The sequence below is a fragment of the Micromonospora matsumotoense genome (genome assembly GCF_050951065.1).
Classification (GTDB): Bacteria; Actinomycetota; Actinomycetes; order Mycobacteriales; family Micromonosporaceae; genus Micromonospora; species Micromonospora matsumotoensis.
This window is the reverse complement of record NZ_CP192025.1, coordinates 6,408,531-6,466,201: the sequence shown is the minus strand read 5'-3', so window position 1 is coordinate 6,466,201 and position 57,671 is coordinate 6,408,531. Positions and strand designations below refer to the sequence as shown.

43 protein-coding genes and 4 pseudogenes (2 of these 47 cut by a window edge) are annotated in these 57,671 nt (G+C 70.8%); 25 read left to right on the top strand and 22 right to left on the bottom strand.

What is annotated here, in order from left to right:
* Together ACQP1S_RS27515 and ACQP1S_RS27510 are read left to right on the top strand one after the other, a co-directional pair.
* A protein-coding gene (locus ACQP1S_RS27515) for an NUDIX domain-containing protein (RefSeq protein WP_432900566.1) crosses the window boundary here: on the top strand, positions 1 to 713 show its 3' portion. The gene continues 271 nt to the left of window position 1, outside the view; 713 of the gene's 984 nt are visible here — the last part of the coding sequence; its start codon lies beyond the left edge, outside the window; its stop codon occupies positions 711 to 713.
* Between the two features lie 347 nt (positions 714 to 1,060).
* Positions 1,061 to 1,990 (top strand): CDP-alcohol phosphatidyltransferase family protein, encoded by a 930-nt coding sequence (locus ACQP1S_RS27510; RefSeq protein ID WP_091241755.1) that lies wholly within the window; start codon positions 1,061 to 1,063, stop codon positions 1,988 to 1,990.
* A 63-nt stretch (positions 1,991 to 2,053) separates the two neighbouring features.
* On the opposite strand, the gene ACQP1S_RS27505 is transcribed toward ACQP1S_RS27510, so the two are convergent.
* The 3 genes and pseudogenes from ACQP1S_RS27505 to ACQP1S_RS27495 form a co-directional block, all read right to left on the bottom strand.
* Positions 2,054 to 3,301: a phosphatidylserine decarboxylase gene (locus ACQP1S_RS27505; RefSeq protein WP_432900564.1), complete on the bottom strand. Its 1,248-nt coding sequence runs from the start codon at positions 3,299 to 3,301 to the stop codon at positions 2,054 to 2,056.
* 470 nt (positions 3,302 to 3,771) lie between these two features.
* Positions 3,772 to 4,014, bottom strand: a pseudogene (locus ACQP1S_RS27500) (hypothetical protein); the annotation flags it as partial.
* A complete protein-coding gene (locus ACQP1S_RS27495) occupies positions 4,011 to 5,618 on the bottom strand; it encodes a PspC domain-containing protein (protein WP_432900562.1) in 1,608 nt (535 codons plus the stop codon). The pseudogene ACQP1S_RS27500 and the gene ACQP1S_RS27495, both read right to left, overlap by 4 nt.
* 168 nt (positions 5,619 to 5,786) lie before the next feature.
* On the opposite strand from ACQP1S_RS27495, the gene ACQP1S_RS27490 reads away from it, so the two are divergent.
* From ACQP1S_RS27490 to ACQP1S_RS27455, 8 genes are all read left to right on the top strand, one after another.
* On the top strand, positions 5,787 to 7,052 hold the full coding sequence (locus tag ACQP1S_RS27490) for an ATP-binding protein (RefSeq protein ID WP_091241746.1): 1,266 nt from the start codon (positions 5,787 to 5,789) through the stop codon (positions 7,050 to 7,052).
* Position 7,053: 1 nt separating this feature from the next.
* Positions 7,054 to 7,740, top strand: coding sequence for a response regulator (locus tag ACQP1S_RS27485; protein ID WP_091241742.1), 687 nt, complete (start codon positions 7,054 to 7,056; stop codon positions 7,738 to 7,740).
* A gap of 169 nt (positions 7,741 to 7,909) precedes the next feature.
* Positions 7,910 to 9,106 (top strand): thioester domain-containing protein, encoded by a 1,197-nt coding sequence (locus ACQP1S_RS27480; RefSeq protein ID WP_432900560.1) that lies wholly within the window; start codon positions 7,910 to 7,912, stop codon positions 9,104 to 9,106.
* 735 nt (positions 9,107 to 9,841) lie between these two features.
* A complete protein-coding gene (locus tag ACQP1S_RS27475; protein ID WP_432900558.1) occupies positions 9,842 to 11,485 on the top strand; it encodes a peptide ABC transporter substrate-binding protein in 1,644 nt (547 codons plus the stop codon).
* Between the two features lie 152 nt (positions 11,486 to 11,637).
* Complete coding sequence (locus ACQP1S_RS27470; RefSeq protein ID WP_091241731.1) at positions 11,638 to 12,564, top strand: ABC transporter permease; 927 nt, start codon at positions 11,638 to 11,640, stop codon at positions 12,562 to 12,564.
* Between the two features lie 75 nt (positions 12,565 to 12,639).
* A complete protein-coding gene (locus tag ACQP1S_RS27465; RefSeq protein WP_432900555.1) occupies positions 12,640 to 13,611 on the top strand; it encodes an ABC transporter permease in 972 nt (323 codons plus the stop codon).
* Between the two features lie 26 nt (positions 13,612 to 13,637).
* On the top strand, positions 13,638 to 14,666 hold the full coding sequence (locus tag ACQP1S_RS27460) for an ABC transporter ATP-binding protein (protein ID WP_091241723.1): 1,029 nt from the start codon (positions 13,638 to 13,640) through the stop codon (positions 14,664 to 14,666).
* Positions 14,659 to 15,672: an ABC transporter ATP-binding protein gene (locus ACQP1S_RS27455; RefSeq protein WP_091241720.1), complete on the top strand. Its 1,014-nt coding sequence runs from the start codon at positions 14,659 to 14,661 to the stop codon at positions 15,670 to 15,672. Before ACQP1S_RS27460 ends, ACQP1S_RS27455 begins: the two co-directional genes overlap by 8 nt.
* Positions 15,673 to 15,805: 133 nt before the next feature.
* Here ACQP1S_RS27455 and ACQP1S_RS27450 read toward each other — a convergent pair whose 3' ends face one another.
* The 4 genes and pseudogenes from ACQP1S_RS27450 to ACQP1S_RS27435 all read right to left on the bottom strand — a co-directional run bounded on the left by ACQP1S_RS27450 (position 15,806) and on the right by ACQP1S_RS27435 (position 21,479).
* Entirely contained in the window at positions 15,806 to 16,174 is a 369-nt protein-coding gene (locus ACQP1S_RS27450; RefSeq protein ID WP_091241716.1) for a chorismate mutase, read from the bottom strand.
* Positions 16,175 to 16,449: 275 nt separating this feature from the next.
* Entirely contained in the window at positions 16,450 to 18,300 is a 1,851-nt protein-coding gene (locus tag ACQP1S_RS27445) for a bifunctional metallophosphatase/5'-nucleotidase (RefSeq protein ID WP_432900553.1), read from the bottom strand.
* Positions 18,301 to 18,676: 376 nt separating this feature from the next.
* Positions 18,677 to 18,871 (bottom strand): annotated as a pseudogene (locus tag ACQP1S_RS27440) (IS5/IS1182 family transposase); the annotation flags it as partial.
* Between the two features lie 1,408 nt (positions 18,872 to 20,279).
* Complete coding sequence (locus ACQP1S_RS27435; RefSeq protein ID WP_432900551.1) at positions 20,280 to 21,479, bottom strand: hypothetical protein; 1,200 nt, start codon at positions 21,477 to 21,479, stop codon at positions 20,280 to 20,282.
* Between the two features lie 1,267 nt (positions 21,480 to 22,746).
* Here ACQP1S_RS27435 and pcrA point away from each other — a divergent pair.
* The gene (gene pcrA, locus ACQP1S_RS27430; RefSeq protein ID WP_432900549.1) at positions 22,747 to 25,149 is read left to right on the top strand and encodes a DNA helicase PcrA; all 2,403 of its coding nucleotides are present in this window, start codon (positions 22,747 to 22,749) and stop codon (positions 25,147 to 25,149) included.
* 58 nt (positions 25,150 to 25,207) lie between these two features.
* Here pcrA and ACQP1S_RS27425 read toward each other — a convergent pair whose 3' ends face one another.
* Entirely contained in the window at positions 25,208 to 26,056 is an 849-nt protein-coding gene (locus ACQP1S_RS27425) for a M23 family metallopeptidase (protein ID WP_432900547.1), read from the bottom strand.
* Between the two features lie 264 nt (positions 26,057 to 26,320).
* On the bottom strand, positions 26,321 to 27,037 hold the full coding sequence (locus tag ACQP1S_RS27420; RefSeq protein WP_432900545.1) for a M23 family metallopeptidase: 717 nt from the start codon (positions 27,035 to 27,037) through the stop codon (positions 26,321 to 26,323).
* Between the two features lie 385 nt (positions 27,038 to 27,422).
* Between ACQP1S_RS27420 and ACQP1S_RS27415 the strand changes: the two genes are divergently transcribed.
* From ACQP1S_RS27415 to sucD, 3 genes are all read left to right on the top strand, one after another.
* Positions 27,423 to 27,827 carry a cobalamin B12-binding domain-containing protein gene (locus ACQP1S_RS27415; protein ID WP_091241700.1) on the top strand — a complete coding sequence of 135 codons (405 nt, stop codon included), beginning with the start codon at positions 27,423 to 27,425 and terminating at the stop codon, positions 27,825 to 27,827.
* 604 nt (positions 27,828 to 28,431) lie between these two features.
* A complete protein-coding gene (gene sucC, locus ACQP1S_RS27410) occupies positions 28,432 to 29,610 on the top strand; it encodes an ADP-forming succinate--CoA ligase subunit beta (protein WP_091241696.1) in 1,179 nt (392 codons plus the stop codon).
* Between the two features lie 2 nt (positions 29,611 to 29,612).
* Positions 29,613 to 30,500, top strand: coding sequence for a succinate--CoA ligase subunit alpha (gene sucD, locus ACQP1S_RS27405; protein ID WP_432900543.1), 888 nt, complete (start codon positions 29,613 to 29,615; stop codon positions 30,498 to 30,500).
* A gap of 69 nt (positions 30,501 to 30,569) precedes the next feature.
* On the opposite strand, the gene ACQP1S_RS27400 is transcribed toward sucD, so the two are convergent.
* Positions 30,570 to 30,836: a hypothetical protein gene (locus tag ACQP1S_RS27400; RefSeq protein WP_091241689.1), complete on the bottom strand. Its 267-nt coding sequence runs from the start codon at positions 30,834 to 30,836 to the stop codon at positions 30,570 to 30,572.
* A gap of 156 nt (positions 30,837 to 30,992) precedes the next feature.
* Here ACQP1S_RS27400 and ACQP1S_RS27395 point away from each other — a divergent pair.
* Positions 30,993 to 32,267, top strand: a pseudogene (locus ACQP1S_RS27395) (cell division protein PerM); the annotation flags it as partial.
* 557 nt (positions 32,268 to 32,824) lie between these two features.
* Positions 32,825 to 33,109 carry a hypothetical protein gene (locus ACQP1S_RS27390; RefSeq protein ID WP_432900540.1) on the top strand — a complete coding sequence of 95 codons (285 nt, stop codon included), beginning with the start codon at positions 32,825 to 32,827 and terminating at the stop codon, positions 33,107 to 33,109.
* On the opposite strand, the gene ACQP1S_RS27385 is transcribed toward ACQP1S_RS27390, so the two are convergent.
* Complete coding sequence (locus ACQP1S_RS27385) at positions 33,103 to 33,402, bottom strand: CD225/dispanin family protein (RefSeq protein ID WP_432900538.1); 300 nt, start codon at positions 33,400 to 33,402, stop codon at positions 33,103 to 33,105. The two genes, ACQP1S_RS27390 and ACQP1S_RS27385, sit on opposite strands and share 7 nt — an antisense overlap.
* Positions 33,403 to 33,585: 183 nt before the next feature.
* On the opposite strand from ACQP1S_RS27385, the gene purN reads away from it, so the two are divergent.
* Together purN and purH are read left to right on the top strand one after the other, a co-directional pair.
* Positions 33,586 to 34,206 (top strand): phosphoribosylglycinamide formyltransferase, encoded by a 621-nt coding sequence (gene purN, locus ACQP1S_RS27380; RefSeq protein WP_091241680.1) that lies wholly within the window; start codon positions 33,586 to 33,588, stop codon positions 34,204 to 34,206.
* Positions 34,203 to 35,774 (top strand): bifunctional phosphoribosylaminoimidazolecarboxamide formyltransferase/IMP cyclohydrolase, encoded by a 1,572-nt coding sequence (gene purH / locus ACQP1S_RS27375; RefSeq protein ID WP_432900535.1) that lies wholly within the window; start codon positions 34,203 to 34,205, stop codon positions 35,772 to 35,774. Before purN ends, purH begins: the two co-directional genes overlap by 4 nt.
* Positions 35,775 to 35,813: 39 nt before the next feature.
* On the opposite strand, the gene ACQP1S_RS27370 is transcribed toward purH, so the two are convergent.
* From ACQP1S_RS27370 to ACQP1S_RS27350, 5 genes are all read right to left on the bottom strand, one after another.
* Positions 35,814 to 36,860: an ABC transporter ATP-binding protein gene (locus ACQP1S_RS27370; protein WP_432900533.1), complete on the bottom strand. Its 1,047-nt coding sequence runs from the start codon at positions 36,858 to 36,860 to the stop codon at positions 35,814 to 35,816.
* Entirely contained in the window at positions 36,844 to 37,881 is a 1,038-nt protein-coding gene (locus tag ACQP1S_RS27365; RefSeq protein ID WP_091241672.1) for an ABC transporter ATP-binding protein, read from the bottom strand. Before ACQP1S_RS27365 ends, ACQP1S_RS27370 begins: the two co-directional genes overlap by 17 nt.
* A 145-nt stretch (positions 37,882 to 38,026) precedes the next feature.
* On the bottom strand, positions 38,027 to 38,983 hold the full coding sequence (locus ACQP1S_RS27360) for an ABC transporter permease (RefSeq protein WP_091241669.1): 957 nt from the start codon (positions 38,981 to 38,983) through the stop codon (positions 38,027 to 38,029).
* 18 nt (positions 38,984 to 39,001) lie between these two features.
* Positions 39,002 to 39,940 (bottom strand): ABC transporter permease, encoded by a 939-nt coding sequence (locus tag ACQP1S_RS27355; RefSeq protein ID WP_091241666.1) that lies wholly within the window; start codon positions 39,938 to 39,940, stop codon positions 39,002 to 39,004.
* A 151-nt stretch (positions 39,941 to 40,091) separates the two neighbouring features.
* Positions 40,092 to 41,696 carry a peptide ABC transporter substrate-binding protein gene (locus tag ACQP1S_RS27350; RefSeq protein WP_432900530.1) on the bottom strand — a complete coding sequence of 535 codons (1,605 nt, stop codon included), beginning with the start codon at positions 41,694 to 41,696 and terminating at the stop codon, positions 40,092 to 40,094.
* 416 nt (positions 41,697 to 42,112) lie between these two features.
* Between ACQP1S_RS27350 and ACQP1S_RS27345 the strand changes: the two genes are divergently transcribed.
* Together ACQP1S_RS27345 and ACQP1S_RS27340 are read left to right on the top strand one after the other, a co-directional pair.
* Positions 42,113 to 42,973 carry a bifunctional methylenetetrahydrofolate dehydrogenase/methenyltetrahydrofolate cyclohydrolase gene (locus ACQP1S_RS27345; protein WP_091241660.1) on the top strand — a complete coding sequence of 287 codons (861 nt, stop codon included), beginning with the start codon at positions 42,113 to 42,115 and terminating at the stop codon, positions 42,971 to 42,973.
* Positions 42,974 to 43,154: 181 nt separating this feature from the next.
* A complete protein-coding gene (locus tag ACQP1S_RS27340; protein ID WP_363665572.1) occupies positions 43,155 to 44,105 on the top strand; it encodes a malate dehydrogenase in 951 nt (316 codons plus the stop codon).
* 128 nt (positions 44,106 to 44,233) lie between these two features.
* On the opposite strand, the gene ACQP1S_RS27335 is transcribed toward ACQP1S_RS27340, so the two are convergent.
* A complete protein-coding gene (locus ACQP1S_RS27335; RefSeq protein WP_432900527.1) occupies positions 44,234 to 45,124 on the bottom strand; it encodes an MBL fold metallo-hydrolase in 891 nt (296 codons plus the stop codon).
* A gap of 147 nt (positions 45,125 to 45,271) precedes the next feature.
* Here ACQP1S_RS27335 and ACQP1S_RS27330 point away from each other — a divergent pair, with 147 nt between their 5' ends.
* Positions 45,272 to 46,489: an NADP-dependent isocitrate dehydrogenase gene (locus tag ACQP1S_RS27330; protein WP_091241651.1), complete on the top strand. Its 1,218-nt coding sequence runs from the start codon at positions 45,272 to 45,274 to the stop codon at positions 46,487 to 46,489.
* Positions 46,490 to 46,903: 414 nt separating this feature from the next.
* Here ACQP1S_RS27330 and galT read toward each other — a convergent pair whose 3' ends face one another.
* The 4 genes from galT to ACQP1S_RS27310 all read right to left on the bottom strand — a co-directional run bounded on the left by galT (position 46,904) and on the right by ACQP1S_RS27310 (position 51,175).
* Positions 46,904 to 47,980, bottom strand: a complete 1,077-nt coding sequence (galT, locus tag ACQP1S_RS27325; RefSeq protein WP_432900525.1) for a galactose-1-phosphate uridylyltransferase — start codon at positions 47,978 to 47,980, stop codon at positions 46,904 to 46,906.
* Positions 47,977 to 48,783 (bottom strand): DeoR/GlpR family DNA-binding transcription regulator, encoded by an 807-nt coding sequence (locus ACQP1S_RS27320; protein WP_091241645.1) that lies wholly within the window; start codon positions 48,781 to 48,783, stop codon positions 47,977 to 47,979. The genes galT and ACQP1S_RS27320 overlap by 4 nt, the downstream gene beginning before the upstream one ends.
* A gap of 102 nt (positions 48,784 to 48,885) precedes the next feature.
* Positions 48,886 to 50,415 carry an adenylyl-sulfate kinase gene (gene cysC, locus ACQP1S_RS27315; protein WP_432900523.1) on the bottom strand — a complete coding sequence of 510 codons (1,530 nt, stop codon included), beginning with the start codon at positions 50,413 to 50,415 and terminating at the stop codon, positions 48,886 to 48,888.
* Between the two features lie 127 nt (positions 50,416 to 50,542).
* Positions 50,543 to 51,175 (bottom strand): DM13 domain-containing protein, encoded by a 633-nt coding sequence (locus ACQP1S_RS27310; protein ID WP_432900521.1) that lies wholly within the window; start codon positions 51,173 to 51,175, stop codon positions 50,543 to 50,545.
* 464 nt (positions 51,176 to 51,639) lie between these two features.
* Between ACQP1S_RS27310 and ACQP1S_RS27305 the strand changes: the two are divergent.
* The 4 genes and pseudogenes from ACQP1S_RS27305 to ACQP1S_RS27290 form a co-directional block, all read left to right on the top strand.
* A pseudogene (locus tag ACQP1S_RS27305) lies at positions 51,640 to 52,461 on the top strand (ABC transporter ATP-binding protein); the annotation flags it as partial.
* A complete protein-coding gene (locus tag ACQP1S_RS27300; RefSeq protein ID WP_091241633.1) occupies positions 52,454 to 53,338 on the top strand; it encodes an ABC transporter permease in 885 nt (294 codons plus the stop codon). The pseudogene ACQP1S_RS27305 and the gene ACQP1S_RS27300, both read left to right, overlap by 8 nt.
* On the top strand, positions 53,335 to 54,285 hold the full coding sequence (locus tag ACQP1S_RS27295) for an ABC transporter ATP-binding protein (RefSeq protein ID WP_432900518.1): 951 nt from the start codon (positions 53,335 to 53,337) through the stop codon (positions 54,283 to 54,285). Before ACQP1S_RS27300 ends, ACQP1S_RS27295 begins: the two co-directional genes overlap by 4 nt.
* Entirely contained in the window at positions 54,285 to 54,995 is a 711-nt protein-coding gene (locus ACQP1S_RS27290) for an ABC transporter permease (RefSeq protein ID WP_432900516.1), read from the top strand. The genes ACQP1S_RS27295 and ACQP1S_RS27290 overlap by 1 nt, the downstream gene beginning before the upstream one ends.
* A gap of 201 nt (positions 54,996 to 55,196) precedes the next feature.
* Here the strand turns inward: ACQP1S_RS27290 and valS are convergent, their stop codons facing one another.
* A protein-coding gene (valS, locus tag ACQP1S_RS27285) for a valine--tRNA ligase (protein ID WP_432900514.1) crosses the window boundary here: on the bottom strand, positions 55,197 to 57,671 show its 3' portion. 141 nt of this gene lie beyond the right edge of the window; the window shows 2,475 of its 2,616 coding nt (coding positions 142-2,616); the start codon falls outside the window, past its right edge; its stop codon occupies positions 55,197 to 55,199.

Below are 57,671 nucleotides of genomic sequence, written 5' to 3'. Positions count from 1 at the left end.
ACCGATTGGTGTTCAACGTCACGATCCGGGACGCTCAGCCCGGGCCCGCCGGTGACCTCGCGCAGCGGACGCCCCGTCGGGAGGTCGCCGACGGCCCCGACGAGCTGGCCTGGTGCACCCCGCAGGAGGCGGCGGCGCTGCCGCTGATGCCGTTCACCGCCGCACTGCTCGGCCTGCCCACCCCATCGCCACCCACCGGCCTGCCCGCCGAGCCGGAGCCGGCCGGGTCGACGTCGTCGGTGGCGGAGCCGCCGGTCGGGTCGGAGGCCACCGGCGACCGGCGGCAGCGGTTCTCCGCGTACGGCCTGGTCACCGACCCCGACGAACGGGTGCTGCTCACGATGATCGCGCCCGGCTATCCGGGTGCCGGCCTGTGGCACCTGCCGGGCGGCGGCACCGATCACGGTGAGCAGCCGGTTGACGGTCTGTTACGGGAACTGGTGGAGGAGTCGGGTCAGCGGGGTCGGGTCGATCGCCTGATCTTGGCCGATAATCTGCATAATCCGGCCGCGCTCGGCCCCGAGGGACGGCCGCTGGACTGGCACGGAGTGCGGGTGATCTATCGGGTGCTGGTCGACGAGCCGACCGAGCCGGTGGTCACCGAGCAGGCCGGTGGATCGACGCAGAGCGCCGCCTGGTTCACGTATTCCCAGCTCGGCGGCCTTTTGATGACCGATGTCGCGGTGCTGGCAACCGGACGGTCGGTCGGATGACGGTCGCTCGACGAGCCGACCGTGGGGCGCTCCGGTAAAGTCGGCCCTGCGGTTGGCGAAGAAAACGGGCGATGAAGCCCGAGATGGGAATAAGAAAGCGGTTTGCGCGGTTAAGGGTAGTTACAAGTACCGCCGGCAGCTATCGCCAATCACCAGGCCCCTGTGCAATGGTGTACTCCGCTTGAACGGCTGCCGGGCCAAGAGCGGTCCGGCACGAGACAGCCGGACACCCGCCCGCACGGGCGGCCAGCCGATCCGGTGATGGAGGAAACGTGCCGAGAGCCCCATGGCGCCGGCGTCGTACGACTGACAGTCCGCGCCCCGCAGGGCGTCGCTGGGCGGGCCGGTTGCGCCGCAGCAGCACGTTCGCCCGCCAGGTGCTGCTGGTCCGGGTGGGTCGCCGCGACGGTGACCAGCTCAACGGCACCGACCTGGTCCTTCCCGAGCACCGCGTCGACCGGCAGCGCCGCCGTTACGGTTTCGACCGTCGGGGGGTCACCCTCGGCCGCGCCGAGATCGAGGCGGTCGTGCCGGTCAGCCCGGCGCTGGGCCCCACCGCCCCGGTCGACGAGTCGCCGGCGATGGCGATCCCGCTGCTCCCCGGTGCGCGTACCCCCGCCCGGCGGATGAAGTTCGCGCTGGTCAACGCCTGCACCCTGGCCAGCCTGGTGCTCGGCATCAACGCCATCTTCGTCGCCATGCACGGCCAGCCCCGGCTCGCGGCACTCCTCCTGATCGCCTGCGTCGTCTTCGACGGCCTGGACGGCGCGCTCGCCCGCAAGTTCGGTGTGGCCAGCCCGTTCGGCGCCCAGATGGACTCGCTGGCCGACATGTGCTCCTTCGGACTCGCCGCCCCGGTGGTGGTCTACGCCTCGCTCGCCGGGTCGGCCCCCACCGCCGCAGCCGCGGTCGCGGCGGCCCTCGTCGCGTCCTGCGCCGCGATCCGGCTCGCCCGGTTCAATGTCTCGCCCAAGGACGGCCGGTTCTTCTGCGGCGTACCCACGACCATGGCGGCGGCGGTGCTCGCGCTCACCGTGGCCATCGGGCTGCCGCTGCCGGCGACCGTGCAGATCGGCGGGGTGGCGCTGCTGGCCTTCGCGATGGTCTCCAGCTTCCCGTACGCCAAGCTGGCCCGGCTGGTCAAGCTGCCGCCGTGGCTCTGGCTGGCCCCGGTCGTCGGCGCGCTGGTCGACATCCGGCTCACCTTCGCCCTCGTGGTGGTGGCCTACCTGGTCAGCGGGCCGCTGCTCTGGCTGCACCAGCGCCGCACCGCCTGACCCGTCCCCGCTACGCAACAGGGGCGCCGCGACCGCGGCGCCCCTGTTCGCGTCGGCGTCGACTCAGCTCCAGCGGGCGATGACCGAGGAACCGCCGACCACCTTGTCACCGGGGCCGACCAGTGGCACGGCGGCGTCGGCCGGCAGGTAGACGTCGGTACGGGAGCCGAACCGGATCAGCCCGAACCGCTCGCCCCGGGCCAGCAGCGCCCCCACCGGCGCCCGCTGGACGATCCGTCGGGCGATCAGCCCGGTCCGCTGGGCCACCACCACCGTGCCGTGAGCGGTGTCCAGCACCGTGTAGGCCGCGACGTTGTGCTCCGCGTCCGGCTTCATCGCGTTGACGAAGCCGCCGTCGGCGACGAAGTAGTCCACCACCTTGCCGGCCACCGGCGCGCGGTTGACGTGCACGTCCAGCACCGACAGGAAGACCGCGATCCGCAGCCACTCACCGTCGCCGAACCGCTCGTCGTGCAGCCGCTGCACCGAGAGCACCTGACCGTCCGCGGCGGCGACCACCGCCGAGGGGTCCTCCGGCACGTCCCGCTGCGGGTCCCGGAAGAACGCGGCCACCGGGACGGCGGCGAGCGCCGGCACCAGCCACAACTTCGACTTCGGCCGGACGACCCGGGCGACGGCGGCCAGGCCGAGCGCGATGCCGGCTGCCGCGACCCCGTTCGAGTCGATGTGCATGCCCCGGGTCAGCGGCACGCTCGACGGCCGGTACGCCGGGGCGAGCTGGTCGGCCGACGCGGCGCTGGCCGGGGTGAACCGCAGGTGGTGCACCCGGACCGGCGGGGAGTTACGCAGCACCAGGTCGGTGCGGACGCCGTGCAGCACGCCGTGCCGGTCCAGCTCGGCGGCCGCCCCGTCGGTGCGGAACACCGGTGCGGCGACGCTCAGCACCGCGCCGTCGGTGAGGTACTTGGTGAGACCGTCGACGGCGTCGCGGGTCTCCTCGTCGGTGCCGGTGAACGGCTCGGCGGCGATGACCAGCTCGGCAGCGTCCGCCTCGGCGAGGGAGTCGACCACCCGGACCCGGTCGGCGACCCAGCGGCCCTGGGCCGTCACGTGTTCGCGCAGCGTGGCGGCGTCGGTCGTCGCGGCCGGCACGACGGTCAACGTGTCGCCCGGCAGCAGCGCGTCGATCGCCGCGGCGAGGACCGCGGCCTCGGGGGCGGCACCCACCAGCAGGGCGGCCTTCGGGTCGTTGCGCCGGGCGAGTTCGGCGACGAGGGTACGGGCGGCACGCTCGCCGATGCGGACCGGACCGGGCGGACCGGAGGGGCGCACGGCGGGGGACTGGGTCATGTCGGGCGGGCTCCTGACGGGGTAGAGACGGACGTCGCGGCGGGACCGCCTCGGACGCCCGGACGAGGCGCATCCGGGCCGGTGCCGGGGCACCTGTGCGCGGGCACCGGCGGAGCCCGACGACGTGGCGCGGCGGGCGGAGGCGGGATCTCCCCGGCCAGCATACGAGCCGTCGGACGCCGCCCGCACCGGTGCGGTCAGCTGGATGCCCCCGGAGGGGTGCCCGGTGGGCCGGTGACCGGGGGCACCACCAGCTCGTCCGTCGGCCGCAACTGCGTACCCTCGTCGTCCGGCCGGTCCGGCTCGCCTCGCTGGTCCCACCCGTGCTGCTGGCCGGGCTCGCGTGCCGGATCGCCGAGGTGCAGTTCGGCGGTGTCCCGCCAGTCGGCCCGCTCGTCGTCCCCACCCGGCGGTCCGCTCACCGGTCCGCTCACCGAGCCGGTCGGGGGTCCGCTCACGGGTCCGCCCACCGGGCCGGTTGGCGCGAGGGCCGCCTCACCGCCGGCGGCGGGTGCCGGTCGGTCCGGGGTACGGGCCGACCGCACCGCACCGACCAGGCCGAGCACTCCGATGAGCACCAGCGCGCCGGCCAGGAACCAGCCCACCGCGGGTAGGGCCAACCCGAGGATCTGGGCGAGCAGCCACCAGAGGGAGAGCCCGACGAAGAGCAGTCCACAGACGAACGACACCAGATCGGTGCGATGGCCCTTCACCGGATCACCTCCAGATTGCCCGCGTTGACGTGGACGGTGAGCCGCAGCGTGCCGCCGCCGGCCCCGTCCAGGCCCGGATCGGTGACCTGGCGTCCCTGCCCCTCCATCCCGGAGGTACGCCGCCCGAACACGGTGGCCTCCCCGGCCTTGACGTTGGTCACCGCCGTGACGTCCACGTTCGGCGGCACCACGATGGTGGCCTCCCCGAAGTTGACCACCACGGTGAGGTCGGTGTCCCGCTTGTCGAAGTCCACCGCGCGCAGGTCCAGGGTCGCGTCACCGAAGCTGTTCTCGTAGCGGTCGGCGAGGTCCTGGTAACTGGTCGGCGCCCAGGTGACCGCCCCGTCGACGCCCCGGACCCGGTCGTAGGACTCGGCGACCGTGGCGACACCGAGGGCGGCGGCGGCGACCAGACCGAGGGCGATCAGCCAGCGGGCCCGACCGAACCAGGTGCCCACCAGCAGCCCGAGCCCGATGGTGGCGAGCACCGCCGCGAAGTAGCCGGCGGCGCTGATCGGGAAGACGTCCAGCAGGTCCAGGATGGCGACCACGCCGAGAGCCAGGAAGATCAGCGAGAAGGTCGCGGCACCCAGCGCCGACCGCTCCTTCGGCTTCTTCGGCGGCTTGACCCGGGGCGCGGGCGGCACCGGCGGGGGATTTCCCCCGGCGTACGGGCCGTGCGGGGCGAACGGCGGCCGGTAGCCCGTACCAGGCGGTGGTGGGACGGTGACCGGTGCGGCGGTGGGCCCACCGGTCACCGGTGGGCGGGGCGGCCAGTTCGGTGCGTCCGCCCGGGTCGTCGTGAGTGTCATCGGCGCGGCCGGCGGCCAGGCCGGTAGCGGGGCGGTGCTGGTCTGCGCCGGCCAGCCCACCGGTTCGCCGGTGCGGGCCGGCGGCCACCCCGTGGGCAGTCCGCCACGACCCGGCGGGAACGGGAGCACCGGTGCGGCAGTTGCCGCCGGGGTGAACGGGGCCGGCGCCGGGTAGCCCACCGGGGGCACCAGCCCGGGTGGGGTGGCCGGACCGGGCGTCGGACCGGCGGCCGGGGCACCCGACCGGCCATCCCGGTTGAGCAGCAGCGCGCCGCCGATGAGGATCGCCGCGCCCAGCAGCACCGCCCGGAACGCATCGGTGACGATGTACCCGAAGCCGACCGCGACCGTGATGGTCAGCACGATCACGGTGATCGGGGACATGCTCGACCGGCCCCGCCCGAGCATCGACTCCAGCGGTGAGGCGCTGTCACCCTCGCCCGGGATGATCAGCCAGGCGGCCACGTAGACCAGGATGCCGACCCCGCCGAAGAACCCGAGCACGGCGAGCAGCACCCGCCACAGCACCGGGTCGGTGTTGGTGGCCCGGCCGATGGCCGCGCAGACTCCGGCCAGGTAACGGCCGTCGCGGGGCCGGACCAGGCCGTACCGTGAGGTGAAGCTGGCACCTCCGGACGGCGGTGGGTATCCCCCGGGTGGTCTCGGCGCGTCGTCGCCCCCCGTGGGCGACGTGGGCGCCGTCGGGGGCGGCCCGGCGGCGGAGCCGGGCGGCGGCATACCACCCGGTGCGGCCACCGGAGGGTACGGCGGCGGGGCGGGGTCCTCGGTCATGACTCGATCCTGCGGCGTCGCCGGGCCGAGTTACCTCCGGAACCGACCCTGACCCCACCCTGAGATCCCGGCGGGCGGATGTCCGGGGCGTCCCCGTGGTCGGCGCCGTCCCCCACGTGTGACGATCGGAGCGGCACCGTACGCCATGGTGCCCATCCGCCACCCATCGTGACCAGGGAGTCTCCGATCAGCGTCGTGACCCCGCCGCCGCGTCTCTACCGGGCGCCCGAGCACCGGCTGGCCGCCGGTGTGGCCGCCGGCATCGCCGACCACCTCGGCATCTCGGTGCTGCGGGTACGCGTCGCCTTCATGGTGCTGCTCGGGCTCAGCGGACTGGGACTGCTGCTCTATGCGGCGTTCTGGGCGGTGGTGCCGCTGCGGCCGGGTGACACCGCCACGCCGCCCCGGCGCGACCCCGGGCAGTTGCTGCCGTTCGTGGCGATCGGCCTCGGGGTGTTGCTGGTCCAGGTGCTGGTCTTCGACTCGGTCGGCGCGGCGGGCACCGCCGGCTGGCTGGTGGCGATCATCGCGGTCGGCGCCGGGGTGATCTGGCACCAGTCCGCGCCGGAGCGCCGCCGCCAGTGGAGCGGGTCGATGCCGGTGCCGTGGCTCGGCGCGGTGGTGGAGGAGAGCGACCGGCGGGCCTTCGTGCTCCGCTTCGCCGGTGGCGCGGTGCTGGTCGCCGTCGGCATCATCGGCGTGGCGGCGGTCTACTCCCCGGTGCAGAACCTCGACGCGGTGGTCAACGGGGTGATCTTCGCGCTGGTCGGGCTGGTCGGCGTCGGGGTGGTGGCCGCACCGGTGCTGTGGCGCACGTGGAACCAGCTCCGCTCGGAACGGGAGGGGCGCATCCGCGAGCAGGAACGCGCCGAGTTGGCCGCCATGGTGCACGACCAGGTGCTGCACACCCTCGCCCTGATCCAGCGCAACGCCAGCGACGTCAAGACGGTGCAGCGCCTGGCCCGGGGTCAGGAACGGTCGTTGCGCAACTGGCTCTACAAGCCGACCGCGTCACCGACCGAGCGGTTCGCGGCGGCCCTGGAACAGGCCGCCGCCGAGGTGGAAGACACCTTCGCGATCACCGTCGAGGCGGTGGTGGTGGGCGACCGGGAGACCGACGAACGGGTCGGCGCGCTGGTGGCGGCGGCCCGGGAGGCGTTGGTCAACGCCGCCCGCCACGCCGGGGTGCAGACGGTGTCGCTCTATGCCGAGGTCGAGCCGGAGCAGGTGAGCGTCTTCGTCCGGGACCGGGGAAAGGGCTTCGACCCGGATACCGTGGAGGATCACCGGCACGGCGTCCGAGGGTCGATCATCGGACGGATGAAGCGGCACGGTGGCCGGGCGGAGATCCGTTCCGAGCCCGGAGAGGGGACGGAGGTCCGGTTGATGCTGCCGATCACCGGCACCGGCTCCACGGCGGAAAGGGACAGCTGAGATGGCGGAGCAGTCGATGGAACCGGGTTCGGACGCCCCGGCACGGGTGGAGCGGTTGCGGGTCTTCCTCGTCGACGACCACGCCATGTTCCGGGCCGGGGTGCGGGCCGAGTTGGGCGCGCACGTCGAGGTGGTGGGGGAGGCGAGCACGGTCGCCGAGGCGGTCGCCCGGATCGCCGCGACCGGGCCGGACGTGGTGCTGCTGGACGTGCACATGCCCGATGGTGGTGGACGGGCGGTGCTGGACGCGATGCGCCGCAGCCACCCGCAGGTGAAGTTCCTGGCGCTGAGCGTGTCCGATGCCGCCGAGGACGTGATCGGGCTGATCCGGGCGGGTGCCCGGGGCTACGTGACCAAGACCATCTCGCCGGACGAGTTGACCGACGCGATCCGCCGGGTGGCCGACGGTGACGCCGTGTTCAGCCCTCGGCTGGCCGGCTTCGTGCTGGACGCCTTCGCGGCCCGGCCGGACGCCCCGGTCGCCGACCCCGAGCTGGACCAGCTCACCAACCGCGAGCGCGAGGTGCTGCGCCTGCTCGCCCGCGGGTACGCGTACAAGGAGATCGCCAAGGAGCTGTTCATCTCGATCAAGACGGTCGAGACGCACGTGTCGAACGTGCTGCGCAAGCTCCAGATGTCCAACCGGTACGAGCTGTCCCGCTGGGCGGCGGACCGACGACTCGTCTGACACCCCTCATTCCGGGAGCATCGCCCCAGGGGCTGACAAGAGATCAATTCGTGTCGCATAATGCCCCGTCGCCTTCGCGCGTGCGGGTGGTGTCACGACCCCGCGGGACGGCGACGCATGCAGGCCCGCCGGGAGCGGGCCCACCCCTGGGGAGAGGTGCACGGAACTGATGTTCGGAAAACGAGGACGACGCTGGGCGGGGCTCGCCGCGGCGCTCGTCACCGGTGGCGCGCTGGTGCTCGCCGCAGCCGGGCCGGCCGCCGCGGAACCGGCCACGAAGGGTGTGGCCCGCGCGGTGCCGGGCACCGCCGTCACGTTGAAGCTCAACGGCCGGGCGCAGAAGACCTCGGCGTTGGCCCTGGAGCTGAAGGACGGCACCGTGCCGGTCTTCTGCATCGACTTCCACACCCCGGTGGCCCGCGACGGCGAGTACGCCGAGGGCACCTGGAGCCAGTCGGAGGTGAAGAACCTCGGCCGGGTGCAGTGGGTGCTCACCCACGGCTACCCCAACGCCGACCGGACGAAGCTGCTCGCCGCTGCCGGGGCCACCCTGCCCGGCGGGCTGCCGGACTCCCGGCGTGACGCGCTGCTCTACTTCGGCACCCAGACCGCCGTCTGGCACTTCAGCGACGGCATCAGCCTGGGCGACTGGGAGCGCGGGCTGACCGCCGCCGCCGAGTACGACGTGATCCGGCGGGTCCACGACTACCTGGTGCGCAACGCCACCGACCAGCCGGAGCCGAAGGCGGAGCTGAGCCTCGACCCGGCGTCGGCCACCGCGACCACCGGTGGTCGGGCCGGGCCGTTCACCGTGCACGGGCCGGCCGGGGAGATCACGCTGAAGGTCGAGGGCGCGACCGCGGTCGACGCCGAGGGCCGTCCGGTCGGCACCACCACCAACGGCGGCCGGTTCTGGCTGACCGCCACCGCCGCCGGCCGGGTGACCGTGACCGTCGCCGCCCCGGACTCGGTCTCGTTCGGGCGGGTCTTCCTCTTCTCCGGCGGCAAGAACGCCAAGCAGAAGCTGATCCTGGGTGGGAGCACCGGCACCTCGGTGACCGCCGACGCGGCGGCGAGCTTCGCGGCCGTCCCCGCCTCACCGTCGCCGTCGTCGTCCACCCCGTCCGGGTCGCCGTCGCCTTCCCCGTCGCCCTCGGCCGCGTCGCCGTCGCCGTCCGCCCCGGCCGAGTCCTCGTCGCCGCCGGCCAGCCCGGCCCCGTCGACCTCGCCGGCCAGCAGCGGCGGCGGGCTGCCGTTGACCGGTTCGCCGATCGCGATGGCCGCCCTGGCCGGGATGGCGCTGCTCGCCTTCGGTGCGGTGGCCGTGCTGGTGGTCCGTCGCCGCAAGGTCCGCTTCACCGTCTGAGGTACGGATACCTCCGGCCCCGGCACCCGATGGTGCCGGGGCCGGCCCCTTTCCGGATCGCCCGCCCGGGCCGATCGACGCCCGGTGCCGCCCGGGTGGCCCGGTGTTCCGGCCGTTGAGGGGCCGTCGGCGGGCCGGAACACCGGTCGGTGTCCGCTCGGATTCGGACATGCGAACTGGCTGTCTTCGGCCGCCTGGCTGGGACTTTGCTCCGGCTGGCGGAAGCCGACCTCATCCGGTCGGGCAGAAACGGGTGACGCACGGTGGACGTGGACGCACGTCGAGCGGGCGGCGGGAAAGCTCACACTGCTGACGCGGCGGTCACCTCCCGGTGGAGCGGACTTGCTGTCTTTCCTGCTCAGAGCGGTATGACCAGGGCATCTCATGATCTTTTCTCAAGTATCGGCAACATGGCGGGCAACTAACGGCTTGATAACGGCACCTTCACGTAATGGGCCGGTGGGTGTCACAGTGGCAGCACCTCACCCCTGACGTGAGGCACCCGTGTGTCCCGGCCGACCACGTCACCGCTGCCTCCGGCACGGATCGTGGTCGTCGAGCCTGCCCGGGAGCCGAGTGCGGGAGTGTGGTGGCCCGGCGGATCGGTACCCCTGGGGTGTCCCGATTTCTCTGCGGTAACCGGTGATCTGCAACACATGATCGCCGTGCGGTGTCACCCCCCAACGTGCGTGAAACCCACGACGGAACCAGGTTAGAAAGAGGAGGCCCCTCGGAATGAGAGTCTCGAAGCGGGCGAGCGGCGCCATCGCGATGGGTGCGGCGTTCGCGCTCATCGCGTCCGGCTGCTCCAGCGGTAACGACGACGAAGGCGGCACCAGCGCCAATAGCTCGGACGGTGCCATCGTCGTCGACGGCACCGAGCCGGAGAACCCCCTGGTTCCGGCGAACACCACCGAGACCGGTGGCGGCAAGATCATCGACTGGCTCTGGACCGGCCTGGTCGAGTACCCGAACAACGGTGGTGCGCCGCAGAACGCGCTGGCCGAGTCGATCGAGACGAGCGACTCCAAGGTCTACAAGATCAAGATCAAGCAGAACACGAAGTTCCACGACGGCACCGTCGTCAAGGCCAAGAACTTCGTGGACGCCTGGAACTGGGGCGCGTACTCGCCGAACGGCGCGCAGAACGCGAGCTTCTTCGCCGACATCGCCGGCTTCGAGGACGTCAACACCTCCGACCCGGACGGTGACGGCCCGAAGAAGGCGCCCGAGCCCAAGGCCAAGGAGCTGTCCGGCCTCAAGGTCGTCGACGACTGGAACTTCGAGGTCACGCTCGCCGCGCCGACCGCCGTGTTCCCGACCAAGCTCGGCTACAGCACCTTCATGCCGCTGCCGGACGCCTTCTTCTCGCAGGGCGCCGAGGCCTTCGGCAAGAAGCCGATCGGCAACGGCCCGGTCAGCTTCGTCTCGTGGGAGAACAACGTCGCGATCAAGCTGACGCGGTTCGACGACTACAACCTGCGCGACAAGATGAAGATCAAGGACGTCAACGTCAAGATCTACCAGGACGACACGGCGGCCTACAACGACCTGGTCTCCAACAACCTGGACTTCCAGCAGCAGGTGCCGGTCTCCTCGCTGGCCGGTGACAACTGGAAGAACGACCTGGGCGACCGGGCGATCCCGTCCACCACGCCGTCCACCGGCATCATCGCGTTCCCGATCTACGACAAGCGCTTCCAGAACCCGAAGCTGCGCAGGGCGATCTCGCTGTCGGTCAACCGGCAGGAGATCACCGACAAGATCTTCTTCGGTAACCGCAAGCCGGCCGACAGCTGGGCCAACCCGCTGACCCCGGGCGCCAAGCCGGGCAACTGCACCGCCTGCCAGTTCAAGCCGGACGAGGCCAAGCAGCTCCTGGCCGAGGCCGGTGGCTTCACCGGTCAGCTGAAGATGTACTACAACGCCGACGCCAGCCACAAGGACTGGATGGAGGCCGTCGCGGGGCAGGTCAAGAACACCCTGGGCATCGACGCGGTCGCCGTCGGTGTGCCGACCTTCGCGGTCTTCCGGCAGAACATCAACGCCCACAAGATGGACGGCGCCTACCGGGCCGGTTGGCAGCAGGACTACCCGGACGTGGAGAACTGGATCAACCCGCTCTACGTGACCGGTGGCTCCTCGAACGACGGTCTCTACAGCAACCCCGAGGTGGACGCCCTGGCCAAGCAGGCCAGCTCCGCCCCGGGCCTGGACGCCTCGCACGAGCTGTTCGCCAAGGCGGTCGAGAAGATCGACCAGGACGTTCCGACGATGCCGATCTACTTCGGTGGCCAGCAGTCCGGCCACTCGGTGAAGATCAAGAAGATGGAGCTGACCAACGTCGGCGAGCTCGACATCACCTCCGTCGAGCTCTGATCCGTTCGATCTGACCCCGGGTCGGGCTCGCCTACCGGTGAGCCCGACCCGGGGCCGTTCCGCGAGCGGGTGCACCACACCCCTCGCCACGTTCTCGCCACCCGTGTCGGCGGCACCCCGCCCGGCACGCCCCTTGTCAGGAGGACCACCCCATGGGCCGTTATCTGGTGAGACGGCTGCTCCAACTCGTACCGGTCTTCATCGGGACGACGCTGATGATCTACCTGCTGGTGTGGAAGGTCCCCGGGGACCCGTTCGCCGGCAAGTGCGGTGACCGTGGCTGCCCCGAAAACTACCGGGCCATGATGACCGAGAAGTTCCAGCTGGATCAGCCCTGGTTCGTGCAGTACGCCACCTACATGAAGAACCTCCTGCAAGGGGACTTCGGTACCACCTGGTCGGGCCGTGAGGTCGGCGACATCATCGCCACCGCCTACCCGAACACCCTCAAGCTGGCCGCGATGGCCCTGGTCATCGAGGCGGTCATCGGTCTCACCGCCGGCGTCCTCACCGGCCTGCGCCGCAACGGTTTCCTGGACAACCTGGTCCTGGTCTCCACGCTCTTCCTGATCGCGCTGCCGGTCTTCGTGGTCGGTTTCGTGCTCCAGTGGTTCTTCGGCGTCAAGTGGGGCATCGTCACGCCGACCGTCTCCAACGAGATGCGGCTCACCGAGTTGATCCTCCCCGGCTTCGTGCTGGGCAGCGCGTCGATGGCGTACATCGCCCGGGTGTCGCGGACCAGCATCGCCGAGAACCGTCGCGCCGACTACGTGCGTACCGCGATCGCCAAGGGGTTGCCGATGCGCCGGGTGGTCGGCATCCACCTGCTGCGCAACTCGCTGATCCCGGTGGTCACCCTGCTCGGCACCGACCTCGGTGCCCTGATGGGCGGCGCGATCATCACCGAGGGCATCTTCGGCATCAACGGCGTCGGCCGCACCGTGCTGCGGGCGATCGTCACCAAGGAGAGCGCTACCGTTGTCTCCATCGTCGTCGTCCTGGTGCTCGTCTACCTGCTGATGAACCTGGTGGTGGACCTGCTCTACGCCGCGCTGGACCCGAGGATCCGCTATGAGTGAGCACAGCAGCGAACGAATCGTCATTGCAGTGCGCGCGGGCAACCAGGCCGGCGCCGAGCGCAGCGAGGTGCAGGCATGAGCGACCCGAGTGCCGCTTCGATCGTGAGCACGCCCCGTCCCGAGCAGTTGACCGAGGCAAGCTCTCCGGCCACCGCCGGACCCGCCGGCAAGAAGGAGAAGCCGCGCAGCCTGCTCGGCGACGCCTGGCTCGACCTGCGGCGCAAGCCGCTGTTCTGGATCTCCGCCACGTTCATTCTGCTCTTCGTGGTGATGGCCGCCTTCCCGTCGCTGTTCACCTCCGGCGACCCGACCGCCACCTCGCTCTCCCGCAGCCGGGTCGAGCCCTCCGGCGATGCGTGGTTCGGCTACGACGTGCTCGGGCGGGACGTCTACGCCCGGACCATCTACGGCGCCCGCGCCTCGATCGTCGTGTCGTTGCTCTCCGTGATCGGCACGATGCTGATCGGCGGGACGATGGGCATCATCGCCGGCTACAAGGGTGGTTGGGTCGACGGCCTGCTCTCCCGGATCGCCGACATCTTCTTCGGCCTGCCGTTCGTGCTCGGCGCGATCGTCATCCTGACCACGTTCAACGGCGCCACCTCGAACAACACGGCGTGGCAGATCATGGGTCTGGTCATCGCGTCGCTGGTGGTGCTGAGCTGGCCGGTCGTGATGCGGCTGATGCGGTCCTCGGTGCTGGCCACCAAGGAGGCCGACTACATCGTGGCCGCCCGGGCGATGGGTGCGAGCACCACTCGGATCATCTTCAAGCACCTGCTGCCGAACTGCCTGGCGCCGCTGCTGGTCTACGGGACGATCATGATCGGTTCCTTCATCGGCGCGGAGGCCACCCTGTCCTTCCTGGGGATCGGCCTGAAGAGTCCGGTGGTCTCCTGGGGCATCATGATCAACGAGGCGCAGAACTACCTACGGCCCTCGCCGTACCTGCTCTTCTTCCCCTCCGCGTTCCTCGTCACCGCCGTGCTGAGCTTCGTCATGCTCGGCGAGGCGGTCCGCGAGGCCCTCGACCCGAAGCTCCGATAGGGGAGACTGAGTTGTCCGACATTCTCGTGTCCGAGCAGTCCGCGCCCGGTGCCGACGGATCCGGCCGCCCCTCCGGTCGGCTGCTCGAGGTCGACGACCTGCGGGTGGAGTTCCGCACCCGGGACGGCGTCGCCAAGGTCATCAACGGAGTGACATACCACGTCGACGCGGGGGAGACCCTCGCCGTGCTCGGCGAGTCCGGCTCCGGCAAGAGCGTCACCGCGCAGACCATCATGGGCATCCTGGACATGCCCCCCGGCTTCGTCACCGGGGGCCGGGTCCGCTTCCACGGCAAGGACATGCTCACCATGTCCGCCGAGGAGCGCCGCCGCATCCGTGGCGAGGGCATCGCGATGATCTTCCAGGACTCGCTCTCCGCGCTGAACCCGGTCTTCACCGTCGGGTTCCAGATCGCCGAGCAGTTCCGGATCCGGCGTGGGATGAGCCGCTCGGACGCCAAGAAGCGCGCGATCGAGATGCTCGACCAGGTCAAGATCCCGAACGCCAAGGGCCGGTTCAGCAACTACCCGCACCAGTTCTCCGGCGGCATGCGGCAGCGCGCGATGATCGCGATGTCGCTGGCGTTGGACCCCGAGGTGCTGATCGCGGACGAGCCGACCACCGCGCTGGACGTGACCGTGCAGGCCCAGATCATGGACCTGCTCGGCGAACTCCAGCGGGAGCGCCGGATGGGCATGATCCTGATCACCCACGACCTCGGCGTGGTCGCCGACGTCGCGGACCGGATCGCGGTCATGTACGCCGGCCGGATCGTCGAGGAAGCCGACGTCTACGACCTGTACGCCAAGCCGGCGCACCCGTACACCCTCGGCCTGCTCAACTCGATTCCCCGGCTGGACGAGAGAGGGCAGCAGCTCCGCACGATCAAGGGTCTCCCGCCGAACCTGATGAACATCCCCCCGGGCTGCCCGTTCAACCCGCGTTGCCCGATGGCGCAGCCGGTGTGCCGGGAGACGATCCCCCCGCTGCTGCAGATCGGCACCGGTCGGGCCAGCGCCTGCCACTTCGCCGAGGAGCTGGTGAACCGTGACTGAGCACATCATCGAAGTCCGTGACCTGGTCAAGCACTACCCGGTCACCCGGGGCGTCGTGTTCAAGAAGACCATCGGTCAGGTCAAGGCCGTCGACGGCGTCTCGTTCGACCTGAGGGCCGGCGAGACGCTCGGTGTGGTCGGCGAGTCGGGCTGCGGCAAGTCGACGCTGAGCCGGGTCCTGATGAACCTGGAGAAGCCGACCGCCGGCACCGTGCACTACAAGGGCCAGGACATCTCCAAGCTCTCCGGCGGTGCGCTGCGTCGGCTGCGCCGGCAGATCCAGCTGGTGATGCAGGACCCGTACACCTCGCTCAACCCGAGGATGACGGTCGGTGACCTGATCGGTGAGCCGTTCGAGATCCACCCGGAGGTGGCGCCGAAGGGCAGCCGCCGGGACAAGGTCAAGGAACTGCTCGACCTGGTGGGCCTCAACCCGGAGCACATCAACCGGTACCCGCACCAGTTCTCCGGCGGCCAGCGGCAGCGCATCGGCATCGCCCGGGCGCTCGCCCTGCGTCCCGAGGTGATCGTCTGTGACGAGCCGGTCTCCGCCCTGGACGTCTCGATCCAGGCGCAGGTGATGAACCTGCTGGAGAAGCTCCAGAACGAGCTGGGCCTGTCGTACGTCTTCATCGCCCACGACCTGTCGGTGGTGCGGCACCTCTCCGACCGGGTCGCGGTGATGTACCTCGGCAAGATCGTGGAGATCGGCACCGAGGACGAGATCTACGAGCGGCCGACCCACCCGTACACCCAGGCGCTGCTGTCGGCGGTGCCGGTGCCGGACCCGACGCTGCGCGACAACAAGGCGATCATCCGGCTCACCGGTGACGTGCCGTCGCCGATCAGCCCGCCGTCGGGCTGCCGGTTCCGCACCCGGTGCTGGAAGGCACAGGACGTCTGCGCCGAGCAGCCGCCGCTGCTGGAGATCCGGTCGGGCTCGGACCACCCGAGCGCCTGCCACTTCGCCGAGAAGCGGGAGATCGTCGCGACGCACGAGGCGTGAGCCACACCCGGGCCGCCTGCCACCGTCACCCGACGGCGGCAGGCGGTTCGTCGTTGCCCGGCCCGTGGTCCGTCATCTCCACGCCCGCACCCGGCGGTTCGCCCTCCTGCGGCCCGTACCGGGCGGTTCGCCGTTACAGCGGCCCGCGCCCGGCCCGCAGCAGCAGCAGCGCCAGTTGGGTGCCGTCGGCCCCCAGTTCGCTGCGGAAGCGTTCCAGGATCTCCCGCTCCCGGGAGAGCACCAGCCGGGTGCCCCCGGAAGCCATCCGGGTCACCCCGACCTCCTGCGAGAGCGCGGCGCGTTCCTGCCAGAGCGCGATCAGCGTACGGTCGATCTCGTCGATCCGTTCCCTGATCGCCACGATCCGCTCGGCCGCCGCCGTGTCACCGGTGCCGGTACGGGCGGCAGCGGCACCGGTCGGGTCGGCCGCCGTGGGATCGGCCTCGGCCGGCTCGTCGTGCCGCGCGGGGCCACCGCTGGACTCCACCACGTCAGTCATCATCGTCGTACCCCTCGGGTCTCGGGCCCGGTGTTCGGATCCCGGGACGAAAAAGCCCCGGGCTCTCCGAGCCCGGGGCTTTCGTAGGTCCTGTCGATCAGGCGCGACCCACGGCTGCCGGACTCCCGGTGCCGTAGTAAAAGTAGGACCGCCGCTCGATCACGTCGTCGAGTATGCCGACCGGAAGCCGGTCCGCGCAAGCAGTCCCTGGCCATCGGGTCGGGCGGGGCCCCTTCCGGTCGGCACGTCCGCGCCGACCGGGGAGCCCCGCCCGCCGGTCAGCCGAGGCGGGTGATGCGGTCCGCCGCCGTGGGGGCGACGGGCTCCCCGGCGCCCAGGTACGCCACCAGGGCGTCCACGTCGAAGCCGGGGGCCGTGGTCCGGCCGGCGCCGCCCGCCAGCTCGGTGAACCCGTCCCCGCCGTTGGCGAGGAAGTCGTTCGTGGTGACCCGGTAGCTGGCCGCCGGATCGATCGGGGTGCCGTTCAGGGCCAGCGCGCTGACCCGCGAACCGGCCGCCGCGGTGCTGTCGTACGAGTAGGTCAGCCCGGCGGACGGCTGGAGGATGCGCTGGGTGGTCTGCCCGTTGAAGCCGACGAACTGCTGCTCCAGCACGTTCTTGAGCTGTGCGCCGGTGAACGTCTGGGTGACCACCAGGTTGTTGAACGGCTGCACCGTGAACGCCTCGCCGTAGGTCACCTCGCCCGGCGCCTCACCACCGGTCGACGCCGCGTACGACAGGGAGGCCCGGACGCCGCCCGGGTTCATCAGCGCGAGCTGCGCCCCGTCGCCCTTCGTGTACGCCAGCTGCGCGTCGGCGATCACGTCACCCATCGGGCTCTCCCCGTTGGGCCGGGCGTCCCGGACGATGTCCGCGCTGATCTTGCCGACCACCCGGTTGGCGATCGGGGCGACGGCGGTGCGGTACTTGTCGGCCAGCGCCTTCGCGCCCGCGTCGACCAGCGCCGGGTTCTTGGCGAACACCCCGCCGGTCTGCTGCCAGCTGCCGTCGGCGTTGCGGACGCCGTTCTCCACGATCACGTTCTTCGCGGTGATGCCGGTGAACCGGCCGGAGCGGCGGTCCAACGAGTAGTCGATGTCGGTGACCAGCTGGCCGTTGTTGCCGGCGCTGGTGACCACGCTCGGCTTGCCCGAGGAGTTCGGCAGCGAGCAGGAGTAGAAGCGGTGGGTGTGCCCGGAGACCACCACGCCGAACTCCGGCCGCAGGCCCTTGACGATGTCGACGATCGGGCCGGAGAAGTTGGCGCAGTCGGAGACGCCCGGGGTGGCCGGCGGCGCGGACTGCGCGCCACCCTCGTGCACCAGCAGGACCATCGCCTTGACGCCGAAGAGCTTGAGCACCCCGCCCCACTTGTTGGCGGTCTGCACCTCGTCGGCGAAGGTGACGTCCTTGATGCCGGCGGGGTTGACGATGCCCGGGGTGCCCTCCAGGGTGACCCCGACGAAGCCGACCGGTACGCCGCCGACGAACTTCACGTCGACCGGGGGCAGGATCGGCAGCTTGGTCTTCTTGTTGATGGTGTTGGCGGCGAGGTAGCTGAACTTCGCGCCGGCGAAGCCGTCGCCGTCCTGGCAGCCGTCGACCGGGTGGCAGCCGCCCTTGTTGATCCGGAGCAGCTCCTTGACGCCCTCGTCGAACTCGTGGTTGCCGACCGAGCTGACGTCCAGGCCGATCTGGTTCATCAGCTCGATGGTGGGCTCGTCGTGGAAGGCGGCACTGACCAGCGGGGTGGCCCCGATCAGGTCGCCGGCGCCGACCGTGGTGGTGACCCGACCCTCGGTCCTCGCCTCGGCACGCAGCTTCTTCAGCCAGGTGGCCAGGTATTCCACCCCGCCCGCCGGGGTGCCGTTGACGGTGGCGCCGCTGCCGCCGGGCGGGTCGATCGCGCCGTGGAAGTCGTTGTAGCTCAGGAACTGGCCCTTGACCTCGCCGCCCGTCTTGGTGGCGTACGAGACGGCGACCGGGGCGAGGCCGGCCCCGGGGGTGGCGTCGGCCGGCGGCGTGGTGGTGCGGCCGGTGATGGGCAGGCTGGCCACGACGGCCAGGGCGAGAGCCGGCGCGGCGAGGTGACGCAGCACGGCCCGACCGCGCGAGCGCGGTTGACTCATGGTTGTTCTCCCAGGTTGTCTACGGGGGAGCAGGCGGGGATTTCCCGGGTCATCGTCGCGCCTTGGGGACGAAGATGCCAGTGGGGCCACCGTGACAGGTTCGTCTGACTGCGTGTATTAGACGGGGTTCGGCAGGTCTGGATGAGGGTGCGGCGGCTTGTCGGTGTGCGGGTTGGCTGCGGGTAATGCGGCGGGCCATGCCGGCGATGGCGGCCCAGCGGATCAATGCTGCAGAGACCGCCGGCTGGCATTCGTAGTCGCGGGCCAGTCGGCGGCGCGCGGTGAGCCAGGCCAGGGTACGGTTCGATAGCCCAGCAGCGGGATGGACTGCGAAGTCGCTTTGGTCGGCGGGTTTGCGGACGATCTCCAGAATGGCCGGCCTCGGACCGGTTTTGGTCCGTCCCGCCCCTTGAGCGCTCGGACGTGGGAGCCGTCGATCACCGCCCGGGACGATGTCCGGCCGCCCGACGGCGCGGAGCTCTCCGAGCAGGACCTAGTGCAGTCGTTGCCACACGCCGGCGTCGTTCCAGTCTCGCAATCGCCGCCAGCATGTCATGCCCGACCCGAAGCAACTCTTAGGGCACAGGGAATCGTGGTGTAGAGCACGAACACCTTGCGATCGTCCAGGGGCCCTGGCAACCGATGAGGGCGCGGTGGCAGCAGTGGCGCGATCTCGGCCCACAGGTCGTCCGAGACGATCCACGGTGGCTGCTCACCCCGCCTCACGTTCAGACAGAACGACAAATCACGTCCTGAGGAAACGCCCAACATTATTTCGTTAGGAGTTCTTAGTCAAGCGATGACGAGCTTGGTGGGTGAGATTTAGGGACTGTGCCGCAGCGCATTGCGGGAAAGGCCCGTCGCGATCTCGGCGACGGGCGAGGCAGGCGAGGGCTCAGTGTGGCTTCTTGCTTTCGCGCTTGCGGTCATAGCGGGCACGGTTTGTTAGATCGGCTAGGGAGACGAACCTGGCAAGGAAGACGCGCGTTTGAGGTTCTCATCGTCACCGCTCGGTGAATTCCGCGCAGATGGTGGCGCCGAAGAATCGGATTACTGAGGCAAGGTCAGCGGAGGCGGCGAGATGGCAGGAGGTTAGGAGTGCGAGGTCGTCGTCGGCTTAGAGCAGGATGCGGCTGTGGCCCTGACGCCGAGGCCGGGCCTCGAGGCCAGAATCCCGGCAAGACGATGTCATCGAGCACCCCTCTCCCTCGCCGGCGACCTGGTCTCGCTGGTGTAGGTTGTGGCGGAGGCTGTCGGCGAGGTAGGGCCGGATCGCCCCGGCTCCTTGGCCCCAGACAGAATTGTTCTGTCTATTGAGGCAGCCATGATCTGCGGGACAAGTTGTTCGCCTATTCGGCCACATGCGCTGCGGCGAGTCAGGGCAGTTTGGGACGGCTGGCAGCGTGGATGCAGCGAACGGTTGGGTAAGGCCTAAGTCGAGGAATTACCAACATCCCTGCATATTCGTGACGCGGCACTTACGCATGCCGGAGCAGCAAGGCTCTGCTCGGGCGTGCGGTCGGGCGGATCAGTGCGCCGCCCTGGATTGTGTACGCCAGTAGCGGGGTGCGCTGCACTGGTGTAGCCAGATCGTCGGCGACCACGATGAACTACATGACGGCTTCATGCACATGGCACCTGGAGCGAGGCACCGATTGCCAGACCGGCGGCGATCTGAGCGCGACGTCTACCCTTGCAGGACAAAGGTATGAGCCGACCGCCGAGTGCGGCACCGAGACACCCGCCACTGGGACCGATGCTCGGTGTGGTGTGTTCGGATGTGCTTGTCATGTGCGGCACGAGAGCTCAGCGTTGTTCGTATCCGCGGCATTCGTCTGAACGGCGCCGCTTCTGCTGAGACGTCATGCCAACACGAGAACCCCTGCCTGTGTGGATATAGCTTGGAGTCTTGCCCTTCCCTTTGACAGAGGAAACAAACACGGCGTTAGAGTTCTCTGGAGTAACTCAAGACTCTCCTGTTAGCAGTAGCGTTGCCGCATTTCGATTACTTCTTTTTCGGCCCACTTGAATTGATCGGATGCAGTTCGACCATTTGCTATCGCGCGCCCCTCCAGGAAAGCTCCTTGAATTGACGGGGGGGCGTTCGTGCGGTAGTCTGGTTGGCCATTTCCGGCTAGGTATGCCTCAAGCCATGCATCCAGTACTAGCAGCCTGCGATCGTCAGCTGGTGATAGGTTCCGCCATTGGCATAGCTCGTCAGTAAAACGAAAGGTCTCACGCTCAATTGCTGCCGCAAATGCGCCCGCGTAAGACCATATGCTGCCTCCAATTATCTCGAATGTGGGGGAGGGTTCGCTCTCTCTGCCGCTACGTTGGCTGGCTTGATTATCGGTGCCCTTGAGTCCTGTCGAATTAATTTCGTAAGGCTTCTCGAAAACGTCAGGAAGCGCATCAATTCGGGCACTTGTGTGCGCGAGATCAACAAGGTACTTCTCCTGTTCGGGCCATACGCAGATCCGGACGCGGCCGGATATGCATAGAGCACTCGCTTCTGGAGGTATTCGCAACTTGACAACATCGGCGCCGTAAGAAAACGAGGCAACCACAAGTATTGTTGCAACGCTTGTCGGCACCAAGCGCGGCAGGCGTTGGCACGCAGTATTCTTACTGGTCGTCCAGGCTAGGGAAGCCAGCAAGGCGCTAACTGCCATGGCGCGAATGGCGAGCGCGAACGAGTCGACAGCCATTTCTGGTCTTCCGCGCATCACGACATTAATGGGTCCCGCGTCACTTGCTGCGATCAATAGAACCCATCCACCGCCACTGACTATAATTGACGAGATTCTTGATAACACTGCTCCGCAGAGCCATCCAATTGATACTGAAAGAAGTATCACGACCTGGCCCAGCGCCAGATATCCCCAGAAAAGATGCAAGCCTGGGGGGGAAGACCGCGAGGTCAGCAAGAACCCGATTAATTGACCAAGAAGGTGTGGCAGAGAGAATATTGCGGCGGTCCAGATGATTCGACTGGCACCACTATTTGCCTGAGGGGAAGTATGCTTGCCTTCGGGATTGCTCTTTGAAACGCGCTTCTGGTTTGCAGATGTCAGCGCCGAGAGCGTCGCTGCAACGGCACCGAGGTAGTATGTAGAGGATTGACCTATAGCTCCTGTTTCATGCCAGGCCCCAATCCAAGATCGGTCACGCAGAAACACGATATAGAGTTCAATGGGGATTGTCGCTAGTAGTGAGAGCCAGGCGAGGGGAACGTTTAGACTTCTCCCCCAGGATATGATGCTCACAGCCTCACCGTTTCGCGTATCGCCCGAGTGTCTTGTGGGTGCGTTGCAATTTTGCACAAAGTCTTAGTGTATGGTCAAGGGGTCGGCTTCTATCGGGTAGGCAGATTTCTCGGCCGTGAATTGACTGGGATGGGCGACTCTAAAGTCGCCCATCCCAGTCATTCGAGTGGCGTGTTGTGAGTTAAGGTCCGTCAGGTGTAAGACTTGAATCGGACGCAGTGCGCAGTTATCGATCTTCATAGTAGTGATAACTGCGGACTTGTACCTAGTTTCGTGACTGCCAATCGCGAATGGCTCATCATTCTTTGATGGATGTTCCCGTGTTGAGGGAAGATCAAGTGTTTTCGTCCTGGCAGTAGCTCGGTCTTCTTTCAGGATTTCTCAATCGTTGAGGGGATAGATTAAGATTGGTAGTCGATGGTCCCATTGGATACGCTCAGAGTGCAGTCCGGCCCTGATACCGGCCCGACGCTTCCCTTGTTGCGCCACTGGGGGAGGTATTGTGTCACCAATCCGTTGCATAGAACGGTAGAGGTGTACGTTCCTGCTTTGGCTGCGCCGGAACTTGTGCACTTTTGTGCCCAAGCGGTACTCCACCACTGAGTGTAGCAATTGTTGGTGCTTGACGATTGGCCGGCTGCCACTGCTGGGTTGCTATTGAGGCCAACGAGCCCTGTGGCCATAAGCGCAAGCACAGCGACTTGCGCGGAACGCCTGATGCCAACTTGACGACTCAAGGGATTTTCCTCCACCCCGGGGATAAACGAGCTGGTTGGCTCGTTCGCTTGATCGGTTCCGATTGGAACCGATCGATGAAAAGAACCATAACACGTCGCCTCATGGCACTGGCTTCCCAATGTTTAGCCGAATGCCGGGGTTGATACGCGTTGTAATTAGCCCTCGATCGGTTGTGGAGGGTCCTGTTGCCTGACCTCACAACTCACCGATGTCGTTCAATCACTCAAAGTAATCATAACAAATAGATAAACTAAGATCATTTCGCTCAGGGCGCTTCAAGTCGCATGTCCGAATCTGGTGTTGGTGGTGCGGTGGACCGCGTGCGCTGTTCTGACGACGGCTGGAAGGTCTACCGGCACGCAGAGCAGGATTAACGCAGACGAGGGCCGCCGGGCGTGCGCGGGCGGGAAGTGTCCGGCCGTCGGCATAGACTCGCCGTGCGATGCATCCTCTCTTCGACATCCCCGCGTCCCCGCCCGCGCCCGAGCCCGCGTCGGTTTCCCCACGCCGGCCCGGCCCCGCCCACCGCCTGGACCCGCAGGCCCTGGTGGAGGGCCTGAACAGCCCTCAGCGGGACGCGGTCACCCACTCGGGCTCACCGCTGCTGATCGTGGCCGGGGCCGGTTCCGGCAAGACCCGGGTGCTCACCCACCGGATCGCCTACCTGCTCGCCGCGCGGGACGTCCACCCCGGCGAGATCATCGCGATCACCTTCACCAACAAGGCCGCCGGTGAGATGAAGGAGCGGGTGGCCCACCTGGTCGGGCCGCGTGCCCGGCTGATGTGGGTGTCGACGTTCCACTCCGCCTGCGTCCGCATCCTGCGGGCGGAGCACGAGCACACCGGCCTGAAGTCGACCTTCTCCATCTATGACGCCGACGACTCCCGCCGGCTGATGCAGTTGGTCGCCCGGGAGCTGGATCTCGACCCGAAGCGCTACCCGGCCCGGGGGCTGGCCGCCCAGGTGTCCAACCTGAAGAACGAGCTGACCGACCCGGAGACCTTCGCCGCCGGGGCGAAGGGGCCCAACGAGCGGGCCCTGGCCGAGGCGTACACGCTCTACCAGCGGCGGCTGCGGGAGGCGCACGCGCTGGACTTCGACGATCTGATCATGACGACGGTGCACCTGCTCCAGTCGCACCCGCACGTCGCGGAGAGCTACCGTCGGCGGTTCCGGCACGTCCTGGTCGACGAGTACCAGGACACCAACCACGCGCAGTACACCCTGATCAAGGAGCTGGTCGCCGGCACCGAGGGGATCGCGCCGGCCGAGCTGTGCGTGGTCGGCGACGCCGACCAGTCGATCTACGCGTTCCGGGGTGCGACGATCCGCAACATCCTGGAGTTCGAGCGGGACTTCACCGACGCCCGGACGATCCTGCTGGAGCAGAACTACCGCTCCACCCAGACCATCCTCAACGCGGCCAACGCGGTGATCGACCGGAACACCTCCCGCAAGCCGAAGCGGCTGTGGAGCGACGCCGGGGCGGGCGAGCAGATCGTCGGCTACGTCGCCGACACCGAACACGCCGAGGCCGACTGGGTGGGCCGGGAGGTCGACCGGCTGGTCGACGCGGGGGAGATCCGCCCCGCCGACGTCGCCGTCTTCTACCGCACCAACGCCCAGTCCCGGGTGTTCGAGGAGGTGTTCATCCGGGTCGGCCTGCCCTACAAGGTGGTCGGCGGGGTGCGCTTCTACGAGCGCAAGGAGGTCCGCGACGCGCTGGCCTACCTGCGCGCGGTGGTCAACGACGACGACACGGTCAGCCTCCGCCGGGTGCTGAACACCCCGCGCCGGGGCATCGGCGACCGCGCCGAGGCGTGCGTCGAGGCGCTCTCCAGCCGGGACCGGATCTCCTTCGGGGCGGCGTTGCGCCGGGCCAGGGACGCGCCGGGCATCTCCACCCGGGCCGCCAACTCCATCGGTGAGTTCGTCGCGCTGCTCGACGGCGCCCGCGAGCTGGCCGAGGAGGGCACCCCGGAGGAGGTGCTGGAGGCGCTACTGACCCGGTCGGGCTATCTGACCGAGTTGGAGGAGAGCCTCGACCCGCAGGACGCCGGCCGGGTCGACAACCTCCAGGAGTTGGTCAGCGTCGCCCGGGAGTACACCGAGCGGGTCGAGGCGCTGGGCGAGGACGGCGAGCGGGCCACCCTGGCCGGCTTCCTGGAGCAGGTGGCGCTGGTCGCCGACGCCGACCAGATCCCCTCCGACGACCCGGACCACCAGGGTGTGGTCACCCTGATGACCCTGCACACCGCCAAGGGCCTGGAGTTCCCGGTGGTCTTCCTGACCGGCCTGGAGGACGGCGTCTTCCCCCACCTGCGCTCACTCGGCGACACCCGTGAGCTGGAGGAGGAGCGCCGGCTGGCCTACGTGGGCATCACCCGGGCCCGGCAACGGCTCTACCTGTCCCGGGCGGTGACCCGTTCGGCCTGGGGGCAGCCGTCCTACAACCCGCCGTCGCGGTTCCTGGAGGAGTTGCCGCCGGAGCTGGTCCGCTGGGAGCGCACCGAGGGGACGTACACCTCGTGGGCCGGCGGCGGTGGTGGCGTCGGGGGTCGCGCGGACCGCGTGCCCGGCGGGCGCGGCGGTTTCACCGGGGGTACGCCGAAGGCGGCGGAGCTGGCGAAGCGGCTCGGGGTGGACCCCAGTCGGTTGGCCACCGCCAGCGAGCTGCCCCAGGGGCCGAAGGTGTCGGCCGGCGACCGGGTCAACCACCAGCGGTACGGGTTGGGTCGGGTGCTCGCGGTGGAGGGGCACGGGCCGAGCGCCCGCGCGCAGATCGACTTCGGCGACCAGACCATGTGGCTGGTGCTGCGGCACGCCCCGCTCGACAAGCTCTGACCGACGGCGAAGGGCCCGGTCCGGCGTGGTGCCGGGCCGGGCCCTTCGCCGGCGCGGCTCAGCAGGCCACGTCGATGCCCCGGGCCCGCAGGAACGGCGCCGGGTCGATCTGGTTCCACATCTGCCCCTGGTGCACCTCGAAGTGCAGGTGGGGGCCGGTGGAGTCACCGGTGGAACCCTCGTAGCCGATCACCTGGCCGACGCCGACCCGGTCGCCCTCGGAGACCTTCAGACTGCTCTGGTGGGCGTAGTGGGTCAGGTAGCCGTTGCCGTGGTCGATGAAGACCGAGGTGCCGTAGCCGTCACCGACATCGCCGGCCTTGACCACGGTGCCGGCCGCGGCGGCGTGGACCGGGGTGCCGGCCGGCAGGGCGAAGTCGATGCCGGCGTGCAGGGCACCCCCTCGCTGCCCGTAGCAGGAGGTGATCTCGGCCCCCGCCATGGGGATCACCCAGGACGGCTTCGGCTTCGGCTTGGGACTGGTCGTCTTCTTGGCGACGGCCTTCGGCTTCACGGTGACCTTCGGCGTGGCCGCGGCCTTCTTCGTCGGCGCGACCGTCGGGGTGGGGCTGGCGGTGGTGGCGGTGGGCACGGCGGTGGAGCTGGTCGGGGCGGTCGACTGTCGGGCGGACCGGTCGGCGCGGTCGGCTGCCTCGGCGCGGGCCCGGGCGTCGAGCGCGACGGCGGCCGGCTCGGGGGCGTTGTCCCGGTCGAGGGCGATCGTGGCGGCTCCGGCCAGGCCGAGGCCGACCAGCGCGACAGCGCCGACGGCGAGGGCGCGTGCACCGCGCGGGTGCCGCCGCCGGTGCCGGGTCACGGCGGCGGAGATCCGCGCGTTGCGGGTGGTACGGGTGGTGCTGTCGTTCCGGGGGGTGCTGTCGTCCCGGCGGTCGTTGTCTTCCTGCACGGCGGACCTTCACACACTCAGGGGATGCGGACCGGACCATCCTGGGTGTCGAAGCGCGCCGGGGCGGGTGCCGGTACCGGCGGGTAGCCCGGGGCCTCCGGGAGAGCTGCCCGGCTATGTCCCGCGCGGGTGTCGTCTGACCCGTTGGCGGAACCCGGCCGGCAGTGCCGTCGGTCACATTGCGGAGTGTGACGTAGCAGACTTGCCCACACGCGAAACCGCCCGGATCCGCAGATCCGGGCGGTCAACAGGCGTTACCCAGCGTCAGGAGGCGGCTTTCTCGGTGTAGTACGCCTCGACCTGTAGCTTGATGTCCACTCCGCGCTCCTGCAGCCACGGCACCGGGTCGAGGGGCTGGCCCTTGACATGGACCTCCAGGTGCAGGTGCGCGCCGTACGAGTGGCCGGTGTTGCCGACCAGGCCGAGCTGGTCGCCCGCCTTCACCTGCTGGCCCTCGTGCACGCTCACCGCGGAGGAGTGGCCGTAGATGGCCTCGCTGCCGTCGGCGTGCTGGACGATCACCGCGTAGCCGTAGCCGCCGAACCAGCCGGCCTTGGTGACCGTGCCGGAGTGGATGGCCACGTAGGGGGTGCCCTCCGGCGCGACCAGGTCGATGCCGGTGTGCAGCTTGCCCCAGCGCACGCCGTACGGGGAGTTGAAGTCGTAGCCCTGCATGGGCAGCAGCCACGGGTCCTGCTCGTCGACGCCCGCCGCGGTGTCCCGGGCGTTGTCCCGGGTGGCCCGGTCAGCGGCGTCGGCTCGCGCGGCGGCGTCCTGGCTGGTGATCGAGGCCTGCCGGAGCTCGTCGAGTACCGACGGGCTGACGCTCTTGGCGTCCGGCATCGCACCCGCGCCGAGCGCGACGATCCCGGCACCGACGAACGCGGTGGTGACGACCGCCGCGTAGCGGCTCCGCGGGGGGGTGGGTACACGGCGACGGCCGCGATATCTATCGGGCTCAGACGACAGGCGCTGGCGCACGCACACCCTCCGTTGTCGGGGATCCGATGCCACCTCCGACCGTTCGGTGCAGCTGATCGAACGGTCGGAGATCGCGTCATCACCCGTCCGTGGACCTGATGACAACCGTGGACACGTTAGCCCCCCACCGCTCCGGTCACAAGCGCAAGCGCCGAACCGGCGATTCGTTCTGTCCCTTTCCGTCCATCATTGTCATAGCTCGGGACGCCGGACGGCTGTCCCCCTTCCTGCCCGTTCGTCGCGCACCGTGACCGTTCGGCGGAGGCGTCCGGCTTCCGGGTGGCCGGTCGGCACGGTAGGGGTCCGGCCCGGGTTCTCCACCCCTGGTCGGCCGGGTTACCGTTCGTTCAGCTGGTAGCCGCGGAGCCGTGAAGGGTGTGCGCTGATGAACTCTCGTATCCGGGTAGTCGTCGCGAAGCCGGGCCTCGACGGCCACGACCGGGGCGCGAAGGTGGTGGCGCGTGCGCTGCGTGACGCGGGCATGGAGGTCATCTACACCGGCCTGCACCAGACCCCGGAGCAGATCGTCGAGACCGCCATCCAGGAGGACGCCGACGCGGTCGGCCTGTCCGTGCTCTCCGGCGCGCACATGACGCTCTTCCGTCGGGTGCTGGAGCTGCTCGCCGCGCGGGACGCGCGGGACATCGTGGTCTTCGGCGGCGGCATCATCCCCGACGCCGACCTCCCCGAGCTGGTGGAGCTCGGCGTCAAGAAGATCTTCACGCCGGGCGCGACCACCCAGTCGATCGTGGAGTGGGTCCGGGCCAACGTGGCCCAGCCGGTCGGCTGACGGCCCCGGGTGCGCCGCACCCGAACGTGTGCCGACGGCGGTGTGTCGATCCCGGGACGCCGCCGTTTCGTCGTGCCCCGACCCCGACCCCGACGGTGCGGTCATCCGAACTACCGACGGTGGGTCATCCGGGACCGGGCGGTGGTGTCATCCGTCACGAGGGCGGGCAGCTCGCTCATCGCCCGGGCCCGTACGTCCCCGGCGGCAGGTCAGCCGAATCCGGGCAGGGTGAAGGGCCGGACGCACCCCTCACACGCCCGGCCCTTCTATGCACGATGCCCCGCCGCCACCCCTCGACCGACAGGGCATCGGCCGCTCCCGTCTTCGCGCTGTTCAGCGCTCCGACATCAGACTCAACGAGGCCCGTACGGTGGGGTTACGCGTTGCGCGGGACAACCTGTGGACCAACTTGTGTCACCGGCGAGTCGCCGACGGCGCGCTGTGCATTACCGCACACCGCGCACCCGCTCGGTTGCCGCCGGTGCCCACCTCGCTAGGCTGCGGCCAATGGCCTGTTTCAACTGATGGCAGGCGTCAACGGAGTTTCCACAAGGCTGGCGGCGGCGCGACGGCGCGCCGCGGAGACGGGACGGGACGCGCAATCGTGGACCTGTACGAGTACCAGGGGCGGGACCTGTTCGAGCGGCACGGCTTGCCCGTGCTCGCCGGCGGCGTCGCGACGACCCCGCAGGAGGCACGCGCGATCGCCGAACGCCTCGGCGGTCGGGTGGTCGTCAAGGCGCAGGTGAAGGTCGGTGGCCGTGGCAAGGCCGGCGGCGTCAAGCTGGCCGAGGGCGCCGACGAGACGGTGGCCAGGGCCACCGACATCCTCGGCATGGACATCAAGGGCCACACCGTCCACAAGGTCATGATCACGGTGACCGCGGACGTGGCCGAGGAGTACTACTTCTCCTACCTGCTCGACCGGGCGAACCGCACCTTCCTCTGCATCGCCAGCGTGGCCGGCGGCATGGACATCGAGCAGGTCGCCGCCGACACCCCCGACAAGGTGGTCAAGGCCCCGATCGACGCGGTCGAGGGCGTGGACGAGGCGAAGGCCCGGGAAATCGTCGACCAGGCCGGTTTCCCGGCCGAGGTCGCCGACCAGGTCGTCGCGGTCGCGGTGGGGCTGTGGAAGGCGTTCGTCGCCGAGGACGCCACCCTGGTCGAGGTGAACCCGCTGGCCACCACGGGCGACGGCACGCTGCTGCTGCTCGACGCCAAGATCACGCTGGACGAGAACGCCGGCTTCCGGCACCCGGACCACGAGGCCCTGGTCGACCAGGCCGCGGTGGACCCGCTGGAGCAGGCCGCCAAGGAGAAGGACCTCAACTACGTCAAGCTCGACGGCGAGGTCGGCATCATCGGCAACGGCGCGGGCCTGGTCATGTCCACCCTCGACGTGGTGGCCTACGCGGGCGAGCGGCACGGCAACGTCAAGCCAGCCAACTTCCTCGACATCGGCGGTGGCGCGAGCGCCGCGGTGATGGCCAACGGCCTGGAGATCGTGCTCTCCGACCCGTCGGTGCGCAGCGTCTTCGTCAACGTCTTCGGCGGCATCACCGCCTGCGACGAGGTCGCCAACGGCATCATCCAGGCGCTGGCCCTGCTGGAGGAGCGCGGCGAGAAGGTCACCAAGCCGCTCGTCGTCCGGCTCGACGGCAACAACGCGGAGGCCGGTCGGGCGATCCTCGACGGCGCCGGGAACCCGCTCGTGCAGCGGGTCGACACCATGGACGGCGCGGCCGAGCGGGCCGCCGAGCTGGCAGCTGCGGGGGTCTGACGATGGCGATCTGGCTGACCAAGGAATCCAAGGTCATCGTGCAGGGGATGACCGGGTCCGAGGGTTCCAAGCACACCCGGCGGATGCTCGCCGCGGGCACCACCGTCGTCGGCGGGGTGAACCCGCGCAAGGCCGGCACCACCGTCGACTTCGACGGCACCGAGCTGCCGGTCTTCGCCTCGGTCGCGGACGCGATGCGGGACACCGGTGCGGACGTCACGGTGATCTTCGTACCGCCGCAGTTCACCAAGGGCGCGGTGATCGAGGCGATCGACGCGCAGATCCCGCTCGCCGTGGTGATCACCGAGGGCGTGCCGGTGCACGACACCGCGTCGTTCTGGGCGTACAACGTGGCCAGGGGCGAGCAGACCCGGATCATCGGGCCGAACTGCCCCGGCATCGCCTCGCCGGGCGCGTCCAACGCCGGCATCATCCCGGCCGACATCACCGGCTCCGGCCGGATCGGCCTGGTCAGCAAGAGCGGCACGCTGACCTACCAGATGATGTACGAGCTGCGCGACATCGGCTTCTCCACCTGCGTCGGCATCGGTGGCGACCCGATCATCGGGACCACCCACATCGACGCGCTCGCCGCGTTCGAGGCAGACCCGGAGACCGACGCGATCGTGATGATCGGCGAGATCGGCGGCGACGCCGAGGAGCGGGCCGCCGACTTCATCAAGGGCAACGTCACCAAGCCGGTGGTCGGCTACATCGCCGGCTTCACCGCGCCCCCCGGCAAGACCATGGGGCACGCCGGCGCGATCATCTCCGGCTCGGCGGGCACCGCCGAGGCCAAGCAGCAGGCGCTGGAGGCGGTCGGTGTCAAGGTCGGCAAGACCCCGACCGAGACCGCCGAGCTGATGCGGGAGCTGATGTCCGGCCGCTGAGCCGCCGGTGGCACCACCCGAGTCAACGACGCCACCACCGTGGGGGTCGGCCGGAGACGGCCGGCCCCCTCAGTTGTTGTTCCAGAGCGGGTACGTCCCGTTGGCCCGCCAGATCGCGGTACCGATGATGTTGATCACGCCGAACGCGATGGCCAGGTAACCGAGGACCGGCGACTGGCCGTACCGCTTGGCGTCCCGGATCGACAGATAGCCGAAGACGATGCCCAGGATGCCGCAGCAGATCAGACCGAGGACGATGCCGAGCACCCCCCAGAGCGTGGTGCGGTCCCGCCCGGCCGCGGACGGCGGCGGGGGCGGTGGGTATGGAGCGTTCACGGCTTCCTCCGGGCGATCGGTGCCGCGACTTCGGTCGCGTCCCTGCGCCGAGGCTAGACCGGATCGGCACCCGAGGACGGTGGATCACGGAACTCGCCGGAGACGGGCGGCCCCGACGGGCAGCCACCACCGGCGCGGCGTGCCAGAGTAGAGCCGATGTCCTCGATCACCCCTGATCAGCCCCGCCGTCCCAGCGGTGTCCGCGCCGGCGGCCGGCCGCCGGGCCGGGCCGGCGGTGTCCGGGTGCCCGCACCCCGTCGACCCGAGCGGTCCGGACGCTCCCGGGCACCACTGCCGGTCGCCGCCGGGGTGGCCGCCGCCGGGGCCGCCGTCACCTCGTACCTGCCGGTGGCGGTGGTGCTCGGGTTGGCCCAGTTCAGCGAGGATGCCGGCTCGATGGTCGGTGCGCTGCGCGCCGGGCTCGCCGGTTGGCTGCTCGGCCACGGGGTGCCGCTGCAGACCACCGCCGGCCCGCTCGGCCTCGTCCCGCTGGCGCTCTCCGCGTTCGCGTTCTGGCGGCTGAGTCGGGCCGGGGTGCACACCAGCCGGGCGGTCGGCGCGCGCGGCGGCCGGTCACTCCGGCAGGCGGCCACCGTCGCCGTTGCGGTCGGCATCGGGTACGCCCTGTTCGGCGTCCTGGCCGCGCTGCTGGTCGACAGCGCCGGTCTGCGGGTCTCCCCGGTCCGCTCCGGGCTGACCCTGTTGCTCTTCGGCACGTTGGCGGCTCTGGTCGGCGCGGCCCGCACCACCGGTGTGGCCGACCTGCTCGCCGAGCGCGCGCCGACGGTGCTGCGCGACGGCGTCCGCACCGGACTGGTCGCCGGTCTGCTGCTGCTCGGGGCGGGCGCCGGGGCGGCCGGCCTGGCGGTGGCGACCGGCGGGGGAGACGCCGCCGACCTGATCGGGGCCTACCGGACCGGGGTGGCCGGTCAGGCCGGCATCACCCTGGTCAGCCTGGCCTACGCGCCGAACGCCACCGTCTGGTCCACCGCCTACCTGCTCGGCCCCGGGTTCGCCGTCGGCACCGGGACGGCGGTGCGGCTCAGTGAGGTCTCCGTCGGGTCGCTGCCGGCCGTACCGCTGCTCGCCGGCCTGCCCAGCGGCCCGGTCGACGGGATCGGCGCGGCCCTGCTGGCGGTGCCGGTGCTGGCCGGCATGACGGCGGGCTGGCTGCTCGGCCGCCGGCTGCTCCGCCCGGACCCCGACGGCCGGGCCGTCGCGGACTGGCCGGCGCTGCTCGTCCCGGCGGCGCTCGCCGGGCCGGTGGTCGGCCTGGCCGTCGGGCTCGTCGCCGCGGCCTCCGGCGGTCCGCTCGGTGGCGGCCGGCTGGCCGAGATCGGCCCGGTGCCCTGGCAGGTGGCGGCGGTGGCGACCGGGGTGGTCGCGGTCGGCGCGCTGCTCGGGGCCGCCGCCGCCAAGGTGCTCGACCGCCCGTCGGCCGCCCCCGCCCGGCTACCCGGCCGCGGCCACCCGCCGGTCGGCCCCGGGCGGCCCGGGACCGGCCCGGTTCGGCCGAGGGCCGGCCGCATCCGACCCGGGACCGACCCCGGTCGTCCGAGGACCGCCCGCACCGCCCGGTGCCCGACTGAGCAGGTGCCGAGGGGCGCCCCGGACGGTGCCGGGACGCCCCTCGATGTCGCGCCCGGTCAGGGCGAGGTGGGCAGCGTGAAGCTGCCGATGAGGTTGAGAAGCACCAGCAGGATGCCGAGCCCGATCGCGATCGCACCGCAGATCAGGCCGGCCTTGGCCTGGCCGGCGTTGCTGGCCAGCCCCTGGGCCGCCTTCTGCATGCCCAGCCAACCGGTGATCACTGCGCCGATGCCGAGCGGGATGCCCAGAAAGAGGCAGCAGAGCAGGGGAAGCGACGCGATGCCGAGGATCAGCGACACCAGGCCGAGGGTGTTCTGCTGCCCCTGCGGCACCGGGTAGCCGGCCCCCGGGTACGAGGAAGCCGCCGCGCCGTACGGCTGCTGCCCGAAGGGGTCCTTGTGGACGGGCTGGCCGTACGGGTCGTGCGGCTGCTGCCCGTACTGTGGCTGCTGCCCGTACTGCGGCTGCTGCCCGTACTGTGGCTGCCCGTACTGCGGCTGCTCGCCGTACGGTGCCGCCGGCTGCTGGCCGTACGGTGCCTGCGGCGCGGCGTACGGGTCCTGCGGCTGGCCCGACACGGGCTGCTGCCCGTACGGGTCGTACGGGGGCTGCTGGCCGTACGGGTCCTGGCCGGGGTTTCCGGGCTGCATCTCGGGCGCTCCTCAGTCGTGGTCCGTCAGTAGCTGCTCGTGCTGGTGTTGCCGCCGATCGCACCCATCAGACCACCGAAGATGCAGCAGAGCAGCACGATGACGAGCCAGACGGCACCGATGATGAAGGCCAGCTTCGACCACTTCTTGGACTCCCGGGCGGCGGCCTCGGCGCCCGCGTAGTCGCCCTGCTGGAGCAGCGGGTTGACCTTCGAGGCGTTGATGATGGCGGGGATCGCCAGCGGCCAGAAGAAGAAGATGGCCACGATTGACGGGGTCATGTTGTTGTTGATCGGCTGCTGCGGGTTGGGGTAGCCGGGCTGCATCGTGGTGCTCCTTGTTCACGTCGGTACGGCGTCCGTACCTGATCATTGGCTAGGGGTGCGGTGGCGGGCACGGCCCGGCCACCGGGCGACCGGCAGCGTACCGTGTCCGGGCGACACGCGTGATCACCCGAAACGTCGCCGCCCGCAGGATGGGCGTGCCGACCTGCCCGCTAGGGTGGCCGGGTGACCGAGCCCGCGTCCGTCGCCCGCCTCGTCGTCCTCGTCTCCGGCTCCGGCAGCAACCTCCAGGCGCTGCTGGACGCCGCCGCCGACCCCGGTTACGGGGCCCGGGTGGTGGCCGTCGGCGCCGACCGGGACGGCATCGCCGGGTTGGACCGGGCCGCCGCCGTCGGGGTGCCGACCTTCGTCGACCGGGTGAAGGACCACCCGACCCGCGCGGACTGGGACAAGGCCCTCACCGCACACGTCGCCGAGCACCGACCCGACCTGGTCATCTCCGCCGGTTTCCTGAAGCTGGTCGGGCCGCAGTTCCTGGCCGCCTTCGGCGACCGCTACCTGAACACGCACAACACGCTGCTGCCGGCGTTCCCCGGCATCCACGGTCCCCGGGACGCGCTCGCCTACGGCGTCAAGATCACCGGGGCCACCCTCTTCTTCGTCGACGCCGGGATGGACACCGGCCCGATCGTCGCGCAGGTCGCCGTGCCGGTCCGCGACGACGACGACGAGGAGGCGCTCACCGAGCGCATCAAGGAAGCCGAGCGCCGCCAGCTCGTCGAGCAGGTCGGTCGCCTGGTTCGTGCAGGTTGGACGATCACCGGAAGAAAGGTCACCGTTCCGTGAGTGCCCCGCAGGACTCCCGCCGCCCGATCAGGCGGGCACTGGTCAGCGTCTACGACAAGAGTGGTCTGGTCGAGCTGGCCCGCGCGCTGCACGAGGCCGGGGTGGAGATCGTCTCGACCGGTTCCACCGCGTCGACGATCTCCGGCGCGGGCGTGCCGGTGACCCCGGTCGAGCAGGTGACCGGCTTCCCCGAGATCCTCGACGGCCGGGTCAAGACCCTGCACCCCAAGATCCACGGGGGTCTCCTGGCCGACCTGCGTAAGGAATCGCACGGCGCGCAGCTCGACGCGCACGGCATCGCCGGGATCGACGTTCTGGTCTCCAACCTCTACCCGTTCCAGGCCACCGTCGCCTCCGGCGCGTCCCCGGACGAGTGCGTGGAGCAGATCGACATCGGCGGGCCGGCGATGGTCCGGGCCGCCGCCAAGAACCACGCCTCGGTCGCCGTGGTGACCGACCCGGCCGCGTACCCGGCGCTGGTCGCCGCGCTGGCCGAGGGCGGTTTCACGCTGGCCCAGCGGCGGGCGCTCGCCGCCCGCGCCTTCGCCGACATCGCCGAGTACGACGTCGCGGTCGCCGACTGGTTCGCCGGCACCGCCGCCCCGGCCGAGGACGGCTGGCCGCACTTCGCCGGGCTGGCCCTGCACCGGCAGGCGACGCTGCGCTACGGCGAGAACCCGCACCAGGGCGCCGCCGTCTACGCCGACCCGGGCAGCCCGCCGGGGCTGGCCCAGGCCGAGCAGTTGCACGGCAAGGAGATGTCCTACAACAACTACGTCGACGCGGACGCCGCCTGGCGGGCCGCGAACGACTTCCCCGACCAGCCGGCGGTGGCGATCATCAAGCACGCCAACCCGTGCGGCATCGCCGTCGGCGCGGACGTCGCCGAGGCCCACCGCAAGGCCCACGCCTGCGACCCGGTCTCCGCCTTCGGCGGGGTGATCGCCGTCAACCGGCCGGTCTCGGTGGAGTTGGCCGGGCAGGTCGCGGAGATCTTCACCGAGGTGCTGGTGGCCCCGGGGTTCGCGCCCGGCGCGGTGGAGATCCTCCAGGGCAAGAAGAACATCCGGCTGCTGCGTGCCCCGGCCTTCGCCCCGCTGCCGGCCGAGTGGCGGCAGGTCACCGGCGGTGTCCTCGTGCAGCAGCGGGACCGGATCGACGCCGAGGGCGACGACCCGGCCAACTGGAAGCTGGCCACCGGCGAGGCCGCCGACGAGGCGACCCTGCGGGACCTGGTGCTGGCCTGGCGGGCGGTCCGCGCGGTGAAGAGCAACGCGATCCTGCTGGCCCGCGACGGTGCCTCGGTCGGGGTCGGGATGGGGCAGGTCAACCGGGTCGACTCGGCCCGGCTGGCGGTCAGCCGGGCCGGCGCGGAGCGCGCCCGGGGCTCCGTCGCCGCCTCCGACGCCTTCTTCCCGTTCGCCGACGGCCCCCAGATCCTGATCGACGCCGGGGTGAAGGCGATCGTCCAGCCCGGCGGCTCGATCCGCGACGAGGACACCATCGCTGCCTGCCAGCAGGCCGGCGTCACCATGTACCTGACCGGCACCCGGCACTTCTTCCACTGATCCACCGCGTGCTCCCGCGCCGCGGCGCGGGAGCACGCGTCAGCCCTGGCCGGCCGGATCGGACTGCGGGCGCAGCGCGGCGAAGTGGCAGGCGCTGGGGTGCGGGTCGGCGGGGCGCGGAACGGTCGGCGGGTCCTCCCGGGCGCAGATGTCCTCGGCCTTCCAGCAGCGGGTGCGGAAGTGGCAGCCGGACGGCGGGTCGGCCGGGCTGGGCACGTCACCGGTCAGCCGGATGATGCCGGCGTCGTCGCGGGCGTCCGGGTCGGGCACCGGCACCGCGGAGAGCAGCGCCTGGGTGTACGGGTGGGTGGCCCGCTCGTAGATCTCCTCCTCGGTGCCGATCTCGACGATCCGACCCAGGTACATCACCGCCACCCGGTCGGAGATGTGCCGGACCACCGACAGGTCGTGCGCGATGAAGACGTAGGACAGCCCGAACTCGTCCTGGAGCTGCTCCAGCAGGTTGATGACCTGCGCCTGGATCGAGACGTCCAGGGCGGAGACCGGCTCGTCGCAGACGATCACCTCGGGGCGCAGGGCGAGCGCGCGGGCGATGCCGATGCGCTGCCGCTGGCCGCCGGAGAACTGGTGCGGGTAGCGGTTGACGTGCTCGGGGTTGAGCCCGACCACGTCCAGCAGCTCCTGCACCCGGCCGCGTTTGCTGCCCTTGGGCGCGGCGTCGGGGTGGATGTCGAACGGTTCGCCGATGATGTCGCCCACCGTCATCCGGGGGTTCAGCGAGGTGTACGGGTCCTGCATCACCATCTGCATGTTGCGCCGCAACCGGCGCAGCTCGCCCCCGGAGGCGGAGAGCAGGTCGCGGCCCTCCAGGGTGGCCCGGCCGGAGGTCGGCGTCTCCAGTCGCATCAGCAGCCGGGCGAGGGTCGACTTGCCGCAGCCGGACTCGCCGACGATGCCGAGCGTCTCGCCCCGGTGCAGCGCGAAGCTGACCCCGTCGACGGCCCGCACCGCGCCGACCTGCCGTTGGAGGAGCACGCCCCGGGTGATCGGGAAGTGCTTGACCAGGTCGTCGACGGCGAGGATGGTCTCGCCCCGGACCTTGGCCGGGCTAGCGGGCGCGGTCATCGTGGACCTCCTGCGCGAAGTGGCACGCGCTGGTCCGGCCGTCGGCGAGGACCAGGTCGTCCGGCACCACGTCCACGCAGACCTGCCGGGCGTACGGGCAGCGGGGGTGGAACGGGCAGCCGGTGGGGATCCGCATCAGGTTCGGTGGCAGTCCCCGGATCGTGGACAGCTCCCGGCCGCGCACGTCCAGCCGGGGAATCGAGGCCAACAACCCCTTGGTGTACGGGTGGGCCGGGGCCCGGTACAGCGCGCGGACGTCGGCGTGCTCGACGATCCGGCCGGCGTACATGACGGCGATCCGGTCCGCGACGCCGGCCACCACCCCCAGGTCGTGGGTGATCAGGATCATCGCCATGTCGAGGTCGCGGCGCAGGTCGGCGAGCAGGTCCATGATCTGGGCCTGCACGGTGACGTCGAGGGCGGTGGTCGGTTCGTCGGCGATCAGCACCTTCGGGTTCAGGGCCAACGCCATCGCGATCATCACGCGTTGCCGCATCCCGCCGGAGAACTGGTGCGGGTGGTCGCCGAGCCGCCCGGCCGCCCCGGGAATCCGGACCAGGTCCATCAACTCGACGGTCCGCCGTCGGGCGTCGGCGCGGGACATCCCGTCCCGGTGCCGTAGCGTCTCGCCGATCTGCCAGCCGACCGGGAAGACCGGGTTCAACGCCGACAGGGCGTCCTGGAAGATGATCGCGATCTCCTTGCCGCGTACCTGCCGGCGCTGCTCCTCGGGCAGGGTCAGCAGGTCCCGGCCCCGGTAGCGGATCTGACCGGAACGGATCACCGCCGGTGGGGTGTCCAGGATGCCCATGATGGCCTGGGCGGTGACCGACTTGCCGGAGCCGGACTCGCCGAGCACGGCCAGCGTCTCGCCCGGGTCCAGGTGGTAGGAGACCCCGTTGATCACCTTGGCCACCCCCTCACCGGTGCGGAACTCGACGTGCAGGTCCCGTACCTCCAGCAGGTGCCCGCCGGGCGGGGTGGGTGAGGCCGGGGTGGGCCGGACCACGGACTCGGTCACCGGATCTCCCTCTCGCTGGCGACAGCGGGGCGGGCTGCGCTCGCTCCCTGCGCGCGCGGCGTCGATCTCCTGCGCGCACCGGTCGGTCCCGCTCCTCGCGCTCGGCGGGCGGGCGTCCGGCGCGTGGCGGTGGCGGACACGCCTGTCACCGCAGCTTCGGGTCGAAGGCGTCGCGGATGGCGTCGCCCAGCATGATGAAGGCCAGCACGGTCAGCGCGAGGAAGGCCGACGGGACGACCAGCGGGGTCGCCGACTCGCGCATGTGCACCCGGCCGGCGTCGATCTCGATGCCCCAGGAGATGGTGGGGGCCTTCAGGCCGATGCCGAGGAAGCTCAGGGTCGCCTCGGCGGCGATGAACGAACCGAGCGCGATGGTCAGCACCACGATCGCCGGGGCGAGCGCGTTGGGCAGGATGTGCCGCCACATGATCCGGCCGTTGCCCGCGCCGAGCATCCGGGCGGCAGCGACGTAGTCCTGCTCCTTGGCGGTGATCACCGAGGAGCGGACCACCCGGGCGGCGGTGGTCCAGCCGAGCACCGCCAACACGAAGATCACCGCGAACAGCCGGACCGTGTCGCTGCTGGTGCTGACCCGCTTGAGCAGCACGATCGCGGCGAGCAGCAGCGGGATGCCGAGCACGATGTCGATCACCCGGGAGAGCACCGCGTCGACCCAGCGGCCGAAGTACCCGGCCACCATCCCGACCACCAGCGCGACGGCCCCGGTGAGCAGGGCGGAGAGCGCGCCGACCAGCAGCGAGGCGCGGGCCCCGTAGACCGCCCGGGCGTACGTGTCGCAGCCCTGGAAGTCGTACCCGAAGACGGCCCCGCCGGACGCGGCGGCGTGCTGGCGGGAGAGCAGGCAGTCGCGCGGGTCGTTGGCGGTGAACAGCGACGGTACGGCGGCCATCGCGGCGACCAGCACGACGAGCACCAGGCTGATCCAGAAGACCGGTTTGTGGCGCAGGTCGCGCCAGGCGTCCCCGGCCAGGCTGCGGGGCCGCTGCGGGACGCCCACCCGGTCGGGCGTGCCCGGCTCGCCGGAGACCCCCCGCCGGGCGGCCTGGTCCTCCGTCGCCGCCACCGTCTCGAAGTCGCTCATGCCGGCACCTCGTCGCGCTCACTCATAGCGGATCCTCGGATCGAGTACGGCGTACAGGACGTCCACCACCAGGTTGGCGACGAGATAGACCACGACGAGCACGCTGACGATGCCCACCACCAGCGGGCCGTCCTCGGTGCGGATGCCCCGGAACAGGTTGAAGCCCACCCCGGGGATGTTGAACACGCCCTCGGTGATGATCGCGCCGCTCATCAGGTTGCCCAGCTCGACGCCGAGGAAGGTGATCACGGGGATGAGCGAGTTGCGCAGCACGTGCACGCCGATGATCCGTCGCCGGACCAGCCCCTTCGACCGGGCGGTGCGCACGTAGTCGGCGCGCAGGTTCTCGGCGACCGAGGTCCGGGTCAGCCGCAGCGCGGTGGCCAGCGACAGGGAGCCGAGCACGATGCCGGGCAGCAGCAGGGCGTACAGGTCGGGGTCGGCGCCGGCGGTCGGGGGGAAGAGCGGCCAGCGGACGCCGAGCAGGTACTGGGCGAGCGGGGCCAGCACGATGGTGGGGATGCCCAGCACCAGCAGGGTCAGCACCAGCGTGGCGTTGTCGAAGAGGCTGGCCCGGCGGATGCCGGCGAGCACCCCGGCGGTGACCCCGAACAGGATCGTCACGGCCATCGCGATCACGGCCAGCTTGACGGTGACCGGCCAGGCGGCGGCGAGGATGTCCCCGATCGACCGGCCGGTCAGCGACTGGCCGAGGTCACCCTGGAGCAGGTTCCTGAGGTAGTCGAAGTAGCGGTAGAAGAAGCCGCCGACGCCGGTGCGGTCGAGGTGGAACTTCTCCGTGAGGTACGCCCGCTGGGCCGGGGTGACCGGCCGTTCGCCGGCCAGCGCCTGGATCGGGTCGCCCTGGCCAGCGAACATCAGGGCGTACACGATCAGCGTGGTCCCGAAGAAGGCCAGGACCATCTGGAGCAGACGCCGCAGAACGAAGCGGAACATACTGTGCAGTCTTGCTGATAACGGGCGGGGACGGAGGCGGGTCGGGCCACCGTCCACCGATGACCCGACCCGTTGCTCCCGTCGGCGGCCCCGTTGCCGCCGACGCGCCTTCACCTGTCGGCGGCCCGCTCGCCGCCGACGCCGACCCGGACTAGCTGACCGCCTCGATCTTCAGCAGGTCGATGCGGTCGAAGAGGTCCATCTGGACGTTCTTCACCTTGGTCGAGTGGCCGAAGTTGTTCTGGCCGTAGCGCAGCGGGATCACCGGCAGGTCCTTGGCCAGCAGGTCCTCCGCGGCCTGGTACTTCGCGACCGCGGCCTCCTCGTTCGGGGCCTTGGCGCCCTCGGCGAGCAGCTTGTCGAACTCGGGGTTGCGGTAGCCGTAGTAGTTCGAGGAGCCGTTGGTGCTGTACAACGGGCCCAGGTAGTTCTCCATGGACGGGTAGTCCATCACCCAGCCCATCCGGAACAGGCCCACCGGCTGCTTCGCCTTGACCTTGGTGAGCAGGTCGGCGAACTTGGGCTCGGCGGTGCCGACGCAGTCCACGCCCAGGTTGGCCTTGAGCTGGTTGCAGGTCGCGTCGATCCAGTCCTTGTGCCCGCCGTCGCCGTTGTACGACAGCTCGATCTTCTTCGGGCCGCCCGCAGCCTGGTACTTCGCCTTCGCCGCGGCCGGGTCGAACTCACCGGCCGTGCCGATGGTGTTCTCCCGGTAGCCCGCGACCACCGGCGAGACGAACGAGCGGGCCGGCTGCTGCGAGTCCTTGAAGATCGACTTGGTGATCTCGTCCCGGTCGATCGCCATCGAGATGGCCTTGCGGACCTCGGGGTTGCTGAACTCCTTCTGGAAGGTCGGGAACGCCAGCACCTGCAACGCCGACGCGGGGCTCTGCTGGAACCGGTCGCCCAGGTCGGTGGCGGCGGTGGACAGGTTCTCGGTCGGGATCGTCTTGATCACGTCGAGGTTGTCCGACAGCACGTCCGCGTACGCGGCGGTGGGCTGCTGGTAGATCCGGAACTCGACCCCGCCGACCTTCGGCTGCTCGCCGGGGAAGGCGTCGTAGCGCTCCACCTCGACCTTGGCGTCGTGCTGCCAGGAGCCCTTCATCCGGAACGGGCCCTGCCCGATCGGGGCCTGCTCGTAGCCCTCCTTCAGCGTGCCGGGCCCGGAGAAGGCGGCCTTCGGCAGCGGATAGAAGGCGGTGTACCCGAGCATCGTCTTGAACTCGCTGTACGGCTCGGTCAGCGTCACGGTGAAGGTCAGGTCGTCGACCTTCTTCAGCCCCGACAACCGCTCGGCGGCCGGCTTGTCGCCCTGGAGGTCGGCGTACCCGGCGATCTTCTCGAAGAAGTAGCTGGAGTTCTGCCCGTGGGGGGCGTACGCGCCGTAGTTCCAGGCGTCGAGGTAGTTGTCGGCGGTGACCTTCTCGCCGTTGTGGAAGGTGTAGCCGTCCTTGAGCTTGACCGTCCAGACCTTGTTGTCCGACGAGGTGACGGATTCGGCGGCCACCTCGTGGGGCTTGTTGGCCTCGTCGTAGTCGACCAGCGGGCTGAACAGGGCGGCGAGCACCTGCGAACCGCTGGTTTCGTTGGTGTTGGTCGGCACCAGGTGCTGCGGCTCGGCGATCTCGATCCGCACGGCCGCATTGGGGTCGGACTGACCGGTTCCGCTGCCGCCGCCCGAGCCGCAGGCCGCCAGGCCCAGGGTCACCGCGAGCGGGAGAGCGGTCCAGGCAGCAAGCCTGCGCACACGCATGGGGGTCTCCTCATCTCATCACGTAGCGCAGCCGGACCCGGCGCTGGGTGACTCTGCGCAACGTCCGGCAACGGTAGGTCAGGATCGACCCGGCGACAACGGAAGCGTTGCGAACGGATAACGGCTCACCGTCGACGGCCTTGTCGTCGACCGGTCCGCCTGGTAGAGAGGGTGGCTATATCTGCTGTTCAGATCCCGTGTGGGGGTGAGCGGATCGGGGGCCGGTGGGGCCGGGTCGACCAGTCCGGGAGGTTGGTTGCCGCCCGTCCGGTCCGTGGTCGGCAGGGGCTGGTCGTCCCGCCCGGCGAGTGGCCTGGTCCATATTCGGTAACTCAAAGTGACTAACTGCACGTAACGGAAAGTGACGCTTCCCCCGTCGGCGGTCCGCCGTCCATCGGCCGTGAGACGATCTGGTCGTGACGGCGATCATCCTGGACGGCAAGGCGACCGCGGCCAAGATCAAGGACGAGCTGCGGGTACGGGTCAAGGCGCTGGCGGAGCGAGGTGTCACCCCCGGCCTGGGCACCGTCCTGGTCGGCGCGGACCCCGGCTCGGAGGCGTACGTCAACGGCAAGCACCGCGACTGCGCCGAGGTGGGCATCGCCTCGATCCGCCGGGAGCTGCCCGCCGACGCCACCCAGCAGCAGCTCGACGACGTGCTCACCGAGTTGAACGCCGACCCGGGCTGCCACGGCTACATCGTCCAGCTGCCGCTCCCGGGGCACCTGGACACCCAGCGGGCCCTGGAGATGATCGACCCGGACAAGGACGCCGACGGGCTGCACCCGGTGAACCTGGGCCGGCTGGTGCTCGGCTACGACGGTCCGCTGCCCTGCACCCCGCGCGGCATCGTCGAGCTGCTCCGCCGGTACGACGTGCCGCTGCGCGGCGCCAACGTCGCCCTCGTCGGCCGGGGCAACACCGTCGGGCGACCGCTCGGCCTGCTGCTCAACCGGCGCAGCGAGAACGCCACCGTCACCCTCTGCCACACCGGCACCCTCGACCTGGCCGCGCACACCCGCGCCGCCGACATCGTCATCGTCGCCGCCGGGGTGCCCGGCCTGCTCACCGCCGACATGGTCACCCCGGACACCACCGTGGTGGACGTCGGCATCACCCGGGTGATCGGCGACGACGGCAAGGGCCGGTACACCGGCGACGTGGACCCGGAGGTGGCCCAGGTCGCCGCCCGGCTGGCGCCGATGCCGGGCGGCGTCGGGCCGATGACCCGGGCCATGCTGCTCACCAACGTCGTCGAACGCGCCGAGCGAGGCTGATCACCCCTGCTCGGCGACGGTGTCCCGGGGTGGGGGCCGTCGGCACTCGCGCCACCGGCCGGGAACCGGGCGGTGGTGACGTTGGCCCCATCCCGGGGATGGCCGCCGCCCCTGGCCCGAACGGTGCCGCGATGACTGTTACGGTCGGGAAAACCGACTGGTAGCAGGGAGTGGGACGACCATGGGTAAGAAGGTCACTGTCGTCGGGGCCGGGTTCTACGGCTCCACCACCGCACAGCGCCTGGCCGAGTACGACGTCTTCGACACCGTCGTGATCACCGACATCGTGGAGGGCAAGCCGGCGGGTCTCGCGCTGGACCTCAACCAGTCCCGGGCGGTCGAGGGCTTCGAGACCAAGGTCGTCGGTGCCACCACCGGCCCCAACGGCGAGGGCTACGAGGCCATCGAGGGCTCGGACGTCGTGGTGATCACCGCTGGTCTGCCCCGTAAGCCGGGCATGAGCCGGATGGACCTGCTGGAGACCAACGCCAAGATCGTGCGTCAGGTCGCCGAGAACGTCGCCAAGTACGCCCCGAACGCCGTCGTCATCGTGGTGTCCAACCCGCTCGACGAGATGACCGCGCTGGCCCAGCTCGCCACCCAGTTCCCCAAGAACCGGGTGCTCGGCCAGGCCGGCATGCTGGACACCGCCCGGTTCACCAACTTCGTCGCCGAGGCCCTGGAGGTGCCGGTCAAGTCGGTCAAGACGCTGACCCTCGGCTCGCACGGCGACACCATGGTCCCGGTGCCGTCGCAGAGCACCGTCAACGGCAAGCCGCTGCGCGACGCGATGCCGGCCGCGCAGATCGAGGAACTGGTCGTCAAGACCCGCAACGGTGGTGCCGAGGTCGTCGCGCTGCTCAAGACCGGTTCGGCGTACTACGCCCCGTCCGCCGCCGCCGCGCGGATGGCCCGGGCCGTGGCCGAGGACTCCGGCGCGGTCATGCCGGTCTGTGCCTGGGTCGACGGCGAGTTCGGCATCTCCGGGGTCTACCTGGGCGTCGAGGCCGAGATCGGTGCCGAGGGCGTCAAGCGGGTCGTCGAGACCGAGTTGGACGCCGACGAGCTGGCCAGCCTCAAGGAGGCCGCCGAGGCCGTCCGCGCCAAGCAGGCCGACGTAGCCAGCATGTGACCACGTGAAACACCCACCCTGAGGGGCGGGCCGGCTCCCGCCGGCCCGCCCCTCAGCCGTCCCACCCCACCCGCCCGGCCCGCCCCGGTGATCAAGAGGTTTAGGTCACGCCGAGGCGGTTTCTTGACCTAAACCTCTTGATCACCGGGGCGGGCCGGGGCTGAAGGCGGGGGCGAGGCAGGGGGAGGGGCGGGGGCGGGTGGGTGGGGGTGGGGGGTGAAGGGGGTGGACAGGTGGGGGGTGGCGAGGAGGGTGGGGGGAGGGGTGGTGCCGGCGAGGTCGCGCAGCAGGGTGGTGCGGGAGTGGCGGGCGGTGGCCGGGTCCACCTCGTGGGCGTACGCCAGTTCCGGGTCGATCAGTTGCACCACGTGCACCAGCAGGTCGCCGGTGAACAGGACCCGCTCGTCGCCGGTGTCGACCAGCACGCACTGGTGGCCGGGGGTGTGCCCGGGAGTGGGCAGCAGTCGTACCCCCGGGGTGAGGGTGGTGTCGCCGTCGACCACCCGGAGTTGGCCGGCGGCGCGCAACGGCGCGATCAGGCCGGCCGGCAGTTCGGGGTTGATGCTCTCCACGGCGGCCAGTTCGGCCCGCTGGAGCAGGTAGGTCGCGTTGCGGAAGTAGGGGCGGCCCGGGGTGCCGGTCACCGCCCAGCCGATGTGGTCGCTGTGCAGGTGGGTGAGGACGACGGTGTGCACGTCGGCCGGGTCGATGCCGGCGGCGGCCAGCTCGGCCGGCAACCGACCCGGCACCGGCGCCCAGCTCGCGGCGGGGGAGCCGGCCGGCCCGATGCCGGCGTCGATCAGGGTCACCGGCCCGTCCCCGACGCGCAGGGCGAAGGCGCGGAACGGCAGCCACCAGTCGCCGTCGGCGGTCACCGAGTCGGGTTCCCGCCGGTCCGCCTCGCGCCAGTGTGCGGCGGTGGCTGCGGGGAACGCCTCCGCGCGAGGCTGGAAGAACGGTCCCTCACCGTCGGTGAGGGCGGTGACCGTGATAGACCCGAGGGTGCGGCTGAGCGGCATCCGGCGATCCTGTCAGGTGTCCGCTGTGGTCCGCCCGGTGTTTCTGCCGGCCGAGGGGGCCGGGTCGAGGCCGGCTCGGTGCCGTCGACCGGTTTCCAGTACGCTCGTACTGCTAGAGCACGTGTCCCCCGAGAGGAGCGCCGGCCGATGGCGAAGATCAAGGTAAACAACCCGGTCGTGGAGCTCGACGGCGACGAGATGACCCGGATCATCTGGAAGCAGATCCGGGAGCAGTTGATCCTGCCCTACCTCGACGTCGACCTGCACTACTACGACCTGTCGATCCAGCACCGGGATGCCACCGACGACCAGGTGACCATCGACGCCGCGAATGCCATCAAGGAGCACGGCGTCGGCGTCAAGTGCGCGACCATCACCCCGGACGAGGCCCGGGTGGAGGAGTTCGGCCTCAAGAAGATGTGGCGGTCGCCGAACGGCACCATCCGCAACATCCTCGGCGGCGTGGTCTTCCGCGAGCCGATCATCATGTCGAACGTGCCGCGGCTGGTCCCCGGCTGGACCAAGCCGATCATCATCGGCCGGCACGCCCACGGTGACCAGTACAAGGCCACCGACTTCGTGGTGCCCGGTCCGGGCACCGTGACGATCAGCTACACCCCGGCCGACGGCGGCGCCCCGATGGAGCTGGAGGTCGCCAACTTCCCCGGCGGCGGCATCGCCATGGGCATGTACAACTACGACGAGTCGATCCGGGACTTCGCCCGCGCCTCGTTCCGGTACGGCCTGGACCGGGGCTACCCGGTCTACCTGTCCACCAAGAACACCATCCTCAAGGCGTACGACGGCCGGTTCAAGGACCTCTTCGCCGAGGTGTTCGAGGCCGAGTTCAAGGACGAGTTCGCCGCCGCCGGCATCACCTACGAGCACCGGCTGATCGACGACATGGTCGCCGCCGCGCTCAAGTGGGAGGGCGGCTACGTCTGGGCCTGCAAGAACTACGACGGTGACGTGCAGTCCGACACCGTCGCGCAGGGCTTCGGCTCGCTCGGCCTGATGACCTCGGTGCTGCTCTCCCCGGACGGTCGTACCGTCGAGGCGGAGGCCGCACACGGCACGGTCACCCGGCACTACCGGCAGTACCAGAAGGGCGAGAAGACCTCGACCAACCCGATCGCCTCGATCTACGCCTGGACCCGGGGCCTGGCCCACCGGGGCAAGCTGGACGGCACCCCGGCGGTCACCGAGTTCGCCGACACCCTGGAGCAGGTCATCGTCGACACCGTCGAGGCCGGCCAGATGACCAAGGACCTCGCGCTGCTCATCTCGCGGGACGCCCCGTGGCAGAGCACCGACGAGTTCATGAACACCCTCGACGAGAACCTGGCCCGCAAGCTCGGCGCCTGATCTCTCAACGCGCACCCTCGGAACCCGTCGGCGGACCGCCGGCGGGTTCCGTCGTACCCGGCCGGCGGGCGCGTGCCGGCGTCACCCGGAGGCGCCACCCGTCCGGGTGACGGCGGCGTCACCGGCCGGGAAAAGGGTCGTTGAGCCGGGTGGACGTGGTGCCAGTCGCGTCCAGGGAGCACGTCGGTCGCGGCACGGCACCGGTGCCGACCGGCCAGCCTCCCCGGCTGTCGAGCACAGCCAGTCGTCCCTTCCCCGCGGGGGCCCGGTCCCGGGCCCCCGCGTCCTGCTGTCCGGGGTCCGGCGACGCGCAGCAGGGGTGCGGGTCAGCCGGCCCGCAGGGATGCGGGTCAGCCGGCGGGCCAGGAGTGCGGGTCGGGGGTGCGGGTCAGGAGTGCGGGTCAGGGGTGCGGGTCAGCCGGCGCGCAGGAGTTCGGCGGCGCGCTCGGGGGCGATGTCGTTGATGAAGACCCCCATGCCCGACTCGGAGCCGGCCAGGTACTTCAGCTTGTCCTTCGCCCGGCGGACGGTGAACAGCTGGAGATGCAGGTGGCCCAGCTCCCGGTCGATCCGCACCGGCGCCTGGTGCCAGGCCGCGATGTACGGCATGGGCAGGTCGAACAGCCCGTCGAAGCGGCGCAGCACGTCCAGGTAGAGCGGGCCGAACGCGTCCCGTTCGGCGTCGTCGAGCGCCGGGATGTCCGGCACCGGCCGGTGCGGCGCGACGTGTACCTCGAACGGCCAGCGGGCCGCCGCCGGCACGTACGCCGTCCAGTGGTCGTTGGCCGCGACCACCCGGTCGCCGGCGGCGCGTTCGGCGGCGAGCACGTCGGCGTAGAGGTTGCCCCCGCCGGTGCGCTCCGCGTGCCGGCGGGCCGCCGCCAGCAGCGACCGGGTACGTGGCGTGACGAACGGGTAGGCGTAGATCTGGCCGTGCGGGTGGTGCAGGGTCACCCCGATCTCCACCCCCCGGTTCTCGAAGCAGAACACCTGCTCCACCCCGGGCAGCGCGCCGACCGCCGTGGTCCGGTCGGCCAGCGCGTCCAGCACCAGCCGGACCCGACGGGGGGAGAGGCTGGCGAAGGACGCCTGGTGGTCGTCGGTGAAGCAGACCACCTCGCAGCGGCCCTGGCCGGGGCGGACCGGGGTGAACGGGGTGATCTCGGCCGGCTCGTCGGCGATCCGCTGGCTCAGCGAGGGGAACCGGTTCTCGAAGACCGCCACGTCGTAGTCGGGCGCGGGGATCTCGCTGTGCCGGTCGCCCCGGGACGGGCAGAGCGGGCACTGGTCGGCCGGCGGGAGGAAGGTCCGGGTCTGCCGGTGCACCGCCACCGCCACCCACTCGTCGGTGAGCGGGTCGTACCGCAGCTGGGAGGCCGCCGGCGGCGGGGGCAGTTCCCGCTGGTCCGGTTGGTCCCGGACCGCGTCGTCCCGCTCGTCGAAGTAGATCAGCTCGCGGCCGTCGGCCAACTCGATCGCCGTACGCTTCACCGTGTCGTCTCCTGCCCGGTCGCCCGGCCCGTGCCTGTCACGATCACCAGCTCGCCCACCTTCTCGTCGATCACCCGGCGCGCCTCGGGGGCCAACCGGTCGTCGCTGACCAGCACGTCGGCGGCGCCCAGGCCGACGATGGAGGAGATGCCCACGGTGCCCCACTTGGTGTGGTCGGCGAGGACGACCAGCCGGTCGGCAGCCTCCACCAGGGCCCGGTCGGTCTCCGCCTCCATCAGGTTGGGGGTGGTGAAACCGGCCCGCTCGGTGATCCCGTGTACGCCGAGGAAGAGCAGGTCCAGGTGGAGCGATTGGATGGCCTCCACGGCCAGCGGGCCGACCAGCGCGTCGGACGGGGTGCGCACCCCGCCGGTCAGCACCACGGTCTGGTCGGGGCGGCCGGCGGTGTGCAGGATCTCGGCCACCGGCAGCGAGTTGGTCACCACGGTCAGCCCGGCGACGTCGACCAGGCGGCGGGCCAGCTCGGCGGTGGTGGTGCCGGCGGAGAGCGCGATCGCCGCACCGGGCCGGACCAGTTCGGCGGCGTGGCCGGCGATGGCGGCCTTCTCGGCGGACTGCCGGACGGACTTGGCGTGGAAGCCCGGCTCGTCGGTCGAGCCGGGACCGGTGGCGGTCGCCCCACCGTGCACCTTGGCCAACAGCCCCTGGTCGTGCAGCGTGTCCAGGTCACGCCGGATGGTCATGTCGGATACGCCGAACTCGGCGGCCAGTTCGGTCACCCGTACGCCACCGGCGGTCCGGACCCGGTCGAGGATCGTCGCCTGTCGCTGCCGCGCCAGCATCCGCCCTGCCTCCCGGTCCACACACCTGCACGCGCTCGAACGTGTTCAAACAAGATTGAACACTAGCGCGCAGCGGGCAGCGGCGGAAGTGGAACCCCGAGGTCAGGCGGACGGCAGGCGCGGCTCCACCCAACCGGTCTCGGTGAGGTGGTTCATCACCACCTGCACGGCCTCCTCGATGCTCTGGTCGGTGGTGTCGACCACCAGGTCCGCATCGGTCGGCGTCTCGTACGGGTCGTCGATGCCGGTCATCCCGGTGAGCAGACCGGCGCGGGCACGGGCGTAGAGGCCCTTGCGGTCGCGCTGCTCACAGACCTCCAACGGGGTGGCCACGTGCACCAGCAGGAAGCCCGCCCCGGCGGAGCGGGCCATCTCGCGGACGGCGGCCCGCGCCTGGGCGTACGGGGCGATCGGGCAGCAGATGCCCACCCCCCGGTGCCGGGCGATCTCGGCCGCCACCCAACCGATCCGCCGGACGTTGGCGTCCCGGTCGGCCCGGCTGAAGGTCAACCCGGCCGACAACTCCCGGCGCACCACGTCGCCGTCGAGCAGGGTGATCGTGCGCTCGCCCTGCTCCCGCAGCAGATCGGCCAGCCCCCGGGCGATGGTCGACTTGCCGGAACCGGAGAGCCCGGTCAGGAAGACCACCAGCCCCCGGTGCCGGCGCGGCGGGCGGGCCCGACTGAGTTCCTTGGCCACCGCCGGCGGGGTGTGCCACTCGGGCAGCGGGAACCCCCGGTCGAGCAGGTCGTCGATCTCCGCCTCGCTCAGCGCCAGCTTGCGGTTGCGCGGCGGGATGTCGTCCCGCCAACGCCACTGGCCGTCCCGGCTGTCGTAGGCCAGCTCGCGGGGGACGAGCACCCGCAGCCCGGCGCCGGAGAGCATGCCGCCGGTGGAGAGCAGGTGGGTCACCCCGTACGCGGCGGAGATCCGGGCCCGCAGCAGGGCGTCGCTGATCTCGTCGGTGCGCCGCGGCAGCGGCACCGCGACCAGGGTCGCCGGGGGCATCCGGTCCCGGGCGGCGAAGACGCTGCGGACCAGGGCCTCGGTGGGCAGCCCGCCGGCGCCGTCCTCACCGACCGGGATCATCACCAGCAGATGGGCACCGAGGGTACGGGCGGCGTGCGCGATCTGCGCCAGCTGCGGCCGGTGCAGCGGCCGGTCGGCGATCACCCCGAGCACCCGGCCCGGGGGCAGCAGCGGTCGGATCTCCTCCGGGCCCCGACGCAACCGCTGGAACGGGCCGTGCCCGCCGTCGCCGAGTCGGCGGACCGGGCCGCCCAGCCCGGCCACCCCCTCGCGGACCGGCCAGACGTCGGTCACCTCCAGGGCGGCCACCGGGGCACCCTCGCCGTCGGTGAGCACCAGCGTCCGGCGGGCCGGATCGGCCGGGTCCAGGCCGTCGGCGACCGGGGCGGGCACCTGGAGGGTCACCGGGACCGGCCAGGAGGTGCCGTCGGCCAGTCGACCCCGACGCGACAACGAGGCCAGGTCGGCGCGGGTCATGAAGCCGGCCAGCGGGGTGTACGCCCCACTCAGCAGCAACTCCAGATCGGCCAGCTCACCGGGGCGCGGCGCGTACGCGGGGGCATCCCGCAACACGTCCTCGGGCAGCACCCAACTGTTGCTCATCGTTACCCCTCACTCGCCGACCGGCTCACAGTTTCTCAGCCGACCGGCGATCGGTCGAGAGCGCCACTCCACTGCCGACCCGGAAGTGGATCAATGGAGGGGTGCGTCGACCGGATGGTGAGCGAGGTCAACCCACCGGGACCAGGGGCGCGGCACCGAACGAGACGGCGAATCGTTGACACCAGATCGCGACACTGTTCAGTCCGGCGAGGTCGGTGCCGGACGGGATGGCGTACGCCTGGTCGCCCTTGTTGCCCTTGAGCCGGCCCAGCTCCACCCGGCGGCCGTCGTCGAAGACGCCCCAGCCGGCCCGGCCGGTGCGTACCGGCTGATCGGTGAGCCAGACCTTCAGATCGGGGCCGTTGGAGGTGTCCAATCCGACCAGCTCCAAGCGGTGCCCCCCACCGGCGGTACGGACGATCCGGGCGGTGCCCGCGGTGTCGTGCTCATGGCTGACGAACTCCCCCCGGCTGACCACCACCGGCCGGGTGCTCGTGGGGCTGCTGGCGGGGGTCCCTGTCCCTGCGGTCGGGGTGGTCGGCGTGGTGCCGGCGGGGGTGGCCCCGGTGGCCCCGGTGCCGGGGGTGTCGGCCGGGGTGGTGCCGGCCGGGGCGGCGTCCACCTCGGCGAGTTGTTCGTCGACCTGGTTGTCGGTCACCACCTTCCAGGGCTGGAACCAGTACAGGCCGAAGGCGACGCCGACGCCGAGGACGGCGACGGCGACCCAGGTCAGCGGGGTACGCAACAGGCGACGGGACATGCCGCCCAGTCTCGCCGGACAACGGTGGTCGGTCACCGCCCAACGCCGTTACGAAAGCCTTACCGGCCCGGCCGTGCAGACCTTCTGCCCGCCCGCCTGGCCGGCCGGCCGGCCCTGGATCGACCCGCTGGGTCGATGTAGCGGTATCAGGTGCGGCGGATACCGCTACATCGCTGATGACGAGTGGATCACCACTCTGCCCCGCCCCGCCCGCCTCCGCCCGGCTGTCTCCGCCCGGCCGCCTCCGGCCCACCCGGCGCAGCGCGGCCCGGCCGGCCGGCCGAGGACGGGGCTGGTCGAGGGTGGGAATCAGGGGCGACCCCGGGCGATTCCGGATACCCGCCAGGGTGCCACCTCCCTAGGCTGGCGGCGTGACACTGATCGCGACCGAGTCGCTGACCAAGACGTACGGAGGCCGGGTCACCGCCTTGGCCGACCTCACCGTCGCGGTCGAGCCGGGGATCATCGGGCTGGTCGGCGCCAACGGCGCCGGCAAGTCGACCCTGATAAAGATCCTGCTGGGCCTGCTCCCGCCGACCAGCGGACGGGTCTCCGTGCTCGACCTCGACCCCACCACCGACCCGGCGGCGGTCCGCGCCCGGGTCGGCTACATGCCGGAGCACGAGGCGCTCCCACCCGACCTCTCCGCCGCCGAGCTCGTCACCCACCTCGGGCGGATGAGCGGCCTGCCCCGGACGGTGGCCCGGGAGCGTGCCTCCGAGACGCTGCGGCACGTCGGCCTCTACGAGGAGCGCTACCGGCCGGTCGGCGGCTACTCCACCGGAATGAAGCAGCGGGTCAAGCTCGCCCAGGCCCTGGTGCACGACCCGGACCTGCTGCTGCTCGACGAGCCCACCAACGGCCTCGACCCGGCCGGCCGGGACGCCATGCTCGCCCTGGTCCACCGGATCGGCACCGAGTTCGGCATCTCCGTGCTGGTCTGCTCGCACCTGCTGGGCGAGGTGGAGCGGATCTGCGACACCCTGGTCGCCATCGACGGCGGCCGGCTCCTGCGTGCCGACCGGATCGACGCGATGACCTCGGCCACCGACGTGCTCGCCGTCGAGGTCAGCGAGGGCACCGACCAGCTGGCCGGCCGACTCGCCACGCTCGACCTGCCGGTGACCCGGGACGGCCGGATGCTGCTCGTCCCGCTCGTCGACGAGCGCACCTACGACCTGATCCTCGGCGCGGTCGCCGAGCTGGACCTGCCGCTGCACCGGCTGGACCAGCGCCGGCACCGGGTGGCCGAGCTCTTCGCCCCGAGGGAGCCCAGCAATGCCTGAGCCGACCGGCGTCATCCACGACATCGGCTACCAGCGGTACACCGGCCCGAGGCTGGGCCGCCGGCACGTCTTCGGCGCGCTCTACCTGCACGGCCTGCGGACCGTCTTCGGGCTGGGCCGCAGTGCCAAGGCGAAGATCTTCCCCTGGCTGGTGGTCGGCATCGTGACCGTGGTGGCCGCCGGCCTCGCCGCCGTCCGCAGCCAGCTCGGCGAGGTGGTGATGACGTACGCCCAGTTCGCCGACGCGATGAGCTGGCTGGTCATCTTCTTCGTCGCGGTGGCCGCCCCCGAGCTGGTCTCCCGGGACCTGCGCAGCGGCGTGCTCCCGCTGTACTTCTCCCGGCCGCTGCCGCGCGACGACTACGCGCTGGCCAAGCTGCTCTCCCTGGTCAGCGCGCTCTGGCTGCTGCTGGGCGGGCCGCAGCTGGTGATGTTCCTGGCGGCGGCGTTCACCACCTCCGACGGCCTGCGCGGGACCTGGAACGAGCTGCTCGACCTGCTCCCCGGGTTGCTCTACGCCGGGCTGTGGGCGGTGGTCTTCGCCGCGATCGGCCTGCTGGTCGCCTCGCTCACCGGCAAGCGGGCCTTCGCCGCTGGTGGGATCGTGGCGGTGTTCCTGATGACCACCCCGATCGTCGGCGTGCTGTCGATCCTGCCGTCCCACGCGGTCAACGAGCTGGCCTTCCTCGCCTCGCCGTCGACGCTGGTCGGTGGGGTGGGCACCTGGGCGCTCGGTGACCTGCTGGTGCCCGAGGGGCAGGGCGGCGGGATGCCGATCGGCAGCTTCGGCCCGGTCTACGCGATCGTCGCCGTGCTGCTGGTCACCGCCTGCACCGCCCTGCTGCTGCTGCGATACCGGAAGGTGGCCGCCCGATGACCACACTCGACACCGACGCCCGGCCGGCGGTCACCACCAGCACCCTGGATCTCGCCGGGGTCTCCCGCTGGTACGGCAACGTGGTGGCGGTCAACGACGTCACCATGCAGCTCAGCTCCGGGGTGACCGGCCTGCTCGGCCCCAACGGCGCCGGCAAGACCACCCTGCTGCACATGATGGCCGGCTTCCTCGCCCCGTCCCGGGGCACGCTCACCCTCGACGGCGAGTCGACCTGGCGCAATCCCGGTGTCTACCGCCGGCTCGGGCTGGTCAGCGAGCGGGAGGCGGTGCACTCCTTCCTCACCGCCAAGGAGTTCGTGCTGGCCAGCGCCAAGCTGCACCGGTTGCCCGACCCGGAGGCCGCCGCCCGCCGGGCGATCGAGCTGGTCGAGATGACCGACGCTCAGGACCGCCGGATCGGTACGTACTCCAAGGGGATGCGGCAACGTACCCGGGTGGCCGCCGCGCTGGTGCACGACCCGCAGGTGCTGCTGCTCGACGAGCCGTTCAACGGGATGGACCCGCGCCAGCGGCTGCACATGATGGGCCTGCTGCACTCCCTCGGCGACGCCGGGCGGACCATCCTGTTCAGCTCGCACATCCTGGAGGAGGTCGAGCAGGTCTCCGGCACCGTGCAGGTGATGGTCGCCGGCCGGTTGGCCGCCTCCGGTGACTTCCGCACCATCCGCCGGCTGATGACCAACCGGCCGCACGTCTTCGCGGTCCGCTCCACCGACGACCGGGCGCTGGCCGTGGCGTTGATGGCCGACCCGTCGGTCTCCGGCGTCGAGCTGGACAAGACCGGCCTGACCGTACGGGCCGGCGACTACGGCGCGTTCACCCGGGCGCTGCCGAAGATCGCGCTCGCCCGGCAGATCCGGGTCCGGCAGTTGACCCCCGAGGACGAGTCCCTGGAGAGCGTCTTCTCCTACCTGGTGGAGGCCTGATGTCAACCGTTTCCTGGATCACCGCGCGTGGGCTGTTCGGCCGTCGCCGGTTCCTCATGCTGCTGCCGCTGCCGGCGGTGCTGGTGCTGCTCGCCGTCCTCTGCCGGTCGCTCGGGGTGGACCCGGGTGAGTGGGCGCCGCCGGTGCTGGTCGGCCTCGGCCTGGCCGTGGTGCTGCCGGTGGTGGCGCTCATCATCGGCACCGGCGTGCTGGGCGCGGAGATCGACGACGGCACGGTGGTGCACATCCTGACCAAGCCGCTGCCGCGCTGGCAGATCGTGCTGCCGAAACTCATGGTGGCCGCCGGGGTCAGCGCGGCCACGGTCGCCGTGCCGCTCTACGTCGCGGGCGTGCTGGCCGATTCGGCACGCCTCGGCCTGGCCCTCGCCGCCGCCTCGGCGTTGGGCGCGCTGGCGTACTCGGCGCTGTTCCTGGCGCTCAGCCTGGTCACCCGGCGGCCGGTGCTGCTCGGCCTGGTCTACGTGCTGATCTGGGAGGGGCTGCTGGGCAACTTCGTCAGCGGCACCAAGGTGCTGTCGATCCAGCAGTGGGTGATCGCCCTGACCGACCGGATGGCCCCCACGGCGCTGCTGTCGACGACCGTCTCGGTGCCGGTCGCGGTGGTGCTGACCGCCCTGGTGAGCGTCGGCTTCACCGTCCTGGCGGTCGACCGGCTCCGCTCCTTCAGCGTCGCCGGCGAAACCAGCTGATCCCGGTACCCCGCCCGGCCCGGCAACCTTGTCCCGGGCCGGGCGGTGGTGCGGCGGGGCGGGGCGGGGCGGGCCGGATGGGGCGGCATGATCGACACAGGTGCGCCGATATAGCGGCATCCGCCCCACGCTGACACCGCTATATCGGCGATATGGCGAACCTCCGCGCGGGGTCGCCGACCCCGCGCGGGGCCCTGCCGGTCAGAAGGCGCTGGCGATCACCAGCTCGGGGGCGCGGTCGGGGAGCAGGTCGAGGGTGGTGATCCGGCCGGCGGCGCGGACGTCGTCGGCGATCAGGGTGAGCTGGTCGAGCAGGGCGGCCGGGCCCAACGCCTCGGCCAGCGGGATCTCCGCCCGCATCGACAGCTTGCGGTCGGACTTGGCCCGGCGGACCTGGGCCAGGGCGTCCCCGGCCAGCCGGAGCAGGGCCGGGTCACCGGTGCCGGTGATGGCCCGGTCCACCTCGTACGTGGTGGGCCAGGTGGCCCGGTGCACCGAGCCGTACCGCCACCACGACCAGACCTCCTCGGTCACGTACGGCAGCACCGGGGCGAAGAGCCGCAACTGCACCGACAGGGCGGTGGCGAGGGCCGCCCGGGCCGAGTCGGCACCCGGCCCGGTGCCGTAGGCGCGTTCCTTCACCAACTCGATGTAGTCGTCGCAGAACCGCCAGAAGAACGCCTCGGCGGCCTGTAGGGCGGTCGTGTGGTCGTACCCGTCGAAGGCGGTGGTCGCGGTGGTGACCACGGCGGAGAGTTCGGCGAGCATGGCGGTGTCCAGCGGGGTGGTCGCCGGGGCGCGCAGGGCGTCGCCGGCGCCCAGCCCGAGCGCGAACTTCGACGCGTTGAGCAGTTTGGTGGCCAGTCGCCGACCCACCTTGATCTGCGCCGGGTCGAAGGCCAGGTCCATCCCGGGCCGGCCGTTGGCGGCCCAGTAGCGGACCGCGTCCGAGCCGTGCTGTTGCAGCAACGCCATCGGGGTGACCACGTTCCCCTTGGACTTGGACATCTTCTTGCGGTCCGGGTCGAGGATCCAGCCGGAGAGCACCGCGTCCCGCCAGGGCAGCACCCCGTGCTCCAGGTGGGCGCGGACCACGGTGGCGAAGAGCCAGGTGCGGATGATCTCCTGCCCCTGCGGGCGCAGGTCCATCGGGAAGATCCGGTCGAACAGCTCCGGGTCGGTCTCCCAACCGCCGACGATCTGCGGGGTCAACGACGAGGTGGCCCAGGTGTCCAGCACGTCCGGGTCGCCGACGAAACCACCGGGCACACCGCGCTGCGACTCGTCGTAGCCGGGCGGCGGCTCGCTGGACGGGTCGACCGGCAGCGACGCTTCGTCCGGTGTGAGAGGGTTGGTGTGGTCCGGCTCGCCAATGGCGTCGAGCCGGTACCACACCGGCACCGACACACCGAAGAAGCGCTGCCGACTGACCAGCCAGTCACCGGTCAGCCCGCCCACCCAGTGCGCGTAGCGGTGCCCCATGTGCTCCGGCACCCAGCGCAGCTCGTCCCCCCGGGCCAGCAGCGCCGCCCGCAGCTCGGCCTCCCGGCCACCGTTGCGCAGATACCACTGCCGGGTCGAGACGATCTCCAGCGGCCGGTCGCCACGCTCGTAGAACTTCACCGGATGGGTGATCTCGCGGGGCTCGCCGACCAGGTCACCGGCCGCGCGCAGCAGCTCCACCAGGGTCCGTCGGGCGGCGTTGACCGACTGCCCGGCCAGCGCCGCGTAGGGTGCCGCGGGCACGCCCGCCGGTGGCTCGGCCAGCAGCCGACCGTCCCGGCCGATCACCACCCGGGTCGCCAGGTCGAGATCCCGCCACCAGGTCACGTCGGTCAGGTCACCGAATGTGCACACCATCGCGACGCCGGTGCCCTTGGCCGGATCCGCCAGCGGATGCGCGCGCACCGGCACCTCCACCCCGAACACGGGGGTACGCACCGTCGCGCCCACCAGGTCGGCGTACCGCTCGTCGTCCGGGTGGCAGACCAGCGCCACGCAGGCCGGCAGCAACTCCGGCCGGGTGGTGTCGATCAGCACCTCCCGCCCGCCCGGCCCGGTGAACCGCAGCCGGTGGTACGCCCCCGGGCGCTGCCGGTCCTCCAGTTCCGCCTGGGCCACGGCGGTGCCAAACCCGACGTCCCACAGCGTCGGCGCCTCCGCCTGGTACGCCTCACCCCGGGCCAGGTTGCGCAGGAACATCCGCTGCGAGGTGGCCCGCGCCGCCCGCCCGATCGTGGTGTACGTCAGTGACCAGTCCACCGACAGCCCGAGCCGCCGCCAGAGCGCCTCGAAGACCTGCTCGTCGTCGGCGGTCAACCGCGCGCACAACTCGACGAAGTTGCGTCGGGAGATCGGGGTCGGCTCCCGGCGTCGGGCCTCGGTGACCGGGGCGTCGGGCGGCTGCCACGTCGGGTCGTACGGCAGGGACGGGTCGCAGCGCACCCCGTAGACGTTCTGCACCCGGCGTTCGGTGGGCAGGCCGTTGTCGTCCCAGCCCATCGGGTAGAACACGTTGCGGCCGCGCATCCGCTGGAACCGGGCCACCGTGTCGGTGTGCGTGTACGAGAAGACGTGCCCCATGTGCAGTTCGCCGGATACGGTCGGCGGCGGGGTGTCGATGGAGTACACGTCGTCGCCGCGACCGTGCCGACGGGGCGTCTGTGCCGCCGGCCC

Coding starts and splice junctions, on each gene's coding strand:
- ACQP1S_RS27505 (WP_432900564.1), bottom strand. CDS start 3,301: ATGACCCAGTCCCCCGCCGTGCGCCCCTCCGGTCCGCCCGGTCCGGTC.
- ACQP1S_RS27495 (WP_432900562.1), bottom strand. CDS start 5,618: ATGACCGAGGACCCCGCCCCGCCGCCGTACCCTCCGGTGGCCGCACCG.
- ACQP1S_RS27485 (WP_091241742.1), top strand. CDS start 7,054: ATGGCGGAGCAGTCGATGGAACCGGGTTCGGACGCCCCGGCACGGGTG.
- ACQP1S_RS27480 (WP_432900560.1), top strand. CDS start 7,910: ATGTTCGGAAAACGAGGACGACGCTGGGCGGGGCTCGCCGCGGCGCTC.
- ACQP1S_RS27475 (WP_432900558.1), top strand. CDS start 9,842: ATGAGAGTCTCGAAGCGGGCGAGCGGCGCCATCGCGATGGGTGCGGCG.
- ACQP1S_RS27470 (WP_091241731.1), top strand. CDS start 11,638: ATGGGCCGTTATCTGGTGAGACGGCTGCTCCAACTCGTACCGGTCTTC.
- ACQP1S_RS27465 (WP_432900555.1), top strand. CDS start 12,640: ATGAGCGACCCGAGTGCCGCTTCGATCGTGAGCACGCCCCGTCCCGAG.
- ACQP1S_RS27450 (WP_091241716.1), bottom strand. CDS start 16,174: ATGATGACTGACGTGGTGGAGTCCAGCGGTGGCCCCGCGCGGCACGAC.
- ACQP1S_RS27445 (WP_432900553.1), bottom strand. CDS start 18,300: ATGAGTCAACCGCGCTCGCGCGGTCGGGCCGTGCTGCGTCACCTCGCC.
- pcrA (WP_432900549.1), top strand. CDS start 22,747: ATGCATCCTCTCTTCGACATCCCCGCGTCCCCGCCCGCGCCCGAGCCC.
- ACQP1S_RS27415 (WP_091241700.1), top strand. CDS start 27,423: ATGAACTCTCGTATCCGGGTAGTCGTCGCGAAGCCGGGCCTCGACGGC.
- sucD (WP_432900543.1), top strand. CDS start 29,613: ATGGCGATCTGGCTGACCAAGGAATCCAAGGTCATCGTGCAGGGGATG.
- ACQP1S_RS27385 (WP_432900538.1), bottom strand. CDS start 33,402: ATGCAGCCCGGCTACCCCAACCCGCAGCAGCCGATCAACAACAACATG.
- ACQP1S_RS27370 (WP_432900533.1), bottom strand. CDS start 36,860: ATGACCGCGCCCGCTAGCCCGGCCAAGGTCCGGGGCGAGACCATCCTC.
- ACQP1S_RS27360 (WP_091241669.1), bottom strand. CDS start 38,983: ATGAGCGACTTCGAGACGGTGGCGGCGACGGAGGACCAGGCCGCCCGG.
- ACQP1S_RS27355 (WP_091241666.1), bottom strand. CDS start 39,940: ATGTTCCGCTTCGTTCTGCGGCGTCTGCTCCAGATGGTCCTGGCCTTC.
- ACQP1S_RS27350 (WP_432900530.1), bottom strand. CDS start 41,696: ATGCGTGTGCGCAGGCTTGCTGCCTGGACCGCTCTCCCGCTCGCGGTG.
- ACQP1S_RS27340 (WP_363665572.1), top strand. CDS start 43,155: ATGGGTAAGAAGGTCACTGTCGTCGGGGCCGGGTTCTACGGCTCCACC.
- ACQP1S_RS27335 (WP_432900527.1), bottom strand. CDS start 45,124: ATGCCGCTCAGCCGCACCCTCGGGTCTATCACGGTCACCGCCCTCACC.
- ACQP1S_RS27330 (WP_091241651.1), top strand. CDS start 45,272: ATGGCGAAGATCAAGGTAAACAACCCGGTCGTGGAGCTCGACGGCGAC.
- ACQP1S_RS27320 (WP_091241645.1), bottom strand. CDS start 48,783: ATGCTGGCGCGGCAGCGACAGGCGACGATCCTCGACCGGGTCCGGACC.
- cysC (WP_432900523.1), bottom strand. CDS start 50,415: ATGAGCAACAGTTGGGTGCTGCCCGAGGACGTGTTGCGGGATGCCCCC.
- ACQP1S_RS27310 (WP_432900521.1), bottom strand. CDS start 51,175: ATGTCCCGTCGCCTGTTGCGTACCCCGCTGACCTGGGTCGCCGTCGCC.
- ACQP1S_RS27300 (WP_091241633.1), top strand. CDS start 52,454: ATGCCTGAGCCGACCGGCGTCATCCACGACATCGGCTACCAGCGGTAC.
- ACQP1S_RS27295 (WP_432900518.1), top strand. CDS start 53,335: ATGACCACACTCGACACCGACGCCCGGCCGGCGGTCACCACCAGCACC.
- ACQP1S_RS27290 (WP_432900516.1), top strand. CDS start 54,285: ATGTCAACCGTTTCCTGGATCACCGCGCGTGGGCTGTTCGGCCGTCGC.